The organism is Nostoc sp. MG11 (assembly GCF_014904695.1).
Taxonomy (GTDB): Bacteria; Cyanobacteriota; Cyanobacteriia; order Cyanobacteriales; family Nostocaceae; genus Komarekiella.
In genome coordinates this window covers 1-57,671 of sequence record NZ_JACXXN010000026.1, presented here as the reverse complement: position 1 = coordinate 57,671, position 57,671 = coordinate 1, and the positions used below count along the sequence as shown (strand labels likewise).

Sequence of the window (57,671 nt, the reverse complement as noted above, 5' to 3'; positions counted from 1 at the left end):
AAATCTGCCTGTGTGATCTGGCTAGGATTTACGTTAAGCACAGTTGCTAGCAGTTCAGTGGTTTCAGTGATTCTGAACTGGGTATTATTGCCGCTGCCGGTGATCGTCAACAGCTCAAAGTCAAACTCGAAGAAGTCTATACCATCCTGGAAGTCAGTGATGATGTCACCTACAGGAGCAGGCACTGGTGGATCACCAGGATCTGGTGCTTCAAATCCGACTTCTTCCAACACAAATATGTCGCTGCCAGCACCACCAGTGAGGGTATCGGCTGCGGTTTGGCCTTCAAGGTCTTCTCCACCGAAGAGGATATCATTGCCAGCCCCGCCTAAGACCCGATCAACGCCTGCTCCACCATTGAGGGAGTCATCGCCAGCTTGGCCATTGAGAGTGTCATTACCAGAGAGAGTGTCAACTCCTTCGCCGTCACCCAAGATAGTATCGTTGCCACCTCCACCTAAGAGGTTGTCAGCGCCCTCTCCACCATCAATGAAATCAGCTTCAATTCCGCCAGTGATGTTCTCTGTACCAGCGCCGCCCAAGAGGGTGCTAGAACCTGCTCCACCATTGAGGACGTCGTTGCCGTCTCCGCCATTGAGGGTGTCCAGACCGTCTCCGCCATTGAGGATGTCGTCACCAGCAAGGCCATCGAGGTAGTCATCGCCAGCTCCACCATCGAGGACGTCGTTGCCACCACCACTCAAGCTGTCAGCGTCGCCTTGAAGGGTGTCATTGCCATCTCCGCCGAAGAGGGTATCGGCACCAGGCGCACCCAAGGTGTCATCGCCGGAAAGGAAGTCATCACCAGCTAAACCATTCAGGAAGTCATTGCCAGCTCCACCCTCAAGGGTGTCGCCCTCAATAACGCTGTCGCTACCAACCAGCGAGTCAGCCCCCGCCTCGCCGTAAAGGACGCTCTTACCATTGGTGTCATTAGCAAATGTCAGAGTGTCATTGCCATTTCCACCATACAGAGAATCCTCGAAGCCACCAAAGAGCAAGTCATTGCCAGCACCACCTTCGAGTAAGTCTTTGCCATCAAGGACATCTCCGGCGTTCTGGCCGCCATAGAGGGTGTCATTGCCGCCATCACCATACAGTGAGTCCTCACCTGCATCCCCAAATAGTCTGTCAGCCCCCGCTCCACCAAACAGGGTGTCTTTATCTTCCCCACCTCGGAGGATGTCATTACCGCCTAAACCCGATAAGATATCTTCTTTGGCAAAGCCGCGAATCGTGTCGGCACTATTAGTACCTAGAAGAGTATCTGACTCTGGTGTTCCATTTATGACTGCCATAACCTAATCCTTATTTTCAAAACAGTATTTTGCTAGCTAACTCGAACGTACTTGATGTACAACGCTACAAAGTCCTGCTGATTCGTTGTTACAACTCTCACCATTCCCCCTCTCCCAAATTTGGAAGAGGGGTAACAAAGGCATGGTGAGAAGATATGGTACAAAGTCATCAAACGTAGATCGCATAACAACAAGATTCAACATATATGCAAATCAAATCCTTGAAATTGCTTGAACAATCACAATGTTAATTTTTAAATCGAAATAGGAATGGTTGCGTACTTTAGCTAATACCAAGTTGCAAGAATATTATTATTGTGTAAAATAATAATATTCTTGGATTACTTAATGTCTATGACAAAATTCATTGAATCAAGTCAATAATTCAATGTTGTCAATAAAGGGAACAATTGACTTAATTTTCGTCAAGGAAAGCAACAAGAGTTTCTTTGGCAACTTGGTATAATCCAGCAGCGCAAAGATGAATAATTGTAGCCTCTCAAAACAATTAAGAGCAACAATGCAGACACTAATACTTCTCAGTTAAAGGGGAAAAGCTTGAATTGCATCCTTACTCTTTGCCCCAATAACATGCCCCCCACATCATAATAGAGGTGAAGAGTGCTTATCCGATAAGTAATGATGAAGACACACCAAAATAAGACGCAATCACACATCACTTACCATACTATTAATATTAACTTTTATTAGTTAAGAGCTTGCATTCTGGATGAAGCAAAAGTGAAAATTCTGACTTAAGCTAAACAAGTCTTTCAACTTTTGATTCCTGCTGATAACAAAAGATGCTTCAACCTTATTTGGTGATGCATATTCGCTATATGGCATGTAGTAGTTCAGAATTTAGCCCCAATGGCAAACTATGATGGCATAGTTACCTTACCTGCCTGATTTCTGTAACACTCAGAACTCACATAATTATGTTTTTGCAGTTAGGTTAAATCGATATACTACTGAAAACTAGCCGATATAAACTTATGGGATGCTCTAAGCTTTTAATTAGATCGTAGGCAGGCAAAACACCAGCTATCAAAGCAATGATTTTTTGTACTGGATTTTAGAAGTACTTCGCTTTGTATGCATCAGATTACAGCATATCAACACCATAGCAAACAGTGTAAACGCATCTAATTTTGTGCTTAATAGTACAGACTATGTTACTAAAGTAAGAGCCTTTATATCGAATTTGAGGCTAGCTACTCAGAAGCGGACAAAATTTAGCATAAATTTTGCCTACAGCAGTCTTCTCTAGTTTTTTTAGTACTTTAGGTTCGAGCAAGAAGCTATTCTTTTATGTATCAACTATGATGTTTATCATTTGTTTTTTAAAATATATAGATAAGTTTGGTTCATTTCTATGGTCTCACCATTAAAACTAATACACAAGGACAGATAAGACAGTTAAGTAAATAACTTTTTGAGACAGTTAAGACAGTTAAGACAGTTAACGAAATAATAGGCGTTAAACATTCCTGAACTAATAAATAAGTAAGTATGATTAAACATAAATAAAATTATTAGTTCGTAGTGAGCGATTCATCGCTCAAAACAAGGATTGTCAGGACTAAAGTCCTGACCCTTCGGGTTCGTTAGTCGCTCATGGGGGAAACCCCCAAGACCGCGCTAACTCACTACAAACTTTAATTTATTTACGCCTAGCTACTTAAAAGTATTTACCGCACTTCGAGCAAGGCAGCTATGCTGAGGGCAGAAGAGAAGAGTTAAGTTTCAGTATTGACTTTGTGCCCTGTTGTTAACGTCCTAATCTATACTTCGATTGCTATACTTGACTCAGCATTGAGTAGGTCAATCTAAAATCCAAAATTAGATGACTCCTGTTATTTTTTTTGTGTAGCAATGCTATTCAATTTAGCTTTGAGGTCTGTCCATTTAACGCCTGCTAGGTTGGGTAGGACAACATGAGCGGCGCCAACTCGTTCAGCTGGGCCGAGTCCTACTGTCCACATACCAGCGGCTAGTGCCGCCTCAACGCCTGCTGTTGCATCTTCTACGACTACACATTGCGCTGGTTCGAGTCCGAGTTGCTTGGCTGCATATATAAAGAGGTCGGGCGCTGGTTTGGGTTTCTGCACGCTGTAACCGTCGGCGATCGCATCTATTTTGTCGGCAATACCTAATCGCTCTACTACTGTGCGGGCATTTTTGCTAGCTGAGCCAATAGCTATCTTAATACCAGCTTGCCGCAGTTCATTCAAAAGTTCAATCGCTCCTAGTGACAAATCTCTCGGCGTCATATTTTGGATTAAGTCCACATAGTAGCGATTCTTACGCTCCATCATCTCTTCAAGTTGTGTTTCCAAATATGGTCTATCTCCAACTATCAGTATCAAAGAAGTACGACGGGATATACCTCGCAGTGCTTCATTAGCTTGTCGATTAAAAGGTATACCTTCTTGATCTGCTAGTCTCTGCCAAGCTAGGTAGTGGAATTCTGCCGTATCTGTAAGTACACCATCCAGATCGAAGATAAATCCCTGGATATCGGGGCTATGGGGGGAAGTTTCCATTTGGTGTTTTGGGGAATTAGGGTAACTCACTGAGGAGTCAGTGTCGTGGAGAGTCAGCACTGCGGGAGATCCTGACTCAGGTGACTGGTATTGGGAATTAGGGGAGAAGGAAAGTTGGAGAAATTCTAATTCGTGAGCTATTTCCTGGGCAACTTGTTCTTGACGCAGGTCGAACTCGTGCCATTTACCACGCCATTGCAGTTTAAACTTGAGGCGCGTCCAGCCAGAGGGTAGGTGGGGATTGGCTACAGGGCCATCTTCTGTCAGTTGTATGCCACCGAACCCTAAAATTACAGCCTGCCAAATGCCACCAGCGCTAGCCCCGTGAATTCCATCAGCGGTGTTACCTCTGGTATCTTCAAGATCCACCATGGCCGCTTGCATAAACCGTTCGTAAGCTTCTGCTGATTGGCTCAAATCTGAGGCTAAGATGGCGTGAATTGCTGGACCAAGGGAGGAACCATAAGTAATATCAGTGCGGGGTGCATAGTAGTCCCAGTTTGTCTGCAATGCTTTTTGGTTGTAGGGAAAATCCTGTGATTGCCGCATTAAATAGAGCAGCATCAACACATCTGGTTGTTTGAGCACCTGTCGCTTGTTAGCTCCTTCAATGCCTAGGATAGCTTGCATGGAGCGATCGCGTGGTTCATAGTCTGCTAAGTTGATATCTTCCAGTTGGAAAAATCCCTCGAACTGCTCGATTAATCCTGTTGATGAGTCGTAGAAAATCAATAGTTTAGCAGCGATTTCTTGCCAGTGCCATCGCTGTTCTGGGCTAAGTTGCAGTTTTTGCTCTAGTTCGGTAGCGCGGTCAGGAAATTTTTTGTCAAGCCAATTGTAGACTGCGATCGCTTTTTCCAGATGCCACTGTACCATCCGGTTAGTGAAGATGTTGTTGTGAACGAACTCGTGGTATTCATCTGCGCCAATTACTCCACGAATTTCATAGCGATCGCATTCTCGATTGAACTCGACCCGGCTTTCCCAGAAAACAGCAGTATCTAAGATCATCTCTGCGCCACGGTCGTGCATCCATTCATCATCGCCAGTAGCTTGCCAGTAGTACCAGACAGCATAGGCGATATCTGCACTGATGTGAATTTCGCGATCGCGACACCAAATCCTCACATCATCGGCGTAAAAATCACTAGGTAGTGACCAACGAGGCGTTACCTCATCCCCAGTCACAGCACTCTCCCAAGCAAACATTGCTCCTTTATACCCATTATGGAATGCTTTGCGTCGCGCTCCATTCAATGTGTGGTAGCGATAACTGAGCAAGTTACGGGCTATAGCTGGTTGAACATAAGTAAAAAAGGGCAGAATAAAAATTTCTGTATCCCAAAAGACATGACCACGATAGCCAAACCCAGAAAGGGTTTTCGCGGGAATGCTAACTTTTTCATCATGCCGTGACGCCGCGATTAGCAGCTGAAACAGATTATAACGGACGGCAAAAGCAGCTGTACTATCTCCTTCAATGAGAATGTCACTTTGTTGCCAAACCTCATCCCATGCATTTCTATGGGCATTAAGTAGCGTTGTATAATCTGGCAAGTGCGCGAGTTTTTCTTGAGCTGCTGCGACTGGTGTCTCAATCTCCCGCGAGGTAAAAACTGTGACAATTTTTTCTATCGTTACTGTCTGTTGTGATGTAGCGAAGAAAGTCGTACTCGTTGTTGGATAGCCAGGTGCGCTGTTAAATTGCAACGCCGCCTCAGTTCCCGATATTGTTGTCCTAGCCGCCATGCCGATTTCAATCCGGGAGTTGCGGGTGCGACGATATAACCAAAAACCTTGATCTGTCTTACCTTGGTCTAGTCCTTCCCAGTGATTGAAACCCTGATTTTCGGGATAGCCATTGATGCTAGCCTGAACTTCAATCAACCCATCGAAATCTACTGGTGTTAATTGGCAGCGTTGCCCTAACACATGCTGATCAGCCAGACTAGTAAAGCGTTCAAAGTGGATGTCTATAGTTTTACCACTGGGAGAGCGCCAACGCAGAGAACGGCTGAGAATACCTTGACGCACGTCAAGCTGGCGATCATATCTTAATATCTCACCTTGATCGAGGCGGAAGCGATCGCCATTGACAATTACTACTAATGGTAGCCAGTCAGGACAATTGGCGAGCTCGGTGTACACCACAGGAACGTCATCATAAACACCGTGGATAAAAGTAGCTGGCAATGCATTAGTATACGCTTCCTCAAAGCTGCCCCTAGTTCCCAAGTATCCATTACCGATTGTAAAGACGGTTTCTTTAGAGTGCAACTGGTTAGGGTCAAACTGGGTTTCGATTAATATCCAATCTGTGTAGATAAAATGGCGAGAACGACCTTTGGTATCCATATAAATGGGGAATAAGGAATGGGGAATGAGAAATGGGGAATGGGGAATGGGAAATAGAGAATGGTAACTAATAAAAAGTTTTTTAATAGCCTGTTCCCTATTCTCTGTTCTCTGTTCCCTTCATATTCATGTGTTGTTCCAAAATCTTTTCTACTCTGGGTTTATAAATAAGATGAAATAAGGTTTCCATGTAGCGATCTCTAGCTTCGTTATTTTCCGGCATAACAAAGTTCCAAAAGCTGAAAATTTTAGCTAGCAATAATAACTGACTAGTATGTAGCTGCCAATTGTATCTATTACGAATTCGCTGACTCATCCACTCAGAAGTTTCTTCCCAGTGTTCGGGATGGGTGTCACATTGGTCAAGAAAGTCCACAATTTTCTTTGCTGTTCCTTCTAAATCTGTGGGGTTGAGATTAAATCCATCTTCTCGATTTTCAATAATTTCTAAAGCGCCGCCAAATTGAGTTGCGAAAGTTGGCAAGCCAGAAATCATCGCTTCTAAAATGCTGCGTCCAAAAGCTTCAAATAGGGCAAAGTGAACATAAATTCCTTTGCGATCGCCAATTACTCTGTAGGCTTCGCCGATGTCACGAATAGGTAAGCGCATTCCTAGCCAGCGAATATTTCCGTGGAGACGATATTGATCAATAATGTCGTAAAGTTTTTGAATTTCTCCTGCTTCTTCTGGGTTTGTAGCTTCACTTAGATGCAGTTTACTAGTCAATAAAATTAGGTTACAACGCTTTTGGAAAGCCTGACTTTTGCCAAAGCATTCAGCCAAACCAGTGAGATTTTTGATTGAGGTGATGGGAGCGACGGCGAAGATTGGTCGCTTGTTGGGGTTATCCAAATAACCAAAAATTTGGGGGTCTTCGCGGTTAAAGAGTAGGTCGTGGACGCCTTGGCAGAGGCTCGGATCTCGGTCTTCTTTTTGGCTGTAGGGAAAGAAGATGTTTTCATTGACTCCCGGCGGCACCATATTGAATTTAGGACTGAATAAATCTATCCCATCAACTACATGATACAACTGGGGCATAGTAAACAACTTATACGACTCGTACTGACCGATGGTGTCTGGTGTACCGACAATTTCCTGGTAAGACGAGGTGATGATGAAGTCGGCTGCATTCATGCTGATCAGATCAGCGGTAAATTGTGCCGAAAAGTGGTATTGGTCTTCTAAATCTTGCCAATATAAATTGCTAAATAAATATTTTGGCTTTTCCAACGAGTGGGCAATATTGCACTGGGTAACTTTCATCCGCCGGGAGAGGAGAAAGGCTACTAAATTGCCGTCGCTGTAGTTACCAATAATCAGATTAGGACGACCTTTGAATTGAGTTAACAAATCTCTTTCTGCATCAAGAGCAAATTGTTCTAAATAGGGCCAAATTTCAAATTTAGAAATCCAATTGTTGGTGACTTCTGGGTTGAATTCAGAAAAAGGAACTCGCAAGATCCAGGCATTTTCGGTATCATGAACTTTTTCAAGGCGCAGGTTGCAGAATGTACCTTCGCAGTTAGGAATGAGTCGGGTGAGAATAATTACATGAGGTTTAATACCCAGCAGATCTAGTCCAGCAAGTTTGATTTCTTGACGCAGTTTGTTTTCTAAGCTGCGAGCTTGTTCAAGAACGTAGATGACTTGACCAAGTGTTTCATCTCGTCCTAAGACATCCTCTTGAGCAACCCAGCCATGTATGGAAATGAGGACGACGCGAAAAACAGCAGGGACACGGGCCACAAATGCCTCAAGAATAGCAGGCTGTGCAGTGTCGATAAGTCGCTCAAGAAGTTCTAGGGTTTCGCGGACTCGCGCAGCTGTATTACCCCAACCTGGTTCAAAACCGAGTGCTTGGAGGTCAAGGCGAAATTTCTCGTAGGTTTCGTTCGGGTGTCGCTCACTAAGGAACTTAATGGCTTGCTTAACTTGTTTAGCTAGCTGGATACCAGAGGGAATGCGATCATTGAGCAAAAGACGAATTCCATCGTGCTGAAGTCTGTGTATAGATAGATATAAAAGCTCTAGCCAATACTGGGGGTCAGTTAGTAATTGACTACACAGGTAACGGTTGAGAAAAGCAAAACCTTGACCGATATTTCTGGGGTCATCGATATTGGGGGAACTCTTGTAAAAGGGATGCAGATCTATTTCAAGGATGTGGGGTTGATAACGGTTAACTAAGCGATCGCTCACATCTAGCAGCGCTTGAGGCTTCATCGACTCGAACCTCGTGAAATCGCCTGTCAGTCGCCAAACTTCTGGGCTACCAATCCTGGGTCGAATCACAAACCAGGTACTTTCCTCTTCCAGAATTATCTCATGAGTGTAGTTTATTAGTTTGCCAACCGAGGAAGAGTGATAAAAGTAAGCTGGTTTTTCGGATTGGTGACAGTAGTCGGCAAAAGTTTGCAAAATCTCATTTCTCAGGAAGTATCGCTTACCTGAGATACTTAACGCATAGATCAACTGACGCAGAGCAGTTTTTTCATCACTATCAAAGACAGATTGAACCAGTTCATGCATGACGAACTCCAGAAGTCTAACTGGGTTAAAACCTCATTTTTCTCTCCTCAAAAACTTTGCTTTTATATGACACGTTCTATGAGGCACAATTCCCTCTTAAGCGTAGTTAAACTTGTAAATCTTCGCTTCTAACTATGGGATGAAACACTGAATGAATTTTAGGTTTGCTCGATCAAGGGCGATCGCTACCTGCTCAAACATCCCACAAGAAGAGAAGTTGCTCTTGTGGGTTTCCCTTCAAGCAAACTTCTCCCAAGGGAAGACGCTGCGCGTTAGCGATACGGGGGCGGGGCTTGAACCGAAAAATCATCCAAAATTCTCAAAAGTCAAGTCAATTGCTTGTTCTTAGATGATTGTTACAACAGAACACTCCCACTCCCCCCTGACTTACCTGAGAAAAATTTGGTATTTTAAGGATTAGCTATGCTTGTATTTATATTTACCTTTTTTTTAATTAAGTGAAGTTGGTTATTGTGTGGCAACTCGCATCAACTCGCGCCAAATGCATCTGAGATTTTCTCAAGACATTAAGTCCCTGCTGCAACGCTTATCTGAAAAGTCGTTGACTCTAGGCGATATTCTGGCAGAAACTTCTGAACGGGGATTTAGCCTGGTAATTGCATTACTGGTTTTGCCTTTTTTGTTTCCTATGCCACCGGGATTAGCCGGGCCGTTTGGTGCTGCTTGCTTGCTGTTATCAGTGCAGATGGTTTTAGGGAGGCGATCGCCTTGGCTACCTAGAAGAATCGCTAACTACAAATTTCCTCGCTCTTTTGCCCAGTTACTTTTGCAAAACCTGGGACGTCTTACCAAGGTATTACAAAAAATTGCCCGTCCTCGGTTAGCGAAAATAGCCCATCATCCTTTAACTTGGCGAATTAATGGGCTTTGTATCTCTTGGTTAACACTATTGCTAATCTCACCAATTCCCTTTACAAATCCCATCCCCACTGTCGGTATTTTACTTTTAGCAGTTGCCACTATTGAATCTGACGGTTTATTAATTTGCATCAGTTACGTAATCACTGCCTTGATTACCTTACTATTTGCATTTATTGGTTATGCACTTTGGTTAGCTCCCAGTTGGCTACCATCTATATTTAAATAATAAAAGCCCCCAGCCAAAGGCTGAGAGCAGTAATTTTTAAGGGTGCATCTACTATTTATTTATCCATCTAAATTATTGCTGTATCCGGGAAAATCTCGCTGATTACAAAAAGATTTTTTAGGGACAAAATTATCAATTATTAGTTATTAAAATTGGATAGAATAAAAGCCCCCAGCCAAAGGCTGAGAGCAATAATTTTTAAGGGTGCATCTACTATTTATCTATCCATCTAAGTTATTGCTGCATCAGGATAAACTGGACTTTTTAATTTTTTTGTATAATTACTACATTGTTAACACTCAGTCATAAAAAATTGGCAAAAAAAAGCCTTCAACTAAAAGCTGAGGGCTTTGATTTAATTAAGGTGCATCTACTATTGATATATCCGCTTTGGTTATGGCTGCATCAGGAAGAATTGAAAAAAAACGAGCGATTTTGTAGATGGAAAAACGAGGTTATTTGTTGCTGTAAGAGTAGCGATCGCTCTTATTTTAGTGTTATTCGGATATGGAAAAACACTCAGTAAACTCTCTGTCAGGTAAATTGATGGATTATCAACGCATTAAACATGAGTTAGAAAACTCTCCCAGTCTCAAGCTGCTGCGGAGTCGAAATGCTCATTTGATTTTGAGTTTTCTCCACAGACAGTTTAAAACAACTCAACGTGTTTCAATTACACAGTCGGAAATTGAATCAAAGTTGGGGGATTATCTGGAGTTTATTCAGGAAATTGACACAGACACTTACCCGCGATCGCCTAGTGAGTATCTCAACGAGTGGTGTGAAGGACAACTTCTCCGCAAAACCTTTGAAAATGGCAGTGATGATCCTGTCTTTACACTAACTCCTGCAACAGAGAAAGTGATTGGATGGCTAGAGGATTTAGAAAGACGTGAATTTGTGGGGACAGAATCTCGATTTTTGCAAATCTTCTCTTTACTAAAGGATATTCGAGATAACAGCACAACGGATGTAGAAACGCGGATTGCTCAATTGGAACGGGATCGCGATCGCATCCAGCAAGAAATTGACAATATTCGGCAGACAGGTACGGTTGATTGCTACAACCAAACTCAATTTCAGGAGTGGTTTCTTTTAGCAAATGAAGTTGCTCGTCAGTTAATGGCAGATTTTTCAGAAGTAGAACAAAACTTCCGAACGTTAACTCGTGCAGTGCAAGAAGCTCAACTGCAATTGCATACTCGTAAAGGCTCTGTCATTGGTCGTGTCTTAGATGTCGATCAAGAGTTGAAAGAATCCGATCAAGGACGCAGCTTCTATGCTTTTTGGAACTTCTTAATGTCAGAGACTATGCGACAAGAGCTAAAATCCTTAATTCAAACGGTCTACAACTTAGAAGAGTTGCGTCCGTTAAGCCAGGAGTATACCTTGTTGCGTCGAATTGAACGCAGCTTGATTGATTCAGGGGAACACATTGTACAGTCAAACCACCGTCTGGCGGAAAAACTGCGTCAGATGTTAGATGAACGCAACCTTATAGAAAATCGACGAGTCGCGGAATTAATTACGGAGGTTCAACGCATAGCTCTACAAGTTACAAATCAACCGCCACTTGATGAAGATTTTTTAGTGCTGGAGGGAGAACCGAACGTGAACCTAGTCATGGCACGTCCTCTACATCCTTTAGAAACATCGGAAACCCCCATCTCGACAATCGATTTTAATAATTTGCCAGAGGTAAGTCTAGATGAGGAAATGGCAGATCTTTATCATCAGTTTTATGTAGATGAGGCAGCACTTGCTCAACGCATCGCGCAAGTACTAGAGCGCCGTGTAGAAGTGACTTTAGCAGAGTTGGTACAGATGTATCCTGTCGAGCAAGGATTGTCAGAAATTGTTGCGTATGTGGCGATCGCCACGAAATCTGAGCGTCATCGAATTGACCATAGTATAATTGAGTACATTCTAATTACAGGTCTGGAACCTGACAAACGGTTTCATCTCACCTTGCCGCAAGTCGTTTTTCGACGCTGATAACCTCAATCATGCCACCCCAACCACCCGTAACCTACGCACCCGTCATTCTCAAACTCCTGCAAGGCGTAATTTATAGTGACGATCCTTATTGGGATCGACTGCAAAGTTACCTGACACCGATTAAGGAATACTTTGGCAAGGTTGGCTTGGAAGTCCGAAATTATGAGGTAGAAGGATTTGCCTACCTGGAACAACCCGCCCCCGATTCTGAAGATAAGTCTGAGCCACTTCCCCGCCTAACTGCGCGTCGTCAGTTGAGCTTCAAAGTAACAGTTTTGTGTGTATTGCTGCGGGAAGCATTGCAGCAGTTTGATGCAAGTGATGCGACAGGGCGTTTGGTGTTAAACATCGAAAAAATTCGGAATTTGTTACAACCTTACCTGCCGGAGGGGAATAATGAAGAAAACTTCCGCCGCGAAGTAGATGAGTTAGTTAACAAAGTAGGAGATTTAGGATTTTTGAGACAACTCTCTGGACAGGACAAAAACTATGAAGTCCGCCCTATCCTAAAAGCCAAGATTGATGCTGATACCCTTACCCACTTAAAGCAAAAGTTAGAGGCTTATGCAAATCCTCCTGCCAATTGAACAGAATGGTGATTCGGATAGCCATACTCTCGCAGGCTTTCGTCTCCAGCGGTTTGAAGTGCTTAACTGGGGAACTTTCGATCAACGTCCTTGGGTGCTGAATTTGGTAGGAGAGATGGCATTGCTAACGGGAGCAAATGGATCAGGGAAGTCTACCTTGGTCGATGGGCTGCTGACGCTACTAGTGTCAAACAAACGACGCAACTATAATCAAGCCTCCAGTGCAACGGGAAAGAAAGAGCGGGATGAAAAAAGCTATGTGCAAGGGGCTTACGGTCGGACTCGTGCAGAAGATTCTTATGGTTCCAAATCGAAATTACTTCGAGAAAAGGGAAAACTTTCCGTTCTGCTTGCTTATTTTCACGATGTGGTAAGTAAACAAAAAGTCAGCCTTGTCCAAGTGCTATGGATGCACGAGGGAGCAGTAAAGAAGTTTTTTGTAATTGCTAATGATGAGTTGGCGATCGCCTCTCATTTCGCCCAAGTTAATCATATTTCAGACTTAAAAAAACGCCTGAAAGCAATGGGAGCCGAAACTTTTGAAGAATTTAGCAAATACAGTGAACAGTTTCGCAAACGATTGGGTTTGCAGTCAGAAAAAGCCCTGGATTTGTTTAGTCAAACAGTCAGTATTAAAGAGATTGGAGGTTTGAATGACTTTGTTCGTAATCATATGCTAGAGAAGACAGATGTTAAAACTAAAATTCAAGAATTGCAAGAAAGTTACGAGAATTTAACAGTTTCCCATGATGCCATCCAAAAAGCTCGAAAACAATTGGAAGCTCTTATCCCATTGACAGAAGAGGCAGAAAAATTCACGCAACTGAAACAAAGTATTGCTAATCTACAACAACTGCAAGATGTTGCTCCTGCCTATTTTGCTCAACGGAAATTTGAGTTATTAGAGTCAGAACTTCGGACAATTGAGCAGAAACTTACTCAAGCACAACATTTTCTAGCAGAAAGTGATCGCTTGCTAGAAGATCTGCGTCAACAAGAGCAACAGTTGATTGTTGCGATTAATCAAGATAGCATTGGACAGCGTTTGCGAGAACTGAAGCGAGAAATAGAGCAACGACACAAACAAGTGTCTAGTAAGCAGCTCAAAGCAGAAGAGTATGATCGCCTAGCGCAATCACTGAACTTGCCAAAGTATAACGACAACACTACGTTTTATGCTAATCAAGCTAGAGCACAAGAAGAAATTAAGTGCGAAATTGAAGCAGCGTTGCAAAACCTAGAAGCCCAACGAGATGAGCAGATTACTCAACGTAATGATTTACGAAAGCAACAAGTAGAACTAAATAGCGAATTAAAGTCCCTTCGCCAACGAAAAAGTCAGATTCCTCAAAACAACCTAGAAATTCGCGATCGTCTTATCCACGATTTGAACTTAGATGAGGCTGATTTACCTTTTGTGGGAGAACTCTTGCAAGTGCGTGCAGAAGAACGCGAGTGGGAAGGAGCAATCGAGCGGCTATTGAAAGGCTTTGGCTTGTGTGTTCTTGTGCTAGAGCAGCATTACCTTAGCGTTAATGCCTATGTGCATAAAACTCACTTGCAGGGACGCTTGGTTTACTATCGAGTTACGCCCTCAGCCCCGAATCCAACCCAACGTGCTCTTAATTCGCAACAGGTTCCCTACAAGCTAGAGATTAAACGCGATAATGAAACTTTTTATCACTGGCTACATGATCAGTTGGTGCGCCAGTTTAGCTATGGTTGCTGCAATACAGTGGAGCAGTTCCAGCATGAAACACGTGCCATTACTTCCACTGGGCTAATTAAGCATGGAGGAGAACGACACGAAAAAGACGATCGCTACCAAATCGGCGATCGCCGCCATTACATTTTAGGTTGGAATAATGCCAACAAAATCAAAGCTATTGAAACAGAATTGCATCAGGTCAACCAGCAATTAACCCGTGTCGAGAAGCAAGTTGAAGCTTTAAAGCAGCAGCGTAGCCAACGTGAGAAACAAAAATCTTGGCTACAAGATTTCATGAACTTTCAAGACTTTGCAGAAATTGACTGGCGTTCTACAGAACTTGAGCGACTCAAACTTTTAGAACAGAAACAGCAGTTAGAAGCAAGTTCTGACCGTCTCAAACAACTCGAAGCCCAAATTCAAGAAACTCAGCAAGAAATTCAAAGAGTTAGTAGCGAGCAGAAGAGCTTGAGTGAAGAAATCGGAACTCTAAAAGGCAAACAACAAAGTGCAGAAAAAGATAAGTCCCGCTGTGTAGAAAAATTTAGCCAAGTTTCTCCACAATTGCTTGAAACCTTTACCACTCAAATGGCTAGTAAGCTGAAACGACACTCATTGACTTTAGACACAATTCACGAAAGTGAGGAGAAAATTCGAGATTCACTCTCAGAAAAAATTAAACAAGAAAATACCAAGCAATCTTCTTGTCAAAATGCAATTATTACACGAATGTCCAATTTCCGAAATTCTTTTCCAGAAGTAACTGCCGATATAGGCACTACTCTGGAGTCGTTAGAAGAATACCTTAAATTAAAAGAAAAAATTGAGCATGATGATTTACCTCGGCATGAACGGCGTTTCAGAGAAATGATGACGGAAAAAATTATCATTGCTGTTTCTATGTTTAAGAGTTCTTTGGAAAAACAAGAAGAAGAAATTCGTCAGAGTATTGATAATTTAAATGAATCATTACGACAAATTAACTATACAGAATCAACTTATATTGAATTACATTGTGAAGCCAGCCGTAATCAAGAAATCCGAGACTTTAAGAATGACCTGAAAGTTTGTCTTGGTGATGTTACTAGACAAAGTACTGAAGATAATGAAGAGCGATTTAAAAATATCCAAGCTCGTCTAATTAAGCGATTTAAAGAAGAAGAACGATGGACAAGTTTAGTTACAGATGTACGCAACTGGCTAGATTTTTCAGTCAGTGAGCGGTATAGCTCAGATGATACCGAGAAAGAGCATCATACCGACTCTTCTGGGAAATCAGGAGGACAAAAAGTCAAGCTAGCTTATACAATCCTGGCATCTGCGATCGCTTACCAGTTTGGTCTTAATCAAGATGACATCAAAAGTAAGTCATTTCGATTTGTCGTGATTGACGAAGCATTTAGCAAATCAGATGATAATAATGCCCGTTATGCAATGGAATTGTTCAAAAATCTCAATCTGCAATTACTAGTCGTGACTCCAAAGGATAAAATCAATGTAATTGAATCCTACATTTCTAATCTACATTTCGTATCAAATACTTCAGAGGGTAATTACTCTAGTATTACCCCAATTTCTATTGAAGGATACCAGCAAAAACGTCAGCTTGTTTTAAGTAAAAGTCGTGATCAATCCCTCTCAAATCAAGCAGAAGGCTGAACGCCTTTATCCTATTTTTCTCCGTGCAATAATTAGGGATGAGCCTTTTCGCCCTTTAGAATTCCCTGTAGGAAAGCCTCCTGATGATTATCTCGCTTTGCGAGAGGCAGTTACTCAACTCATCAATGAGTCAAAACAAAAACTAGGTTATGGATATACAATTGAGCTAGAAACGCGCAAAACGCGCAAATTTGGCGATCAGTCAATACCTCAACGAATTAGAATAGATACTGAAGTAGATTACTTAAAGCTTATCAAGAAGCAAAAAGAATTTCTTAAATTTAGAGCAGATGTAGAATTAATTCGGGTAGAAGTTGCTGCTTTAGAAAATTGGCTCTTTCAAAACCCTTTGAAAGTTATTGAATATGCAGGTTACTGGATTGATTTAATAAAAGTTTGTCACTACTTTCAAGCTAATCCTAGACCTAATGTATACATCCGCGAATTGCCAATCAAGATTCATACTAAGTTTATTGAGGAAAATCAAGGTATTATTCGCAATCTTTTGGAAGCTATTTTACCCGCTGAAGCTATTCAGCCAGTAGAGCGTGAAAAAGAGTATATATTTGAAAAGCGATTTTCTCTACGATATAAAGAACCTTTAGTCAGATTGAGAGTTTTAGATAAAGCCTTACAAGCTAAATATTGTTTTCCGGCTGCTGACTTCAGTACTCCTATTTATGAATTTATGCAACTAAATTTGAAAGAACATAGCTTTATTATTACTGAAAATCTTATAAATTTCCTTACGCTTCCTGCTCTAGAAAATAGCTTTGGTCTATTTGTCGGTGGATACGCTATACAAGTTGTAAAATATGTAAACTGGCTTCTCCACTGCCCCATTTTCTACTGGGGAGATTTAGATGCTGATGGTTTTAAGATTCTCTCTCAGTTCAGATATTATTTTCCTCATACAATTTCAGTAATGATGGATGAAGAAACCTTCAGAACCTTTGAAGAATTTTCAGTAACTATTGCTGCATCAAACGCTGAAAGTTTACTCTATTTAACTAAAGAAGAGCATTTTTTGTTTTCGTATTTATCTGAGTATAAAAAACGCTTAGAGCAAGAACACATTAGCCAGTATTTCGCTAATCGATATTTGCAAAATGCGTTACAGCAGAATGATCAATAAGATTCAAAAACACCATGCTTTAGTCGGCAGTCTACTGCTACTTTAGAGTATAGCCTTGGGTGCAATAATTTCAGATATAAGGATCAGCCAGATTTGAAATCATGTCTTGTATGGTAGTTCTGCACACACTTTCAGATTTTGTTGAGCGTGATTTTGTTGACAGCAACTTATCTCCTAACTATTACTATCAAGGGTGTAGTCCTGAAAGTGGTGAACTGCTGAAACTGCCCCGCACCTCAATGGCTGAAGCGATCGCCTATGGTTTAATGCAATACCTCGCCAAAAATGACCTTTATAATCGCGAGGGCAAGATGTATGGCATATTACTAGTTGAACTACCTACTGGCGAACAACGTGTACTAAAAGCTTTCTCTGGTCTTCTAAATGGTTATGGTATTTTTGATGGCTGGGTTCCACCAATTCCCGGACGCAGCCAAGTTGCTTTAGAGGAAGCCCGCACATTAGCCCAATTGGATGCTATTAAACAAGAACTCATTACCCTAAAGCAGTTGACCGAACGCCAGCAGTACGAAATGCTCTTGCGCGAGTTTGAGCAACAGTTACAACAAATGAGCGATCGCCATCGATATTGCAAACATCAACGACAGGAAAAACGTCAGCTACTATCCGAGAAGTTGCAAGGAGGAGCCACTGCGTTGGACGGGTTCCCCGGCTTGAAGCAAGTGGCGTGGTTTCCCTCCGGGCAAACTTCGGAGGAAACTCTCACTGGGGAAGCACTGACTATTGCTTTAGAACAACTCGACGCAGAAAGTCGTTTGCATGGAATTGAGCGACGGCAACTCAAACGCCAGCAAAATGAAGTTTTAGAGCCGCTCAAGCAGCTGATTACAACGACCGATGAACGGATGCGTGAACTCAAACAACAGCGTAAAGTACTATCTCAGCAATTGCAGGCTCAGATGCACGCAGCCTACAGCCTGACTAATTTTTCCGGGCAATCTCTATCATTGCAGCAATTGACGCCATTCGGTATGCCTACTGGAACAGGAGATTGTTGCGCTCCAAAACTACTGCACTATGCAGCAACACACGGTCTAAAACCATTAGCAATGGCAGAGTTTTGGTGGGGAGCGTCCTCAATGAATCAAAACAAAGTCCCAGGAGAATTCTATCGGGCTTGTGTAGAGCGCTGTCAGCCATTGATGGGGTTTTTGCTCTCAGGATTAAAATCTAACTTACCTCATCGGAAAGGGGAAATTTTAAGCCCCTCCCATGCTAGGGGAGTCATACCCATTTATGAAGACGAATGGCTGATTGCTGTAAACAAACCCCCAGGACTACTTTCAGTACCCGGTCGTTATAGCGATCGCCAAGATAGTGTCGTGAGTCGCTTACGTCATCTTTTGCCTAATGGCATAGCGGCTGTGCATCGCCTAGATCAGGAAACTTCGGGGATTTTGCTGCTAGCTCGCGATCGCCAAACCCATCGCCAACTTAGTCGGCAATTTCAACAACGACAAATTTACAAGGTTTATGAAGCTGTAGTTTCCGGCTCCGTAACAAATGCTCAAGGTGTGATTGAATTACCCTTGTGGGGAGACCCTCAAAATCGCCCTTATCAGCAAGTTGATTGGCAGCGCGGTAAACCTAGCTTGACTCACTTTCGGGTAATAGGGAAGGAAGGAAACTACACTCGTGTAGAGTTTATGCCATTTACAGGACGCACCCATCAGTTGAGGGTTCACGCTGCCAATTCGCAAGGACTTGGGGTAACAATTTTAGGCGATCGCCTCTATGGATGTGATGCCGTTGCTAATCGGTTACATCTTCATGCAAGGGAACTTAGCTTTGAGCATCCCCAGTCGGGACAAACACTACATCTCAGAACAGAAACGCCATTTTAACCTGAAGTTCCCCTTTTCCCTTTAACCCTTTCCCACAAGATTGAAGGTTCTATTGCAACAATCATCTAAGAACAAGCAATTGACTTGACAAGTTTTCAAGGCAGGTCTATTGCTTCTCTGGGTGCAAATTGTACCAGCCATACCAATGGCGAACTGCTAGCCAGACCGCTGAAAGTAGACCCGCTAGGCTGAGGGTGAGTCCGCTGAACGGTACTAGTAAACCAAAGACAGGTAGTATTGCACCAGCAATAGTACAGATAATGGCAGCAAGGGAAGCACTGCGATTTGATCCCAACCCCCATGTTAAAAAGAGTAAGACCAGAGAAATCAAAGTCCAAGCTAACTGAGCATTCATCAAGCGACCCAGATAGGTTAAAGCCAGCAGACAAGCAAAGAAAATACCACCAGCGATCGCAACATTTTTGAGGCTCATGGGTAGCGACCAATATAGCAACAATATCCACCACAAAAATAATGCTGGTGCTAGTAATAAAATTCGGGGAATGATGCCAGTGTGTCGAATGGGGTCGGTATTGGTAAATACTCCTAAAGGGTTTTTTACCGAAACATTATCATCAAATATCCAAGTAAATTGGGTGCTGCGTCCGTCGCCTTTAATCTCATTTGGTACAACACCACTAGCAAAATCAGCAGGGGCAAAGTTAGCGATCGCACTCAGGCGGAAATTAGAAAGTAACTGACTCGCTGCGCTATAAACCCAACGGGGCCCACCTTGAGCCTGATAGGTGACGCGAAAGCTAGTTTCTTCCCCTGGTTGCAGGCGGAAGGGAAAGCTATATTCCCCCGGATTAGTTTGTTGTAGCCGAGTCCGGTCACGCTCTACTTTATAGCTGGCGAGCAGCGTGTAGCCATTAGGCGGCGGTGCTTCAAAAAAGAAACTACTAATATTTTTGAGTTGGTTGACAACTTTATAATCAGCAGTGTAATCTGCGCGATAAATTGAGCTGCGACCTCGAACATCTGTGCTTTGGTCAAGCTTGACCTGAATTTGCGAGCCAGCCAGCGTTAGGTAGCGGTTGACTTCTCGCGTCTCATTTACCTGAACTATCTTGCCATTAACTTGGGTGGTATAGGTGTATGGCTCTTGCGTAACGTAGCGCACTTGGGGCGCAAATTGTTCGAGCTTTTCGCCTGCAACACTTTGGGTTACTTGAGCTACCTTTGCTTGTTCCCAGTGGTGGTAGCGATTGCTCAAAGTTGAACAAAAGAAAAATCCAGTCACTAACAGAATTAATACTAGAGCTAAATGCTGCAATCCCCGTAAAAGTTGGGAATAACGAACAGCCCATTCGCCAAGAAATATCAATTGTTCTGAGTGATTTCGACGTAGAGAAAAACTTATCAGAGCGATCGCAACTCCCAAAGCTACGACCAAAAATACTAATAATAGTGAACCTTTGAGCACCTGGGTTCCAAATTGGACTAGCTCAGTTGGATGTGTCAGATCGGGCAATCCGGGGATACCTTGAGCAAAAGATGACATTATCGGGTGTTTGCAGAATTTGGACTACCAGACTGATAAAATCTCTCAAAGGTTTCTAGAAAAATGTCTTATATGATACGCGGCAGTATACGCAAATGCTGCTCCCACTCCCAAATTGAATCACTTTCCCGCAAGGGAAATGTATAAAAAATCAAAAGCCCAGTCGTGAAGACCGAGCTTTTGAGAAAAATGGGGCAATATTCCCCGGAGGTTAGTTATAGATGGTAAACATAAAATCGATAGTCTGATTAGGGATACCACTCCAGCCTGATCAATTCCAGAAAATTAGCTAGGAAATTTGGAGTAACTTTTACCCTAGTGATCTTTCAACTTTGTGAGCGCTTCAGCGCTCAAGCCAAAGACTAAAGTCCTGACCCTTCTCCTAACGGAGACGCTGCGCGTAGCTTGCTTCCCCGTAGGGGTACGGGTGACGCTCGATGACTCGCTAACGCTGCGCTATCGTTAGTCGCTCATGGGGAGCCACTGCGTTGGGCGGGTTCCCCGACTTGTTCGCTCTTAGCGTTCCCGTAGGGTAGCAAGTGGCGTGGAAACCCCCAGACGCTCCATGACTCGCTACCGCTTCGCTATCGCCCTACAGCCCTTTGGGCATCCTACAGCGGGCGTCTCCCCTTCTCTACGAGACGCTACGCGAAGGGAGAAGACCGCGCTAACTCACTACGAACTTATTCACCCATCAAAGTTGGTGTGGTGAACTACTAATGTGATCAGCAAAATACAGCCCCAAGCTGACTCATACCGCAAGGGAGATGTATCAAAAATCAAAAGCCCAGTCGTGAAGACCGAGCTTTTTAAAACAGATGGGGCAATATTCCCCGGAGGTTAGTTATAGATGGTAAACATAAAATCGATAGTCTGATTAGGGATACTACCCCAGCCTGATCAATTCCGGAAAATTAGCTAAAAGATTTTGAATAGCCCTTATCATCAACGTTATGAGCAATCCAGTAACGAACTGATAGCGTGAGCGTGTAGGATTTAAGGGTGAAAATTACCTTTATTTATTTTTTGGCTTTTGCTAATGAATGATACATTTAGTAGCTGGCAAGAGTGGCTAACGGTATTAGCCTATCTAAGTTTCATGGTTTTCATCATCTGGCGCGTATTTACCGCACAGAAGAATTAAAAAAACTGCATATTAGCTTACCAGGGTCTTTTTGCTCAAATGGCAAAACAGTCCCGTCTTGTTGCACCTTGACTTGCTCACGACAGTTGTAGACCTCGATGGGCCTTTTTACTCCATTCACACTTACAGTTGCTCTGTATTCCCAATAATTTTTGGCACTTCGATTGATACTGAGAATGCAAATCTGCTGACCATCATAATTACGGCACACAGACGCATCAGATGGCAGCGCTACTGAGAACGATAGTATCAATATCAGCACAAAAATAACGTGTTTTATCATGCTCATATTTGAAAGATTAACGCTATTTTCCGGTAGAGTTTACTAAGCTGAGTTGATCCATGCTGAAATATTAATCCTCAAAATTTGAGGGCAAGCAGCGTCTATTCATGAACCACGCCTTAACATAGGTGCAAAAAAAGTCAGTCTTAATGGCGATCAAATTGCAACCCCAAAAAAAAATCGAGCAATCCTGCATTGTACGCTGTTTTGCTGCAATACTCCTTTGTGGTCAAGTCTGGCTGCATTTACTCCAAGGAAAAACTTACTACCGCAAGATTCTGCAACACATGGTGACTGCTGGGCCAACTTCTATCTCTCCAGTTCTCCTTGTAAGTGGTTTTGCAGGTATGATTTTTACGATTCAGACTGCAAGAGAATTAGTGCGATTTGGTGCTGTCAATGCAGTGGGAGGTGCTTTTGCATTAGCTTTTTGCAGAGAACTGGCTCCAATTTTGACTGCTAGTATTCTTGCGGGACAAGTAGGCTCTGCTTATGCAGCAGAAATAGGAGCAATGCGGGTGACAGAGCAAATTGATGCACTGTATATGCTCAAAACTGATCCAATTGATTATTTAGTACTTCCAAGAGTAATTGCTTGCTGTTTGATGATGCCTTTTATGACAGTTTTTGCTTTATTTATGGGTATCATTGGTGGAGTTTTTGCCGGTTCACAGTTTTACCAAATTCTTCCAGAAACTTTTTTAGAGTCAGTCAGAAACTTTTTAGAACCATCAGATTTGTTTATTGTTTTGCTTAAAGGGTTTATTTTTGGAGCTTTAGTTGCTATCAACGGTTGTAGTTGGGGTTTAACAACGAAAGGAGGAGCTAAAGAAGTAGGAGAATCAGCAACAAAAGCAGTTGTCACTACTTGGGTATCGATTTTTATCATAGATTTTTTTCTCTCTTTGTTACTGTTTGAACATCCTACATTTTGATAATCTAGTTTCGCCCATAGCTGGAGAAAAGAAGTTAAAACTCATGTTTCTTGATACTTCAGAGATTCCTTCTATAATTGTGGGTGATATTACTAGAGTGCGCCAAATCCTAGTTAATTTACTCAGTAATGCTATTAAATTTACTGAAACTGGGAGCATTGAAGTTTTGGCGATCGCTCGTGAAATAACTAGTAGCCGCGAGCAAAAAAGTAGCTATGAAATTCAGTTTACAGTCAAAGATACAGGTATTGGAATTCCAAGCGATCGCCTTGAGCGTTTATTTAAAGCCTTCAGTCAAGTCAACTCTTTTATCACTCGTCAATATGGCGGTACAGGGTTAGGTCTTGCCATTTGCAAGAAACTAACTGAGTTTATGGGTGGCAAAATTTGGGTTGAAAGTCAGCCTAGTGTAGGTAGTGCATTCCACTTCACAATTGTTACTCCTGTCATTCAAAAACAAGTGAGTAATAGAGAAAACAATGTAGTTTCGGACACCAAAATTGATCCTCGAATGGCTGAACAACATCCTTTGAAAATACTGTTAGTGGAAGACTATGTAATTAATCAAAGAATGATTCAGCTGATGTTACAGCAAATGGGCTACAAACCAGATGTTGCTAACAATGGCTTAGAAGCACTCTTTGTGTTGCGTCGTCAATCTTATGATGTGGTGTTGATGGATTTACAAATGCCAGAAATGGATGGTTTAACAACGACCCAGTATATATGCCAAGAGTGGACACCAGATGTCCGTCCTAGGATTATTGCATTAACAGCAAATGCCATGTCAGGCGATCGCGATCGTTGTTTAGCATCTGGTATGGACGACTACCTCATTAAACCAATCCGCATTGCAGAACTGATGCGAGTGCTTAAAAGTTGTCAGCCTCTCTATAAACAAGAAAAACACTCTTACACGGGGATACAGAAGTGCAAACAAGAAAAATTGCCTATTCAAAATTCTTCCCCCATTGATCCTGCTGCTTTGCAAGAAATCCTGCGAATGGCTGATTTTAATTCATCAGCTAATGCTGTGGAATTTCTGCTAGAAATTATTGATGATTACCTTGAAGAAGTTCCTAGACTCTTGCAAGATATTCAACTTTATCTAAGTCAAGACAATTTCAAGTCACTTCGGCGAGTAGCTCATACATTGTCCTCCACTAGTACGACGCTAGGCGCAATTACTTTCGGAAAACTCTGTGCAGAATTAGAGACAATGGTAGTAACAGAAGCACTCTTTGGAGCAAAAGCGCAAATTGCCAAGATCGAAGCCGAATATCAACAAGTTCAAACTGCTTTAGGGCAAGAACGCCGAAAATATCAAAATTTATAGTAAATTTCCGAAATTTACTTGATTCAAGTCAAATTAACTTGTAAACTAGCGCACCCAAAGCTAAACCTACCAATGAAAAGATAGATGTAATCATAAAGGCTAGCCCTTCTGTAAAACCAGCTGTTTGAAAGTCTATCTTGACTAATATAGTTGCAGAAAGGATAAGTAAGGTATCAAGAAATACCCGAAACCAGGCAAGCATGACGAAGAACAAGAAAGCCGCCAAAACGGCAACACCAAAAGACCTAGTATTTGATTTAAACAAAATAGTATAATAGCGTGCCATCTTCGACCAAGGAGTGGTCAACGTTATCAGTAAAAGTAAGATCACAACTACAACTACCAGCCAGACAAACAAAGGGGGACGTGTTTCAGATATTACCCAGCCTAAGGTACTGTAGCTAAGCAATACTAGTGCCAAGGAAACCCAGGGAACTCTTCTCAAAATTGACATGGGTTTATATTTCCTGTACTGGGTCAAGCTATTATTCCACAACTTTGTGGAGTAATTAAAGGCTCTATTTTACTTGAGGATTTGATGAGTTGGTGACATTTGTCTCTCCTCAAAGATATTTAGGTATAAAACGCCTCTAAGTATCAGTAAGACAAGAAACTCAAAGCAAACCAAACGAAGTTATGTATATCTTGACTATCTTGGCTTAGACTGGTAAGTCTATCATCATATTTTTTATTGCTTCAATCAATAGGCTGTTATGCTCTGCCCAACAAAGCCAAACAAGTTTGCTCCAGAATTGCGACATAAAGTGTTTAAATATGTTCTTAAACATTTGTAAACTATTAGCAGCCGAGTAGCCGCGTATCACATCTTGTTAAGGAATAATCATGAGACAACTTGTTATTGCTGAGCGCGTATGCCTCATTGGTCATATCGTGTCAAAGGCATTTGGACTGGTAGGGATGCTACTTGTAGTACCTCATGCCGAAATAATTTTAAACTTATCGCAGGTTGGAGAAACTGCCATACAGTTAAGTATGGCTGGCGGCGGTGTAGTTGATATCATTTTGGGGACGATCGCTGTCTCTATTTATGCCTACCGATCGCTGGGATTGGGAGCTTGGCTGGCTTTTATGCTGCCGGCTGTGTTTATATCTTTGGGCAGTGAACTACTAGGAACCAGCACGGGTTTTCCATTTGGTGATTACAGCTACTTGAGTGGCTTGGGTTATAAAATTGCGGGGCTAGTTCCTTTCACAATTCCTTTATCTTGGTTTTATGTTGGGCTGTCGTCTTACCTAATTGCTAGATCTGGTTTGAAAGTGGCACAAAAACCCAGTTGGGGACGCCATATTGGTGCTATAGCCGTTGGGGCTTTGCTCTTTACTTGCTGGGACTTTGCCCTTGAGCCAGCTATGAGCCAATCGGCTTTGCCTTTCTGGTACTGGGAAAAACCAGGAGCTTTCTTTGGCACACCTTATCAAAATTATGCAGGTTGGTTTGGCACTAGCGCCCTGTTTATGAGTGTGGCAGGATTATTGTGGAGAAATACCTCAATTAAATTAGAGCGATCGCAGCTTAATCTGCCCCTAGTTGTTTATTTAACTAACTTTGCCTTCGCCGCCGGACTAAGCTTGGCAGCTGGGTTCTCCATCCCTGTGTTACTGGGCTTATTTCTAGGTGTAGCTCCAGCTGTGGCGCTGTGGTTAAGAAGCTCAATCACACCCGCTCAAGTTGCTGTTGAACCAGCAAACAATGAAGTCTCAGTAGCGAGCATCAAAGTTGCTTTGAAATAAGTCGATAAGTTAGGGATTGGGGACTGGGGAGCCAGTCGCGTGCGGAGGCGTCCTCTGTTGAGCGAACTGGCGTGACTGGGGAGCAAAAGAATAATTATCTTTCCCAATGCCCAATGCCCAATTGACATTTGTATAGTCGGGATTTTAATTATTAAGTATTTTGATAGTGGACAACGCCTTGACAGTAGAAAGCGCCATATCGCTTTTCTTGCTACTTATTCAAGTACCAGCAACGGCGATTCTGCTTTCGCGCTTGCTGAAGGGGCCAAGACGCCATCCTCCGATAGAACCTCAACAGCCAACACCGGAGCTTGTGGGTAGTGTTAGTGTTGTCGTTCCTACACTGAATGAGGTTCTTCGTATTAGCCCTCTGTTAGCTGGCTTAAGTCGGCAAAGCTACGAAGTCCGGGAAATCATCGTTGTAGACAGCAAGTCTCAGGATGGCACTCCCGATTTAGTTAAAGCAGCACAGCAGCAAGATCCCCGCTTTCGCTTAATCACAGATGACCCCTTACCATCAGGTTGGGTGGGGCGTCCTTGGGCGTTGCATAACGGCTTTTTGCATAGTTCGGAAGACAGTCAGTGGTTTATGGGACTGGACGCTGATATCCAACCCGATCCTGGTTTGATTGCTGGTTTAGTGAAAATAGCCGAAGCACAAGGCTATGATCTGGTTTCTCTTTCGCCCCAGTTTATCCTCAAGTATCCAGGGGAGTGCTGGTTACAACCGGCTTTGTTGATGACTCTGCTTTATCGGTTTGACCCAGCTGGGATCAATACGGAGCAGCCAGAAAGGGTGATGGCAAATGGGCAGTGCTTTTTGTGCCGTCGTTCTGTTTTAGCTGCTGTGGGTGGTTATACCAGTGCGCGTGGTTCTTTTTGCGATGATGTCACCTTGGCACGGAATATTGCTGCTCAAGGGTTTAAGGTGGGCTTTTTAGATGGTGCGAAAGTACTGAAAGTGCGGATGTATGAGGGAGCGATGGAGACATGGAAAGAATGGGGGCGGAGTCTCGACCTCAAAGATGCATCTTCTTCTGCTCAGTTGTGGGGAGATTTATGGCTACTCTCCGCAGTCCAGGGTCTACCTCTTTTAGTCGTCCTTGCTTACCTCTTCGTTTCTCTCCCTCTTCCTTTCCCCCCCTATCCCACTCCCCCACTCCTCCTACTAGGACTAAATTTATTTCTACTGGTGATTCGCTTTGCAATGCTATTAGCGATCGCACCTTCTTATGATCGTAAAAGCGTCAAAGGTGGCTGGTTATTCTGGCTTTCCCCCTTAGCTGACCCCATAGCAGTGCTACGAATCTTCTTGTCTGCGTTCCGCACTCCACGCGAATGGCGGGGAAGAAAGTATATATAGTACCGAGTCAAAAGTCAGTATTTCTTCCCCGCTGTTTCCTTCACTCCTCACTCCTCACTTTCACCTCCCACTTGATCACCGCGTTCCAGTTCCCAAAGAATTTGATTGCCTTCACGACGTACCCGTGATACTATCCAGTTTCGCCAGCGCCACTGATCTCCTCGACTAGTGACGGCGCTGGCGTGGACATCCATCAAGTCTGCTAGTTCAGAACTGGTGATTAAATAACCTTTTTCGGCGATTTCATCAGCAATACGCAGAGTTTCGATTAAGTTGCGGAGTTGCGAAACCCTCATCTCAGGCAGTTTTTCGTCATTTGTGGCTGCGGCTGTCCCAGTTGATGGTTCCATAATGGTTATTTCTGATGTAGAAATACTGATTTCCTGTGTTCTTTTGTCAATTATTGTAGAGTTTGCTTTAAAGTCAGATACTTTTGCTACATTTAGTTCACTTTGGGAATATAAAGATTTATTAAAATTTTTAGGGAATAATTGTTGTAGAGATGGGGTTTTGCCACTAGCATAGGTGCGAGCAATCACATCACAACGTTCGTTACCTATGTTACCAGAATGTCCTCGGACGTGTTGCCACTTTACTAATCGGCTATTGAGTTCGTCAAGGGTTTCCAAAAGGTCTTGGTTTTGGACGGGTTTCCCATCTGACTTTTTCCAACCTTTCTTTTTCCAGCCTGTAATCCACTTATTAAGGCAGTTAATCAGGTATTCGCTATCGGTATAAAGGGTTACGGGTTCAGTTTGTCCAGACGTTTCCAAGAACTTGAGAGCAGCGATCGCAGCTTGCATTTCCATCTTATTGTTTGTGGTATGGGGGGATGCATCGCCCATTTCGTGAATTGAGCCATCGCTAAAGTAAACAACGACACCCCAACCGCCAGGCCCAGGATTACCAGTGCAAGCGCCATCAGTATATATGCTTTGGATTATATGTTGGGTGGACATAGTGAGAATATGGAACTGCAAAGGACATACACAGAAGTTTGATTAGCAGATTTTGGTAAACAATATTCAGGCTATTATAATGGTAAGCACTCAACTGAGTTAATAATTCGTATTTTGAACTTTTTGTAAAAGTTGTGTAACTGCTTGCAAAATTATTTCTCGCTGATCTATCCAAACAAAATGACCGCTCTTTTGTGCCAATAATTGTTGACAGTCAGTTGAAAGCAATAGCAAATTAGAGTGCATTTGGTTGCGAAGTTTATCGGCTGATTGAATAGAAAAATAAAGCTTTCCCAAAGAAGGCTTGAGAAAAGTATTTGCTTTGATATTAATAATTGGAATCATGCCAAAATCGTTAGCTTTTTGGACTTGGTAACTACTAGTATTCAAACTCCACATTTCTCGAAACATAGTTAGCCAATGTTTTGCAGAGTAAAAAGATGTTTTAACGATTTTTAATGATTTAGGTGAAAACTGGCGAAGTTCTTTTTTAATAACTTCAAATGCACCCAGTATACCTAAAAAGCGAACAATTCCTAATGTAGCCCCAAAGGATGCGATCGCAAAGGAAATTGAGAAAAATAATTTCAAAAGCTGGAGACTGATTGGCATCGCCAACATTAATTTTTCATGTAAACCATCTGTTAAAACCATTCCTACCACTTCTTCCGGGAACTGATGAGCATATAAACGCATATTATAAGTACCGAATGAGTTACCTACTAAGATGTAAGGCGGCTCAATTTCTGCTTTGATTAAAAGACTATGTAATTCTTTGACAATCTGTTCACTAGTACGCGGTTTCCAATTTGATTGACTCCAACCATATCCGGCTCTGTCATATATACAAACTCGTGTAAGTTTAGCTAATTCCTCTACCAGGAAATATCCCTCTATTCCTCCAAGACTATGATCCAAAACTATTGTTGTATTTCCTTCACCAGCGCAATAGATATGTAATTTGTGACCATCTACGTCAATCAAATTACCTATTTGCTTCGTATGCAGTTTTTCGTATTTACTAATAATTGTATGATATACAGTTATTCCTAGTAAAAAGCATAGCTCCCAGTTTAATGATGTAAATAAGGTTGATATCAAAAATTTAATTTCTCCAGATGAATATCAATTTTTTTAGTTTCTATCAAGAATAATTATCAATCACTTCTTGCATAAACTTACTCCAGATATCATTAGGAACCCAAATCTGATTTAAATCCTGCTTGGCCTCTTCATCATTCATGCCTTTATGAAGGCGGCGATAAAGATACATAAAAGCTGAAACTCTTTTATTAGCAGCACAATGGACTAATATTTTTTTACTGGTATTCGCTTCCAAGGTGCTAAAAAACTCTGTTACATCCTTAATAGTAGGATTTTCCCAAAGCACAGGAATGTGTACATACTCCATGCATTGAGATTCCACGATTTGTTGTTCATTAGGTAACGCATTACTCGATGTTGGCAGTGCTAAATTTACAATTAATTGGTATCCTGATTGTTTAATTGCTGCAAACTGTTCTGCGGTTGGTTGTCCGCAAGTAGCAATTGTATCTGATAACTGAAGAAAGTTGTCTATATCTTCAAGACGCTTGGTAGACATATTTACAATTTCTCTGATTTCTGTTTTAGCTCAACTTTCGTACAAAGTACCATCTTTGTGTGTGAAAATTCGACTGCCATCAGCAGCAGATTTAGCAATCAAATCATCATCTGGATAGTAAACTTCATCATCGGGGCTTCTATCGCCAATTTCTAAATACACTACTACTGCATTGGAGTGATTCACTAGTTGGTGTCCATCCGCTCCCCCTGCTGGGAAAGCTGCCATCATTCCCGGTTTAAGGATTTGCTTTCCTGCATTCTTAACTAGCGTCACTTCACCTTCCATAACATAAATAAACTCATCTTGGTGGGTATGCCAATGTCTAAGAGCAGAACGGCTTCCTGGCGCAAGAGTGACTAAGTTGACACCAAAATTTTTCAATCCCGCCGCATTTCCTAATGCTTGTTTTGCTCGTCCTACCAACAGAGGCTTAAATTCATTTGGGTAAATCGAAGTTGTCCGACTTGTTACATTTTCTGGTTTAATAATCATTTACAACTTCTTTAGATAATTGGTTTTCCTCTATACATTAACTGAATTTCCCCCACATTAGTTGTGAAACCCCAACGTTCATAAAATTGAATCATTTCTGGTAAACAGTAAAGAGCAACATTTTCAACTGCGCTTAACTGAGAATGATTAATCACTGCATCTAGTAATTTAGTACCAAGTCCCATATTTCTATAGTTCGCCTTGATAATGACATCATAAATAGTTGCTCTATATACAAAGTCAGTGAGAACGCGAGTAAACCCAATCAATTGTTCGCTGTCATCTACTAAACCAATAATAATGTCTGATGCGTGCAACATCTTAACAACTTGTTGATACGTACGGTTTTTACTCCAAAATTCATTTTTGTATAATTCTACTAGTTCTAAAATCTGATTTTCATTCAACTTGGCAATAATTTTGTAAGTCATGAGCAATTTAAAAGTAAAAAGAAGATGTTCGTGAAAGCGCACTTTATTTGTTTAACCTTACAAAATAAAAGTTTGTAGTAAGCGGCTCTAGGTCTTTAAAACTCTACAAAGAGCGATAAATCGCTCACTATGAACAAAGTAGACGATACAATTGAACATCGTAAAGGAAAGAAAATTAAGGCAAAAGGAATATATCGAGACCCAGTACGTTCAAGTAAATGGTAAAAGTCCCTCGTCTTTTATTTGAGCGTTTGAGAGATATTGCTGTTTACACTGCTTGATTCTATCAAAAAGGGATAAAGTCGAGATCAGGGTGTTGTCGAAAAGCCTTTATGATCGACCGCTTGAGGCATAGGTTATCTGCGTTTTTTCACCATATCCAAAACATACATTAATATTTCAAGTCTACTTTTGTCGAGTTTACCGAATCAGAAGTACTTGAGATTACCGTACCTTGTTGAATGTTCGGAAATCATCATCAACGAAGTGCTAAAAACCGAATTTACACCACTATTATTTATTAATACTATGAGAACAAAGCAAGGAATTAAATCCTGAATTGGTTGGTCACAAAAATACTCATCAAATTATACGAGGTAAAAATATGACACTAGTACGTTGGAACCCTTGGCAAGAATTTAACGCAATGCAACGTCAAATTAATCGCTTATTTGATGAAGACACGTTATCATCAGCATTTGTTGAAAGAAGCTTCTCTAGAGTTCCCGCTGCTGAGTTAAAAGAGACTGAAGATGCAATTCATCTGAAACTAGAACTTCCAGGAATTGAAGCTAAAGACCTGGATTTACAAGTTACACAAAATGCCGTATACCTGAGTGGTGAGAGAAAGTCTGAAGCTAAAACTGAAGATAAAGGTGTGATCAAGAGCGAATTTCACTATGGTAAATTCCAACGCGTAATTCCTTTATCGGCTCGAATTCAAAATACTAACGTTACGGCAGAATACAAAGATGGCATATTGAATTTAACGCTACCCAAAGCTGAAGAAGAAAAGAACAAAGTTGTCAAAGTTAATTTGGCATCAGCTGGCTAGTTTTCGCTTTGATATGTAATCAATGCCGTTGAACTAAATTAACAGCGCTCTCCAAAAGGAGAGCGCTGTTTAGTGAGAATTATTGTGCTTGTACAGACTTGTTAGTTTAGCGCATCCTCTCGATGGGTTTCGATGGTGCAATCTGAAGTGGGATAAGCATAGCAGGTTAGGACATTTCCAGCAGCAATTTGATCGTCATCTAAGAAGTTTTGGTCTGACTGATCAACTGAACCTGAAATCAGCTTACCGTTGCAGCTAGAACAAGAACCAGAGCGACACGAGTAGGGTAAGTCTAAACCTTGTTCTTCGGCAGCGTCTAGGATGTACTCATCATCAGCAACTTCAATTGTTTCATCTATCCCTTCAGCTTTGTTAAATAATCTGACCTTATAAGTTGCCATGCAACAATCCCGATCTTACATAAACTCCATTTTCGATACTACGGGTTTACGTGCTACTAGTCTAGACTTTAGTGTTCTATATCCAGAAGCAGTTAGTAGAGATAGTTACCTGTACTTGATCTTCAGCACTAAAATCACGGAAGCTAGAAGTAAAGTGACGATGTTAGCTGCAATGATGGGTACATCGTGCACAGAAGTACCATAAACTAACCATAAAATAATACCTGTACACAGAATAATTAACATACTCCAAGAAAGGTCGTGGGCTGATTTTGACTGCCAAGTTTTAATGAGTTGAGGCACATAGGCGATAGTTGTCAGTACTCCTGCTACTAGCCCAAGAGTGGTTGTAAAATCAAATTCCATTTTTGTTCGTTACCTCAGGTTTTTCAGATAAGTCAGATTATACGGGCAGAGAGATATCTGATTGAAAGCTACCATAATCTGGCTTTTTTATCTGGAAGCCAAAGTGAAAAATTCTGCGATCGCTTCAGCAAATCCCTCAAATGAACTATAATCTTTTGACACGATAGAGACATTTACACCTAACTTTTGAGCATTGGCAGCTGTGTAAGGCCCAAAACAAGCAACAACACAATGTTCATAATCATTTTGTGAGTTGACCATTGTCAAAAAACTTTCTACTTCCGCCGTGCTACTAAAAGCAATTACATCTATAATTCCTTGACGAATTAGGTTTAATTCAATACTATATATATTTTTGTCTACACCCTGCGTAATATATGTGGGTATGCGAGTTGCTTGTATACCCAATTTCTGCAATTCTGAGATCAAGTTTGGTATGACATCAGGCTCAGGCAAACCAACAACTTCAGGAGCAGGTATCAGCACTTTTTGCTGATTAATTTGGGGAATTTTTGCTAATTCTGCCACAATTCCGGCTGGGCTAGATTCTGTCGGGATCAAATCCACCTGGCCACAAAAAGATAATAAGCTTTCTGAGTCTTTTCCCAAAGCACACAATTGACAATTTTGCAGCACAGATGTGGAAATCTGTAAATCATTCATCCGGTCAAAAAATGCAGTGATGCCGTTTCTACTAGTAAAGAGAATCCAGTCGAATGTATCTATTTTTCTGAGAGCAGTATCTAACTCAGTGTAGTTTAATAGATGGCAGGTTTCGATAGTTGACATGATAACCGGAAGTCCACCTTTTTTAATGATTTGTTCAGAGAATCTAGAAGCATAGTTTATTGGTGCTGTGACTAAAATTCTCTTGCCGTATAAAGGCAATTTCCTAGATGGAGTTAGCAGATTGATTGCTTCCGATTTGAAGTTAAGGGCAGATTGATTGAGATTTACCATATTTTTGCTTAGCTTGTTTTTATTTTAAAAGCGATGCTCTATTTTTCTCATCTCAGTTAGAGGAAGTTTGAGGATTTATGCCACTAGGTACGCAAATTAAAGACGTTACATGTAGAGACCGTAGATGTAACGTCTCTACAGGGTTTCGGGTTTTATTTATGTGGTTCATTTACCTGAAATCTGCTGTATGTAGGTAGGTTGAGGAACGTAGACACCAAAGGTGGCTTCCTGGAGTGCAACTTAACGTTTTCAAACCTTTGTTGGGTTTCACTGACAATTATTAAGCTAATTAAGTTTCAGACTACCAAGAAGGGCATAATTACATAGTTCGATATTGTCAAGCTGTAATCAAAGGACTTAATGTGTCACCAAATTTCCGAGCCGTAATTTTTGACATGGATGGTCTGCTTTTTGATACGGAAAGTATTGCTCGATGGGCTTGGAAGCAGGCCCTAGAAAATCATGGCTATGTCATGAGTGACAATTTTTATAATGAGTTTGTCGGTCGAGATTTGTCATGGCGGGAAAAAATACTAAAAAAAAGATATGGAGAAAGCTTTCCTTTTGCGTCAGTGACAGCACAACGGATTAAAATTGGCGATGAGCGAGAAATGCGAGAAGGTCTGCCAGTAAAAGCCGGTGTATTAGATATACTCAACAAACTAAATAACCTAGGAGTAATTATTGCATTGGCAACTGGGACATCTCGAATCAGAACAATCCGACGTTTAACCAACGCAGGTATTCAGCAATATTTCCCGACTATTGTAACGAGCGAAGATGTTGCTGAGGGCAAGCCCGCTCCAGATATTTTTCTAGAAGTTAGTCGCGCAATTAATGTTGTTCCTTTGCAGTGTATGGTTTTTGAAGATTCATCTGTAGGCGTGGAAGCAGCTTTTAAGGCTGGAATGTGTGTAATTATGGTTCCTGATATAGAATTTCCATCTCCTGAAACAGCACGTTTAGCTTACCGAGTGTTGAGTTCATTAGAACAAGCAGGCGAATTATTGGACGAGCTATTTGAGGAAATAATCGAAGAAAAGCTGATATAAAAAACTCCATCTACAAGAGGCGTGGGGTATGGGGAATGGGTGGTTTATTTATACCGTAGTGTACTAGCTATTTTCTGCTTCCAGTGAATTTTTACTCCTTGGAACGCAGTGTAAGGGAATCAAAAGTCTTACTATGGGCTGGGATTGAAGCCTCAACGCAGGCTATAAAATTCAGTAGTTGACTTTGTTCTTAATCCTTAATAGCGATCGCCTAATCCCTTTTAACCCCAGACCGTCAAAGCATGTCAAAACAACAATTGCAGACCTCTAAATTACTACGGGACTTCTTAGAACGCCATTCAGGAGAGCGTTTATACTTCAGAGATTTGCTAGATGATATGGCCGATCGCGCTTTTGCTCCTGTCTTACTTCTTTGTGCATTACCAGAAGCTTTACCACTACCTATCGCTGGAGTTTCTGCAATTATCGGTCTACCTTTAATGATAGTTTCAGTGCAGTTGCTCTTAGGTTTTACTAAACCTCGGCTACCAAATTGGATAGCTAATCGCTCGTTGAAACGCCAAGATTTTGAGAAACTGATCAATAAAATTCTTTCAATCCTAGAAAAATTCGAGAGTGTAGTTCGTCCCCGCTGGAAATTTGTCGCTTCACCTCTGGGACAACGCCTTCTAGGACTATTATTTCTCATCCTTGCCATTGTCATTGCACTACCGATACCTTTTGGTAATCTACCACCCGCTATCGCCATAGTTGTAATTAGTCTAGGCATGATTGAGCAAGATGGGGTAGTAATAGTTTTGGGAGCTTTAGGCGCTTGTGTGGTTCTGGCAATTATGGCAAGTGTAATTGCAGCGTTATTCTCCGCAGGATTTACAGCTATTCAACGGCAATTCAATTAGGCTGGGGAATGAGAAGAAATTTTTCTATTTTCCCCTTCTGCTCCCCTGCTCGTCTGCTTTCTTATACCAATTAAAAAAAGAATGTGACAGATAGACCATGTAGAGACGTTGCAATGCAAGGTCTCTACCAATTGAATCGGTATTACCTAGCTATTTTTCTAGGGTGAATTCTGCCCATTTTTCTAATGTGATTTGTAAGGAGAAAACGGCAAGATATGAGCATCTAGGAACGTTTGCAAAGAAATCTTATGTCTTCATTACTGGCTTTGTCTAACAGTTTAGCTGACACCGTAGAGCAAGCTGGGACTGCTGTGGTTGCTGTGAATGCGGGTAAACGTGTTTCTCCAAGCGGTATTCACTGGCGTAATGGGATCATTGTTACCTCTGATGAGTCGCTCCAGCGCTATGACGAAATCACCATCACCCTATCAGATGGTCGTACTATACCCGTTACACCCATTGGTCATGACTCTAGCACCGATGTAGCTGTCTTTAAACTCCAAGATGCAGAAATTCCCGTGGCCAAAATTGGCGATACTAAAACGCTCAAAGTTGGTCATCTGGTACTAGGACTAGCAAGAAGTAGCGAAGGTGACTTAAGAGCGGCGATGGGTGCGGTGAGTGTAGTTAGTGGTGCTTGGCGAAGCATGAGCGGTGGTAATATTGACCAATTCATTCGTCCAGACATTACCCTTTACTCCGGCTTTGCAGGCGGGCCCCTTGTAGATGCTGCTGGTTATGTAGTAGGCATGAATACATCAGGGCGGCGTGGTACTGCTTTGACTATTCCCGTTGCTACAGTCGATCGCATCGTTGACCAATTGGTAGCAAAAGGACGTATTTCTAAAGGCTACTTGGGTGTAGGTATGCAACCTGTACGCCTACCAAAAAATCTCAAAACTGCCCTCAATTTAACTTCTGCTAGCGGAGTAATTGTCGTCAACGTCGAACCCTCCGGCCCTGCTGATAATGCAGGCGTCTTGCTTGGCGATGTATTAGTAACATTTGATGGTATTACATTAAGTGATACTGGTGATGTCCTGGCGCTTCTCAATAGTGGCGATCGCATTGGTCAAACCGTCAAAGTCCAACTTGTACGCGGTGGGGTGTTAGTTGAGTTAGCGATCGCAATTGGTGAACGACCATTGTAATTCGTAATTTAGAACGTAATTTAGAACTTCGACCTTTTTACTCGAACGTTGAGCTTCTGAACACGAAACTCCAAGATCAGAACACGGAACTCCGAGATCAGAACACGGAACTCCGAGATCAGAACACGGAACTTCGAGATCAGAACACGGAACTTCAAGATCAAAACACGAAACTTCGAGATCAGAACACGAAACTTCAAGCTCAGAACACGGAACTTCGAGATCAGAACACGGAACTTCGAGATCAGAACACGAAACTTCGAGTTCAGAACACGAAACAACGCCAAAAATTGTACAACATGGCAAACACAACATTTACCAACATCGCCGCCGAATTAACAGCACTAGCCACTAAGCTACGTCATAGCACCGTCAAAATAAACAGCGGTTCTCTAGGAATCGGTTCTGGTGTAATCTGGCAACCTAACGGACTAATTATCACTAATGCCCACGTAGCAACTAGCAACAACGCCACTGTGGAATTGTCAGATGGACGAAAATTTGATGCAGTGCGTACACACTTTGATCCACAACAAGATTTAGCAGCCCTGAGAATTGCTACCACTAACTTAACTGCTGCAACAATTAGTAATTCTGAAGCGCTGCGAGTCGGTGAATTAGTCTTAGCAGTAGGAAATCCCTTTGCAGACAGTGGTGCTGTAACTACCGGGATTATCTCCGCCAATAATTCGCGGGCAGTTATGGCAGATCTGCGGCTGTATCCTGGTAATTCTGGGGGGCCGCTTGCTGACTGTCTCGGTCGAGTCGTAGGCATTAACACTATGATTGCCAATGGTTTAGCTATAGCAGTCCCTAGCAACACTGTAGACCGTTTTTTGAGCGGTGATAATCGTCCACAACTGGGAGTAACACTGCAACCTGTGCTTTTAGACAGACGTACCTTGGGCTTATTAGTGTTGTCAATTTTACCTGATGGTGCAGCAGAAACCGCTGGAGTACAAATCGGTGATGTGTTAATTGGAGTTGCAGGGCGTTTGTTTACTAACCCTAACGATTTAGCTAAATATCTCCATCAAAGCAACAATAACCAATCAATTCCCCTACAAATACTGCGCGGTGGACAGCAATTTGTTGTGTATATTGCGATGCAGAGTGGGAATGCTGTGGAGGCGACATGATCCGAGTCATGGTAGTTGCTACTTCCCCTGTGGTGCGGGCAGGGTTATCAGCTGTGGTGACTAGTAATTCTACTACGCTGACGGTTGTGGGAAGTGCATCCGACTTGGATGTCCTCGCAAGGGAAGTTGGGCAATTACAACCCGATGTGGTGCTACTAGATTTGAGCGGAAATCCTCAACAATCGGTGTGGGAAAAATTGCTGCTGATTCAAGAGGAGCAATACCCATTGAGAATTATGGTAATTGTTGAGGAACTTGACAGCATCGACTTGGAGATGGCTTTACGTTCTGGTGTCCGGGGTATTTTACCCAGTACTAGTACAGAGTCGGAAATTGTGGCTGCTGTTGAGGCGATCGCTTTTGGTTTAGTAGTGCTACACCCAGATTTTTTAGAGTTGCTTTCTGTGCGAGAAAAAGTAGTGGTAAATCCTGTACAAACCTTGACACCACGAGAAATAGAGGTTTTAGGTATGCTCGGTTCTGGGTTGGGTAACAAGGCGATCGCTAAAGGTTTACACATCTCCGAGCATACAGTTAAATTTCATCTTTCATCCATTTTTCAAAAGCTCGGTGTCTCCACCCGTACTGAGGCTGTTGCTGTGGGTGTGCGACTAGGTTTAATTATGCTGTGATTCTCCTGACCAAATAATTGGCGTTGCTGAATCCAGGTATGAATTTATCTCACGCAGAGACGCAGCGAAAAGTTCTGTAGGCGGAGAGAAGTCTGAGCGCCGGCGTCCGGCGATCAGAACTTCGGAGTTTCCCGCCGTAGGAAACTTTTCAAGACAGAGGCGCAGAGAGTAAGAGTTTAAGATGTTAAGTTTTGAAATTTCATACTTCAATTCAGCAATGCCAAATAATTAATTATGAATTATGAATTATCAATTATGAATTATTTTGACTACCCTCTTTTCCTCAACATCTCGCAGAACGCGGTAGCATAAATTTTTCCCTCTCCGCTGCAAATTTACCGCGAACCATCAGCACAGTTTCATCAAATTCATGAGGAAATGGTTGCACATCTTTGACATCGAGACGTTCAGGACTAAAGTAGATTACTACCTCTGCAATGGGTTGAGGTATCCTAGCCAGAATCTCGTTTAAAGAGTATGTCTGCGTTGCCACCAGATCAAAAAGATGAAGTCTGCTATCTTCAATCTCCATGCAAGCGATTAAATCCAAATCTTCCGCATAGTATAAGGGACGGCTTCCTTCATTAACGCAAAACAAGGGTTTTTCCTTGACTACCCCAACTATATTAGATACAGGCGTGCGCGTTTCTAAAAGCCTGTGCAGCAATGTGAAATCTTTGATATCTGCAAAATTCAGAGTTCTCAAGCCATCAGCGCTACCTGTGGAGTCACACTTGACTTTGAAAATGTGTTCTTCGACAATGCGAAAGCCAAAAGGTAAGTAAAACTCTGGTTGTAGTGTCGTCAGTACAAGTGTTTCATAATGTTGGTTACAGTATTCCAGAACTTCCTCCATCACTTGACGGTAATAGCCTCTCCTACGAAACTCCGCACGGGTAGCTACCGCATGGACTCCTCCCACAGTTAGCCTTTGTCCCATGATTTGCATGGGAATTTCTAATACTCCCACATGAGTAATGGCTATATCATCATGAAAGCGAATAAACGGTGTCGAAGCTGTTTCCCAAGATGCACCTAGTTTTCTCCCACATTCTGCCAAACTACTGAGTCCGGGAAATGTGTTTTCCAACAAGTCAAAAAGCTTATTGCTTAAGGCAGGGTCAGCAGAGAATGATTGTTTAAAGTGATACTGGTTCATGTATTACTATCAACTCACTATCTCATGCTACAGATACTACAATATAAATTCCAGTAAATCTAATACCAACTAAAAAAAATAATGCGATAGGTAGAGACGTTGCATTGCAACGTCTCTACACCCTGCCCCCTGCACCTCTACTACTTTTCTCGCCGCACTTCTTCCACTTCACCAACTTGGAAAATTAAAGTGAAAGGTTGTCCCATTTCTCGCTCAATAAACTCTTCCAATAACTGCACTTGTCGAGGGGTTACAGGTTCCTTTGCTCGCACATTTAGACGGATTTGTGGTTGATTAGTTAGCCAATTTGTTTGATTTGTCAGTAACTCTAGTCTTTGAAAAGTAACAGTTCTGTTTAATAATGCTCGTCTAACGCTGATTTTTTGTTTGATTTGTCAGTAACTCTAGTCTTTGAAAAGTAACAGTTCTGTTTAATAATGCTCGTCTAACGCTGATTTCTAGCTGGGATTGCCGTACAAGTCGGAAGAAGCTGACACCCAAAGGAATTAGAAGAATTGCGGTTAAAGCCAAAGTCCAAGTCAGGGGTTTTCGTGCTCGACGTACAGATGTGTAACCTGCTATCAGAAATGTGAGCATACAGGAAAGAGTGATACCTAATAGGTTAGTTAGGTAAAGTAAGGTTGCTCCGAAACTGAGTGAGAAATTTGCCTGTGATAACCCTAAACCAATCACACAAACAGGAGGCATGAGCGCAACCGCAATTGCAGTTCCCGCCAAACTTCCAGAAATTTTTGGCTCAACTTTAGCATAGCCGCTGATACTTCCAGCTGCGATCGCTATCCCTAAATCTAATAGTGTTGGTTCGGAACGTGCTAGGATTTTACTACCAAAGGTAGGAAGACGCGTAAATAATCCTAAACTGGTAAGCGATCGCAATTGCAGCAATTATCCCTAACTATTACAGCAAATACTCCTTGGCGAAATAAAACCACATTCGCTTGCAACGCACCAAAAGCTAAAGCTCGAATTGGCAACATCAAAGGTGCAATGATCATAGCTCCGATGATGACTGCACTACTGTTGGACAATAAACCAAAAGTAGCTATGGCACAGGAGCCAAAAATTAAAACTAGGTAGGATGAGTCTAATGTTGATTCAGCTAGCAACTCTGTTTCTAGCTGTTGGATTTTGACAGGCTCAGCTACTTTCCTTCTAAAATTCCGAAAGCGGTTTTGCAATTTTTCTATCACAACGCCTTCTTACCCCATTATTCGCTAATTTGTCTAGACATTTTGGTTAGTAAGAACCTGATGAAGGAACTTGCCGCCACTTATCTAAAATATCTTTAAATAACACTTCTTGTGTCCAAATCTTGGCAATTACCGCCAGCGGTATCGCCATCAGTAATCCTAAAGCGCCAAAAAGGGTAACGAAGACAATTTGTGCCGTCAGTGTCATAGCAGGTAATAGCGCTACCTGTTTTGCCATCACAGTTGGAGTAAGCCAATAGCTTTCAATGTTTTGAATTATGATATATAAAATTATTACGGCCCCGGCTTTCCAAGGTGCATCAAGAAAAGCTATTGCCATTGGTAGCACTACACTCAAAGTTGGGCCAATATTGGGAATAAAGTTGAGTAATCCTGCTAAGACTGCATGAGCTAGTACAAGTGGTACTTGTAAAATCCATAAGCCAAGTCCGCAAAGAACACCAATAAATACCATTTCAATCAAAGCACCGATTGTCCAAGCGCCCAAACCTTCCGCACAACGAGAGAGAATTTCCTCAACTCTCGAACGGTAAAAGGCAGGGAAGACGCATACAAAAGCTCTGCGGTAGGGCTGCGGATTAACAAGTAGCATTAAAGTTAGAACTATAACTAAGAGAAATTCTAATATTGCAGTTATAGAGGTAGAGAATAGAGCGATCGCCTGTTGTAATAAATTTGTAATCCAAGGTTGTAGTTGTTCAATTAGACCATTGATGTCGGGAATTTCCGGTAAATAGATTTGGGGAATGCGTTCCTCTAACCAGTTGATACCCCGTTGAATTTGATCTACTCCAGTTGGTAAAAGCACTACCAATTCCTGAAACTGCTCGATAAATGGCGGCACAATCAACAAGAAAACACCAACTAACAGTGTCACGATAATACCCAAACTCAGCCAAACAGCCCAAATCCGTTTGACCCCAGACTGCTGAAATCGCCAAACTAGCTGATTAATCGCCACCGCCAGCACTACAGCAGTAAATAAAAGTAATACTAACTGCCGAATTTGCCAAAGGATGTAGAGCGAAAAAAATAGTACTAGTAAACCCAAGCATTGCCCTAGTTTCATCTTGTCTTTCTCCTGTGCCGCTTAGGCTTTTTTAGCCAAAGTCCTAGAAAACCAATAGCAGCCGCTATGGTAAGTAAAAACCAAGGATTGAAGGCAATTACATAACTAGCATCTGCTTCATAGCGCCAACGCAATAACCAAAATGTGTCATTACCAATTACGAAGGAAGGTACTTTAAGAATAGTGAATAATATAAGCAGCAAGAAAGCGATCGCACTCAACAATAAAAATGCTGACAAAGTAATTTTTAACCAAGACCAAAAAATCGTATGGGATTTTTGTACTGACATATACAGCAGTTGGCATTTTCATGAATCACATGTAGAGACGTTATATGTAACGTCTCTACTATTTTCAGGCTGCACCTTAAATGTGAGTATAAAGTGACAGCAGGCTAAATGGCGATCGCGTCGCTAACAGTACCTTGCAATTTGTAGAAAATATCACAGCATTCGGTAAGCCACAACGTTAACTATCACGTAGAAGAGTCTGAATATTCAGGCTACAGATAGAGCTTAGCCAATTACGGGTGTTGCTGAGTGAAAATATTAATTTGTCTACCTTTGGGATTTGCAAGCTTAGTTTTAAACATTTGCGATGGGTAAATCATTGGAACTCAACTATTAAGCTGAAAACGATGTGCTACTAATGACGGATGTCAATATTTACCAAATCCCTCATGATCAAGTAAGTGTTTAAATATTGATTGCCTATGTCCAATACTTTTACATAGACTGATATTATAGCTTTTGACTTATTATTCTCAAAGGAGGGTTTATGAACGGAAAATTCTGTTTTCTCGCTTCATCTATTGGACTTAGCCTACTTCTAGGAGCCTGTGAACCTGCTGCACAAACCCCAACAGCACCACCAGCAGCAACACCAACAGGAGCGCCACCAGCAGTACCACCAGCCGCGACTCCAACTGTAACCCCGGCTACGCCCTAACAAAACTTTTTTCTGACTTGAGATTTTTTAGTTAGAGGTTGTGTCACTTATTTGTAAGCTTTAATAGAAGCTTGCATAGTGGCACAAAATTACTATTAGTGATACCAGTAGCTAATAATATTTGCCAATGGAGTTACTCATTACTATTTTGGCGTGGCTCGGTGCGATCGCTTTAATTATTAGACCTCTTGCATAAATGCTTAAATTGTCATGTTGAGCGGAGCGAAACATCTCGGATATTCTTTCCTCCACATATGTTCTGGTCAAAATGACACTAATAATTTTCGGACTTTTGCAAGAGATCTATTGGATTTAGCCTAACTGAGTCGCAAATGGTGCAACATATCGAGCGTAGTTACCTTTGGAAAAAGAATAAAAAATATTTATGGCAAACCCGTAATTTACGTTGAGTTTCGGCAGCGTGATTGCAAGAGTTGTCCAGTTCGGAATCAATGTACTCATGCAAAAACAAACCCCCGTGGGTTAATCATACAAGTGCAATCTGAGTATGAAGCTCTTCAAAAAGCAAGAGTTCGACAAAAAACTGAGGAATTTCAAAAACAGTATGCACTGCGTTCAGGTATTGAAGGAACTATCTCTAAAGGAATTCGAGCGTTTGAAATGCGCGACTGCCGTTATATTGGGCTAGCTAAAACTCATTTACAGCATATCCTGACAGCTGCCGCTATCAATCTAGGTCGAGTTTTCGCTTGGTTGGAGGAGATACCAAGGGCCAAAACTCATTCCTCACACTTTTCAAGACTGGCAGCATCTCATTTGCGCTACCAGGCATGAAGGCAAACTCTACTGGGATACCGCTTTTAGTGGTTAATAACTGCACTCTCACCCCGTAGAAATAGCGTTTTTTTGATGCTATGTAACCTCTATAATCTTCTGATTTGATTAATCCCACGTTAAATATTCGGATGTTATCGCACATTGGTACTGGAAATGAGTCTAAAAGGTATTCCGTACAATCACTAATTTCTTTGACTATCATTCCCACTTGATGAAACACATCGTTGAGCAACATTGATACATTATGTAATCGTCGATTGAAGCGTGATTTTTCTAACATCTTAGGCACTAGCAGATGGTCTTTCATATATTGCAAGCTTTGCTTTGATTGCCATTAAAGAACATCGCTGCTACTAACGCCGTTGTAATAATTTCCGCATTGCCCATCTCTCGACGACTGTCTTCATCAACACATTCTGAACTTGAGAATTATGATAGTGAAACATTCAGCCTTGATTTTGATTTATAACAGTAATATCAAGCCCTTAGCTTTGTTTGGGTTAATGCATAAATGTTCTATCTAGTTGCCGTTTTTAAACATTTATATAGAAAAGTTTCGCAGAAAAAATAGTTAGTCAAAAGCACTCCATGAGCAATATGGTAATCACTTTAATTGAACAATTGGAAGAAAAGCTCCGGCAGGCTATGCTCAAAAATGATGTTTCAGCCTTAGAAGAACTGATTGCTGATGAAGTTGTGTTCACGACGCATACTGGCGAATTAATTGATAAACAGATGGATTTAGAAGCACATCGCTCGGATATTCAAAAACTTGTTTTACTCCAAAGTAAACAACAGCGAGTGCAACTCTACGGTAATACAGCTGTGGTGACTGTAAAAATGGAGGTTGCTGGTACTTATGAAGGCAAAGCTTTCGCCGACATCTACCGATACACAAGAGTTTGGGTACAGTCACAGCCACAAGGTAACTGGCAAGTCGTGGCTGCTCATGTTAGCCAAGTACTAGACTAACAGAGCATCTGATTTACAACCTATCAGTACAATTATCTACTAACTGCAATAAGCAGTTAGTAGATAACTAATAGATTGTCAAACTGCAAAAAGCGTCTAATACTCGCTCATAGCTCCAAAAAATTATTCATCCTACTCATCCTGCTCATCCTGCTCAAAATCTTCATCGTATTTATGATCCTGCTGTCTATGTTCTTCAAGCCACTTTCGTTGTTCTTCTAGTGCCGCCTCTGTCTGTATCCTTTTCCTTTCTGCAATTTCTGCTTCTAGGATTTCTTGCTCTCGCTTCTCCCTCTCTAACCTTTCTTTTTGCGCCCTTTCCTTTTCTCGCGTTTCTTTCTCTACCCTCTGCCTCTCAATAGAGATTAGCCGCTGCTCGACTCGCCCACAGTAGAAATCTAAAGCCTTGCCTGTGGTTGCTCCGGTAAGTGTACCACCAACTAAAAAGATGAGTCCAGTTTTCCAGCCTGCGATGGGGCCACCACTCAACTCCAAACTAGTACTCTGTCACAGCAAGTTTGCTGGGTTATATGGTTGGATACAAACGTTCCATTTTTCTACGTGCATCCGTAGTTTTAAAGCGCCAACAAACACTTGCTTTTTGTTGGTTGCGTTGTTTTTCCCAAGTGGTGATTTCATCAGATAATGTTTGTAAATCGGGAATTCGTCTTGACAAACATTGACGCGATAAAACCGATAGTTCAATCTCAACTTGATTTAACCAGCTTGCGTGTTTTGGTGTGTAGTGGAACTCTAATTTTCGGATAATGCGTCTTTTTTAAAGTTCTACGCACTGTTTCATAACTAATTGAATCTACAATGCCTAAACTCACTATCCGGTCTGCTAACAATCTCAATGTCCAACGTGTATTCCCTGTTGGTGCTTTTGAACACGCTGTTGCAATCAAAAAAGCTTCTTGCTCACCTCACCATTAATTTTGGGTGTCTTCGGTGGGTGTGGACGCTCGTTTAGTACTAAATCTATACCTCCAGTTGCCAATCTCTGCCGAGTGCGTTCTACTGTTGAAACATTCACCCCAAGGTTATGCGCGTTCACGAAGTGTGCCGAAGGTATCGCTTTATCTGTTTTGCCCTCATTGCTCATTAGAATAATGCGGACACGGGTTATAGTTCGCGCCTTAGTCTTTCCTGACCTAATAACTGTTTGCAACTTTTCAACTTCTTCTGGTGTCAAACAGACAGTATATTTTTTTTGCCATGATCCTACCCTTTACTCACCCAAAAGTAGCTTATCAAAACTGGTTAAACTCCGCAAAGTTGCTGTGACAGAGTACTAGTACAGGAGCAGCAAGAAGCCTTAACCACCACTGGTAACGAGACAATGGCACAGATTGCGGCAGAATGCGAGAAGTTTGAATTTGACCTGATGGACGATGGGATCTACCATGACAACATAAAACTAGGCGAAGTCGGTTGTACTGATAATCGGTGGTGGTTTGTACAAGCATCAGAGGAGCATCAGGGAAGAATACCGTGTGATTCAGCGTTAGATGCTGTTTGGTCACTGTCGATGGTTGAAAATGATGTGAAAACTCTGTCTTGCGAGGACTTGTTAGACAAGCCGTTTGAGATGCTAACGGCTGGGAAATGGCGGAGGCTGTTAGAGTATCAGCCAGTATCAGCAGAACGGGAATTAGTACTAATGCTCGCAGCGTAAAATACAGGTGGGAGCTACAAATAAAATAGTAAGCTACCCACCAACTGATTTAAAAAGGGTAAGCAGATGAAGGAAACAATATTATGCTTCAACCTTTAGTTGAGCCAATAACATTTGAAGAATTTCTGGAGTGGAAACCAGAGAACGGGAGATATGAATTACATAAAGGAGTCATAGTAGAAATGCAGCCAACAGGCGACCATGAGTTAGTCAAAGCATTTCTGATTAGAGAACTCAATTTTGAAATTCGTAGATTAAACCTTGCGTATTCCATTCCTAGCCAAGCATTAGTTAAAGCAGTAGACAAAAAATCTGGTTATATTCCAGATGTTTTGATATTGAATCTACCTAACCTAGCTAATGAACCACTTTGGAAAAAATCATCAACAGTTTCTCAAGCAGAATCGATTCCATTAATAATAGAAGTTGTAAGTACAAATTGGCGCGATGACTATTTCCTCAAATTTGGGGAATACGAAGAAATGGGTATTCCCGAATATTGGATTGTTGACTATGCTGCTCTTGGTGGAAAGCGATTTATAGGCAATCCCAAGCAACCAACAATATCAGTTTACGCTTTAGTTGATGGAGAGTATCAAGTTACTCAATTTCGAGGAAAAGACCGCATTCAATCACTAACTTTTCCAGAACTTAATTTGACTGCTGAGCAAGTTTTTCAGGCTGCTTCAGCAGAAACATTTTGATGATATCAACAAAATAATCCTAAAATATAGTTGTTATTTTCGCTAGAAATCATCAATCTTAAAGCGCTTTGTTAACAGCAGAGCGCTTATTTTGTTGCGGCTACCACTGGTACAATTTAACAGCAATTCCCATTTACTGAAACCCCATCCCAGATGGTTAATCGGGTATGTTGAGGGCTGGGGAATAAGAAAAATATCATTGTTATTAATGATGAAGCACACCACTGTTACCGTCGCCGTGTTGGTGGTGATGAAGAAAAATATAAAGGTGATGATTTAAAGGAAGCGAAAAAAAATGAAGAAGAGGCGAGAGTTTGGATTTCTGGGTTAGAAGCTACCCAACAAAAATTAGGGGTAAAGGTAGTTTATGATCTCTCAGCTACCCCGTTTTTCTTAAAAGGTTCAAGCTATAAGGAAGGGACATTATTTCCTTGGGTTGTATCCGATTTCTCTCTAATTGATGCTATTGAATCTGGTATTGTCAAAATCCCTCGTGTGCCTGTATCTGATGACAGCATGAAGGGAGAACTGCCTACTTATCGCAACATTTGGACACTAATTCGTGACCATCTGCCCAAGAAGGGGAGGGGTTCTAAAGAAAATGTTCCCTCAACTCCAGAACCAAAACTACCCAAGGAATTAGAAGGTGCGCTGCGGACGCTGTATAGCAACTACGAGAAGAATTACAAAGCTTGGGAGCAAAATTCTGAGGCACAAGCAAAGGGACTTACACCACCAGTTTTTATCGTAGTCTGCAACAATACCAGCGTCTCGAAGATGGTTTATGACTATATCTGCGGTTGGGATACTGGTAAAACTTACCCCGATGGCCGACCTATTTTAACCCCTGGTCAGTTATCGGTGTTTAACAATGTCAAAGATAATAACTGGGCATTTCGACCCAATACAATTCTGATTGACAGTGAGCAGTTAGAGTCTGGGGAAAGCATGACTGCTGAGTTTAAGCAACTGGCAGCACGGGAGATAGAAGAGTTTAAAACTGAGTACCGAAATAGATATCCAGGTCAAGACCCAGACAAAATCACTAATGAAGACCTGTTGCGTGAGGTACTTAACACAGTAGGTAAAGCTGGCAAGTTGGGTGAACATATCCGTTGTGTTGTCTCAGTGTCCATGCTGACTGAAGGTTGGGATGCCAATACAGTTACCCACATCTTGGGGGTGAGGGCATTTGGTACTCAGCTTTTGTGCGAACAAGTAGTAGGAAGGGGTCTAAGACGCATTAGTTATACCAGCAATGACCAAGGGATGTTTGAGCCGGAATATGCCGAAGTCTATGGTATTCCCTTTGCCTTTATTCCCTGTGCTGGTTCAAACAAAGTCCCGAAACCGGGGTTACCGCCTACTTGTGTACGCTCACTTCCAGAAAGGATTGATTGTGAAATTACTTTCCCCAAGTTGTTAGGCTATCGTTACGAAATCAGCAGCAAAAAACTAACACCAGATTTTAGTAAACCTGGTTGTCACTATTCCCTGTCTACGGCTGACTTACTCCCTACCATTAATACTTTCATTTGTTTGTTGTTTAATTTTTTGCCCAACCGTGATTGCGTAAATAGGATTCAAAGTCGGTTGGTGCAGGAAAATCACGTTTCAACTGGGCTAAATCCGCCGCATAGCCAACATTCTCAAACCAGCGAAACATGATCGTCACTTCTTCTCCAGCTTGCTGCTCAAACGCTTCAAACGGAATCTGTTGGTAGTTAACGGGTTTGTCCAGGACGCGGCTAAACGCGGTAGCAATTTCTGGCATGGTCATCTCCACGCTGGCAACTTCGATTTCGCGGTGCATGAAGTCTGCGGGACGCTCGAACACCTCGGCAACCATTGCCCCATAGTCCTCTTCAGACAGTTGCTGCAATTTCGTCTCAGGACTGAGCGGCTGGGGAAGCGTTCCCTGTTCAATCATTGGGCGCATCCCGTTGTAATTGTAAAAGAAGAACACCGGACGCAGAATTGTGTAGGGCAACTTGATCGCTCGCACATATTCTTCGACTTGAAACTTGCTGTCGAAATGGGGAATGCTCGTGTTGCGCTCGGCGCTTCCTACCGAACTGTAGACAAAATGCTCAATACCCGCCGATGAAGCCGCGTCTATGATCGCGCTGCCCTGACGGATTTCGGTGTCCACTCCGTCTCTGAAATCCTGGATCGAAAAAACGCCATAAACGCCTTGCAAAGCGCGATCGAGTGAAGCCTGATCGTTGAAATCTCCCTGAATGAGTTCTGCTCCTGCTTGTTGAATCGCCTGGGCAGCAGGCTTATTTTGATCGCGAACCATTGCGCGAACCTTGAACTTGCCGCGTTGGAGCAGGTGACGGGCGATCGCACCGCCCTGATTGCCCGTCGCTCCGGTGACTAAAATGAGTCGCTCTGGGTTTGTTTGCTGTGTCATATCTGGTTGCTCACTATTGGATGTGGGTTTGAAATTTCAACTTGTCTTAACAGTAGCTTGTGCAAAAGCAGAGAAAAAGTAGTTAAACTTCAAAACACTTGTGCAAAAAATTCAAAGATGCGGTGGCAGCAATGGACAAGCTCAAAAGCTTGATGATTTTTGTACGCTCCGCCCAGTGTGGCAGCTTTTCAGAGGCAGCAAGGCAGTTGGGCATGGCTCCGTCAGCCGTGAGTCGAGCCGTATTGCGCTTAGAAGATGACTTGGGGGTGCGCTTGCTTGGGCGAACGACGCGCAGTTTGACGCTGACCGAAGAAGGCGATCGGTTTTATCAACGGGTTCAGCAAATTTTTAACGATTTAGAAGAAGCGGAACTCGAAGTTAAACAATCGCAGTCCCTGCCGATCGGAACGTTGCGGCTTGATCTCAGCTTTACGTTTGGCAAACTGCATATTGCTCCGGCTCTACTACAATTTACCGCGCAATACCCTGACCTTAAGCTGAATGTTTCGTTTAATGATCGCCTGATTGATCTAGTTGAGGAAGGCATTGATGCAACCGTGCGAATTGGACTGAGCAGCGATAGCAGTTTAATCATGCATCACCTGGCAACTGCACGCTATATCACCTGTGCCTCACCGCAGTATCTCGCTCAGAAGGGTGTGCCTACAACGCCCACAGAGCTATCGCAGCATCGCTGTATCAACTTTATCTATCCGCAAAGCCGACAAGAACCGACCTGGAAGTTTGAACAAGATGGCAAAACAATTGACCTGGCTGTGGATAGTTATCTCCGATTTGATAATTCAGAAGTCATTTTAGAGGCAGTGATTCAAGGCGCGGGTGTGGTTCAACTGCCTAAATTTATTGCTGCAACCGCGATCGCACAGGGTGACCTGCAACCGATTCTGCAATCCTACGCGACTCAAGCTGGACTCTCGATCGCCGTGCTGTATCCCCAAAAACGTTATCTTTCGGCTAAAGTGCGTGTCTTTGTTGAATTCATGACAGAGTTGGTGGATGCCCTCAAGCGAACTGATGTGGTCGATTAAAACCTGCTCAATGACCCAAAATCTCATGCCATCGACATAGAAACCTAGACCTAGCCAAACATTGGGGCATAGTCGTGCGCGAATGTCTCAAAACTTCGCGGTGCCTTCCCAGTTGCATCCTGCACACCAGAAGCAACCACTGACGCTTCACCCCGCCGATAGTGAGCATAGTCCTCAAGCAACCCCTCTGCTTGCCAAGTAGGGAAATGAACGCTCAATAACGTCTCTAGCATCGTCTCAGGCGGAATATCGACAAAGGTAATTTTGCGACCGATCGCATCAGAGAGATAGTGTGCCATTTCCGTATGTGTCAGGGCTTGCGAACCTGTGAGGTCGTAGATCTTCCCTTCATGCCCAGTTCCCGTCAGGGCAGCGATCGCAGCGTCGGCAATGTCGCGGACATCAATCATGCTTACCTTGGCATCGCCGATTGCGGCGTAAAAGGCATTTTGGGTGACAATCGTCGATTTGAAATTTAACAAGCCCTGCATAAACAGGTTAGGGCGTAGAAAGGTATACGCCATCCCGGACGCTTGGATAGCTGCTTCGACTGCTGCATGATAACGTAAAAAGCGCACCGGGGAGTCAGCATTGGCGGCAAACTGCGACAGCTTGACGATGTGTGCGACCCCACTTTGCTTGGCAGCGTCCACAAAAGCGAGTTGTTGTGCTTGTGCGTGTTCCGATGAGTTTGTTACCAGGAACGCCCGGTCTACACCGCTCAAGGCACTCAGCAGCGTTTCGGAGCGATCAAAGTCTCCTTCTACCACTTCGACGCTTGGAAGTGCGATCGCTCCGGTACGATTACGATTGCGAACCATTGCTCGGACGGGAATGTTTTGCGCGGCAAGCATTTTGACGATTTCTGAACCATTATTTCCGGTTGCACCAGTGACTAAAATCATGGGTTGGTTCCTCAATGTGAGCTATAACTCAGATAATACGAGTATTAGCTCACATTCACAACTCGCATTTCCAACCGCAATTTTATGACCTCAAAATCCCAGACAAATCCTCGTAAACTGCCGCAGCAAGACCGTTCTAAGTTCACAGTTGATGCAATATTGACGGCAACTGCTCACATTTTGACCGCAGAAGGCTACGACAAGGCGAGTACCAATCGCATTGCCGAACGCGCTGGCATCAGCATTGGTTCGTTGTACCAGTACTTTCCCAACAAAGCATCGCTGATTGCTGCCCTACGCGCTCGCCATGTCAGCAGCATGATGGAAGTGATCGAATCGAAGCTGAGGGATTTATTCGATGCGCCGATCGCAGTTGTCTTGCCTGAAATCGTGAAAGCCAGTATTGCCGCTCATGCGATCGACCCGACGCTGCACAAAGTTCTGCACGAGCAAGTGCCTAGACTGAGTGGAACTGAGATGGAAAATCGCATGACTGATTTACTGCGAAGTTACTTAGCGAAGCAGTGCGATACGGCTGAAGCCGTTAAGCCTCCGGCTTATCGCATCCAGCCGCAAAAGCTTGATTATACTGTGTTTGTCATCGAGCGATCAATTGAAGCGCTGACTCATGCGGCGGTAATCGAATGCTCAGACCTACTTCAAGATGGGCATCTTGAGCAGGAAATTAACGAAATGCTGTTATCTTATCTCACTCAAAAATTAGCTCACCTAGCCTCACCGACACCAGCGTATTAATCCAGGTTTTGTGACTCCGCATCCATTCTTTTGAGGTTGAGGTAGTAGCTAGCATTAGATAGATGAGTATAGATGAGGTTGTGAGCAACTCAGCTCGCCCGCTTCGGCGGCTGTTGGGGACTTCTAATCCGCCGCCGTTCGCTTTGAAAACCAAGCGTGAATGAAAAGGGTTTGGAAGAACAACACCGGAGTATTGAAGCCGCCCGCTGCGATAATTGCTTCGATTTCAGGTGGGGTTAAAGCCGCGATATGAAAACGCCAGGCAGCGCGCACCTTTTCGATGTCTTCTTCACTCCAGCCGGAGCCTCCGAGCATTCGCAGCCAAACTTCAAACAAGCTTTGATGAACCGGAGGCGACATGCCCAGAACCAAATCGGAACTGATCAAAACGCCGCCTGGACGAAGGCGTTGCGCGATTTGACCGAAAAAGTGGCTCCGCTCTTCCGCTTCCTGCAAGAATTGAGAGACCAAAAGGCAAGTCGCCGCATCGAACGGGTCAGAAGCGGGCAGCGAGTCGAGATAGCCTTCGTGGAAGGTGCAACGCGAGGTGATGCCATTTTCTTCGGCTTTTTGACGGCAGATGTCCAGCATCGCAGACGCAGGCTCGATCGCCGTGAATTGACACTGCGGAAAGGCTCGCGCCAGAGCAATCATTTCCGTTCCGGTGCCGACACCAACACACAGAATCCGTGCCTCAGCCGGAAGCTCGGCGAAAATCAGGCGCATTAACGAAAAGAGCGCATCACGCCCTGACGCCCAAAGAGCGGTTTTCTCGTCGTAGGAAGCCGCAGCCTTTTGGTCAAATAGGATGGGTGACTGTTGGTTTTGCATGATGGAAGTGAATGAGGTCGAGATTCATGTTTTACACAGTTGAATGTTGCAATGGAAAGCCGCGCGCAGCTGCCGAACGCCTAAGTTAACGGCGGGCGTAGCTCGTCCGCTTGAACGCATAGTTGGGCAGCATGGCGCTCTAGGGCCGATCCTAGTGAGCTACGAGCACTCGGTCACTTGACGCGATGGATGGCGCAGAGCTTATTTCCGTCGGGATCGCGCACATATGCCAAGTGCACAGCCCCTAAGCTGCTGTTGCGTAGACCCGGCGCGTCTTCGATTGAGGTGCCGCCGTGTGCAACTGCTGTGTCGTGGAATTTATGTACCTGCTCGGACGAGTTGCATTTGAAGGCGATGGTGCCGCCGTTGGCAAAGGTCGCTGGCTCGTCGTTAATTGGCTCACTGACCCAGAAGGTGCCGCCGTCGTGTCGGTAGAACAGCCGAGTGTGGCCAGTGTCCGCCTTGTTGCGTAGCGGCTCGCCCGCCCCCAGCGTTCCGAGCACCGCGTCATAGAAGCGCTTTGATCGCTCGATGTCGTTCGACCCAACCATAATGTGATTGAACATGCTTTCTCTCCTTCACGTCGGTGTCATGCCGGGTTTAACTGTTGGCGATCATTGTTGTCCGCACAACAAGAGATTCATAGCACCATCTAAATCTTAGTAGGCACTATTCTGACTGACATTTCTCACCCGCCAATATTGAGGAATCTCATGTCAATGATCTTATGCTGTTAAAGTGAAATTCAGAAAAACTACAAACTATTCCTTTCTGTTTACACCAGATCGATGACGATTTTGCCGAAGAGGTCTGGCGATGATTGGGCTTGATAGGCAGCCTTCGCCTCCTCAAAGCGGAAGCGGCGATCAATCGGTGGCTTTATCTGGTGCGTGTTGATCGCTTGCACCATCGCGTCATACAGTTCAGCACTGCCTACCGCAACGCCTCGAACAGATGCACTCTTACCCATCAGCGCTATAAAATCAAGTGGACGATCGTCAAAGGACATTAACCCCAGCAGAGCCACTTCACCTCCATATGTAAGTGCCGCTAATGACTGACTCAGCGTACCTGTCCCAACTGTATCGACGACCTTGTTGACACCGCCCGTTCGCTCGAACACCGCTTTGCCCCAGTCCGGGGTGTCCCGGTAGTTGATCCCATCACTGGCACCAACATCCAGCCACCGCTTCAGCTTGGCATCCTGGCTCGATGTCGCAATCACCTGAGCGCCTGCTGCACGGGCAAACAGCATCGCAAACAGCGATACGCCACCGCTTCCCAGCACCAGAACTTTGCTCTGTTTGCCAATCGGATAGCCCCCGTGAATAGCGTTCCAAGCCGTTAATGCAGCGCAAGGAAGCGTTGCGGCTTCGGCATCGTCTAAGCTGGCAGGTGCACGCACAAAGCGATCGCCGGGCAGCACGACATATTCAGCGAGCATTCCATCTTCACTGAGGGAGCCGAGACCAAAGCCAAGCTCTGTTGGTGCGCCTCGCTGCCAGTTCAGCAGTAATCCGGTGACGCGATCGCCGACTGCCCACATAGTTACACCTGCTCCAATCGCGTCAATCTCACCCGTTCCATCTGAGATTGGAATCAGATTTCGTGCAGGTAAATGATTCGCAAATTGCCCCTTGAGTACGAGTTGATCGCGGTAATTTAAGGACACAGCACGAACGCGAATCCGCACTTCGCCTGCTCTGGGTTCCGGCATCGGCGCATTTTCCAGAACCAGTCCATCGAGATCGGTTGCGCCAGCTTTCAAAATCCAACGTCGCATTTAAAGAGTTCTTCTTGTTGTATTGTTTCGTCGCGAATCTAATTGATCCGACTCTAACTGCTGAAATTGCTTCAGACTTCCGAATCAAGCAGGGTTTCTAGCGGGCGCATTCAGCGTAGATATGTCAATGACCAGTCGGTAGCGCACTTCTTTGCGCTCCAGTCGTTCAAACCCATGATTAATATCTGCTGCCGCGATCACTTCGACATCGGCTGCAATCTTGTATTTACTGCAAAAGTCCAGCATCTCTTGTGTTTCCAGTGTTCCGCCTACTCCTGAACTAGCGATTTGTCGTCGTCCCGTCGTGAGTAAATACGGGCTGAAATCTAGTGCCTTGGGAATGTCTAAACAGCAGAGTGTGCCATCGAGTTTGAGCGATCGCAGATAAGGATCAAGCGGATGATGAGCAGAAACAGTATCGAGGATGAAATCGAAGCGAGAGGCTTGAACTGCCATTTGTGCCTCGTCGGTAGACAGAATTGCTGCGTCGGCTCCCAGCGCTTTTGCATCGGCAAGCTTGTCTTCAGATGTACTGAATAGCGTCACCTGAGCACCCAACGCATGAGCAAATTTCACTGCCATGTGTCCGAGTCCCCCCAGTCCGACAATATCAATCGTCTTACCTGTCACATCCCACTGACGTAGTGGCGACCAGGTTGTTACACCTGCACAGAGTAGAGGTACGACACTAGCTGGATCAAGACCTGTGGGTAGGTGATAGGCAAAGTGCGTATCTACAATGTATTGATTCGAGTAACCGCCGCGTGTGATGCTGCCATCCTGTCTGTCAATGCCGTCATAGGTGGTAGTCACGCCTTCGAGACAATATTGCTCTAACTGGCGTTTGCAGACATCAATACGGAACTAGCGGCTCTCAGTGAGTTACGTGACAAACCTGCTGGAACTCTGCGGATTACCATGCCAAGACACGCGGCAACTTCTGTTCTCTGTCCGGTGCTGCCCAGTTTTTTGGCTGCGTATCCAGAGATTCGCGTTGAGGTGATGATCGACGAAGGGCTAACCGATATTGTGGAGAGCCGCTATGATGCGGGCATCCGACTGGGTGAAAAAGTCGCTAAAGACATGATTGCAGTGCGAGTCGGACGGGATCTGCAAACGGCAGTTGTGGGTTCACCTGCCTATTTCGCTGATTACCCTGCACCCAACATTCCCCAAGACTTGGCGAATCATCGCTGCATCAACTACCGATTTATGACTTCTGGGGCGCTCTAACCCTGGGAGTTTAAGCAAGAGGGGCGATCATTTCAAGTTAGAGTCGATGGATCGCTGGTCTTCAATGATGCCGATCTGATTCTGGCGGCGGTCTTGGCGGGACAGGGGATTGCCTATCTCTATGAAGATCAAATCGCTGACGCGGTTGCTGAGGGTTGGCTGATCCGGGTGCTGGAGGCGTGGTGTCCCACTTTTCCCGGCTACTACCTCTATCACCCCAATCACCGCCAGACACTGCCTGCCTTAACGCCGTTGATTCAAGCGCTGCGGGTCAAGCCAGCCCGTAGAAAAACTCAGTAGTCATGGGTCAAGCGATGAGGGACAGAGGCATCCTGGTTAAATTTGCAGTGCGATCGCATCACTGGAGTTGGGCTGAGCAAACAATCTATGTTTGCATCACAAAGATACGATTCAAGGAACTGGAACGGTCAACACGCGCTGATTGGGTAAGGTGAACGAAACGGCAGTATTGCTGTCATTCCAATGAATAAATTGGATGCTGCGATCGCCGTAATCAATCCATTCATCAGTCGTAGCAGGATAATAAGTAGCTTGCCAAATTACAGTTTGATCGGCGGTGGATTCTACCTGAAACTCTAGATAGTGAATCTGCTTACCTGTAAGTGTGCGACGTTGCAGTGCCTTAGCATCAGCGCGATAGCGTTGGTCTGGAGTATGCTGATACTCACCTGTGCCACTAGGCCAGGTGTAGATCATCAATCCAACGACACAGGCGATGCTGATCGCACCCAACCAGAGGATACGGCGAAACCGTGTAGTAGACATGAGCTTTTTGATTCTCTTCAACTCAAGGGGTGTTGGTAATCGACAACTCGCTCAGGTCGCTGTGAATCCCCCATCAACTGCCAAAGGTTGTCCCGTGATGTAGCTGGCAGCATCAGAACACAGGAACACGACCACTGGAGCCATTTCTGCCGCCTGACCCATGCGTCCCATTGGCACCGTAGACGCGAAACCATCCGCCGTATTGCCCGTCCCATCCGCGAGGCGCTCCATCATCTCAGTCGCAATCAAGCCAGGATTAATGGCATTGATCCGAATGCCTTGCTTGGCATAGTCGAGCGCCGCAGAGCGCGTCAGTCCCATAACTGCGTGTTTGCTAGCGATATAGGGAGATACGCCTGGAAACGCAATTAACCCACCCATTGAGGAGTTATTCACAATCACACCTGAGCCTTGCTTCAGCATCTGTTGGATCTCATACTTCATGCACAAGAATAGTCCTCGCACATTGATTGCCATGAGTTTGTCAAACTCCTCGATCGATTGTTCGTGCAGGGGTTTGACAGGAGGATCGATTCAAGCATTGTTAAACGCACAATCGAGTTTGCCGTAGGCTGCGACTGTTTTCTCCACCAGAGCTTGGATATCCGCTTCACTCGACATGTCTGAGCGCACAAACAAGCATTCTGCCCCAGTATCACGAATCAGTGCCGCCGTCTCTTCACCTTCGGCTTCGCGTCTGCCGGAAAACACGACTTTTGCACCCGCCGCACACATGGCGACTGCCGTTGCTCTGCCAATTCCGGATGTGCCTCCCGTGACCAAGGCAACTTTATTCTCAAGCATCATCATGCTTACCTCCTTTTGTGAGTCATAGCTCAACGATAGATCAGATAGAATTTATTGACTAGATAACATAATCAGCATAGAGTTATGAAACATATGCAGCAATGAAGTGTGATGACATTAATGACGGCTACTGCTATCATTCAACCGTCGCCAGCCCCCACCAGCCTTAACTCCGTTGATTCAGGCGCTGCGGGTCAAGCCAGCCCGTGGGAAAATCTAGTAGTCATGGGTCAAGCGATGAATGGCACTAAGAAAAGCGGAAACGCTTACCAATTAAGCAGTTTGCAATTGTTTACGTAATTCATGCCGGGGTTTGGTCATCAAGGGGTAAATTTT

General features: G+C 43.4%; 52 protein-coding genes and 5 pseudogenes (1 of these 57 running past the window's edge). 26 read left to right on the top strand and 31 right to left on the bottom strand.

What is annotated here, in order from left to right; translation table 11 throughout:
* The 3 genes from HCR01_RS26315 to HCR01_RS26305 form a co-directional block, all read right to left on the bottom strand.
* On the bottom strand, positions 1–1,298 hold the 5' portion of the coding sequence (locus tag HCR01_RS26315) for a calcium-binding protein (protein ID WP_193198999.1). Its footprint begins 10 nt before the window's first position; only the first 1,298 of its 1,308 coding nucleotides appear in the window; the start codon lies at positions 1,296–1,298; its stop codon lies off the left edge, out of view.
* Between the two features lie 1,856 nt (positions 1,299–3,154).
* Entirely contained in the window at positions 3,155–6,199 is a 3,045-nt protein-coding gene (pgmB, locus tag HCR01_RS26310; RefSeq protein WP_193198998.1) for a beta-phosphoglucomutase, read from the bottom strand.
* Positions 6,200–6,296: 97 nt separating this feature from the next.
* Positions 6,297–8,729 carry a sucrose synthase gene (locus HCR01_RS26305; protein WP_193198997.1) on the bottom strand — a complete coding sequence of 811 codons (2,433 nt, stop codon included), beginning with the start codon at positions 8,727–8,729 and terminating at the stop codon, positions 6,297–6,299.
* A 502-nt stretch (positions 8,730–9,231) separates the two neighbouring features.
* On the opposite strand from HCR01_RS26305, the gene HCR01_RS26300 reads away from it, so the two are divergent.
* The 6 genes from HCR01_RS26300 (at position 9,232) to HCR01_RS26275 (ending at position 18,789) form a co-directional block, all read left to right on the top strand.
* Positions 9,232–9,837: an exopolysaccharide biosynthesis protein gene (locus tag HCR01_RS26300; RefSeq protein ID WP_193199025.1), complete on the top strand. Its 606-nt coding sequence runs from the start codon at positions 9,232–9,234 to the stop codon at positions 9,835–9,837.
* A 507-nt stretch (positions 9,838–10,344) separates the two neighbouring features.
* Complete coding sequence (locus HCR01_RS26295) at positions 10,345–11,832, top strand: DUF3375 domain-containing protein (protein ID WP_226889633.1); 1,488 nt, start codon at positions 10,345–10,347, stop codon at positions 11,830–11,832.
* A gap of 11 nt (positions 11,833–11,843) precedes the next feature.
* Positions 11,844–12,422 carry a DUF4194 domain-containing protein gene (locus HCR01_RS26290; protein WP_193198996.1) on the top strand — a complete coding sequence of 193 codons (579 nt, stop codon included), beginning with the start codon at positions 11,844–11,846 and terminating at the stop codon, positions 12,420–12,422.
* Positions 12,400–15,789 carry an ATP-binding protein gene (locus HCR01_RS26285; RefSeq protein ID WP_193198995.1) on the top strand — a complete coding sequence of 1,130 codons (3,390 nt, stop codon included), beginning with the start codon at positions 12,400–12,402 and terminating at the stop codon, positions 15,787–15,789. The genes HCR01_RS26290 and HCR01_RS26285 overlap by 23 nt, the downstream gene beginning before the upstream one ends.
* Positions 15,755–16,924, top strand: coding sequence for a DUF3322 domain-containing protein (locus tag HCR01_RS40515; RefSeq protein ID WP_193198994.1), 1,170 nt, complete (start codon positions 15,755–15,757; stop codon positions 16,922–16,924). The genes HCR01_RS26285 and HCR01_RS40515 overlap by 35 nt, the downstream gene beginning before the upstream one ends.
* 110 nt (positions 16,925–17,034) lie before the next feature.
* Positions 17,035–18,789: an RluA family pseudouridine synthase gene (locus tag HCR01_RS26275; RefSeq protein WP_193198993.1), complete on the top strand. Its 1,755-nt coding sequence runs from the start codon at positions 17,035–17,037 to the stop codon at positions 18,787–18,789.
* A 106-nt stretch (positions 18,790–18,895) separates the two neighbouring features.
* Here the strand turns inward: HCR01_RS26275 and HCR01_RS26270 are convergent, their stop codons facing one another.
* Positions 18,896–20,293 carry a hypothetical protein gene (locus HCR01_RS26270; protein ID WP_193198992.1) on the bottom strand — a complete coding sequence of 466 codons (1,398 nt, stop codon included), beginning with the start codon at positions 20,291–20,293 and terminating at the stop codon, positions 18,896–18,898.
* A gap of 1,124 nt (positions 20,294–21,417) precedes the next feature.
* Complete coding sequence (locus HCR01_RS26265; RefSeq protein WP_193198991.1) at positions 21,418–21,720, bottom strand: hypothetical protein; 303 nt, start codon at positions 21,718–21,720, stop codon at positions 21,418–21,420.
* 149 nt (positions 21,721–21,869) lie between these two features.
* Here HCR01_RS26265 and HCR01_RS26260 point away from each other — a divergent pair, with 149 nt between their 5' ends.
* Both HCR01_RS26260 and HCR01_RS26255 read left to right on the top strand, forming a co-directional pair.
* The gene (locus HCR01_RS26260; RefSeq protein ID WP_193199023.1) at positions 21,870–22,655 is read left to right on the top strand and encodes an MlaE family ABC transporter permease; all 786 of its coding nucleotides are present in this window, start codon (positions 21,870–21,872) and stop codon (positions 22,653–22,655) included.
* A gap of 43 nt (positions 22,656–22,698) precedes the next feature.
* Positions 22,699–23,991, top strand: a complete 1,293-nt coding sequence (locus tag HCR01_RS26255; RefSeq protein ID WP_193198990.1) for an ATP-binding protein — start codon at positions 22,699–22,701, stop codon at positions 23,989–23,991.
* A gap of 28 nt (positions 23,992–24,019) precedes the next feature.
* Here HCR01_RS26255 and HCR01_RS26250 read toward each other — a convergent pair whose 3' ends face one another.
* A complete protein-coding gene (locus HCR01_RS26250; protein WP_193198989.1) occupies positions 24,020–24,445 on the bottom strand; it encodes a hypothetical protein in 426 nt (141 codons plus the stop codon).
* Positions 24,446–24,834: 389 nt separating this feature from the next.
* Here HCR01_RS26250 and cruF point away from each other — a divergent pair, with 389 nt between their 5' ends.
* On the top strand, positions 24,835–25,743 hold the full coding sequence (gene cruF / locus HCR01_RS26245) for a gamma-carotene 1'-hydroxylase CruF (RefSeq protein ID WP_193198988.1): 909 nt from the start codon (positions 24,835–24,837) through the stop codon (positions 25,741–25,743).
* A 166-nt stretch (positions 25,744–25,909) separates the two neighbouring features.
* Entirely contained in the window at positions 25,910–27,106 is a 1,197-nt protein-coding gene (cruG, locus tag HCR01_RS26240) for a 2'-O-glycosyltransferase CruG (protein WP_193198987.1), read from the top strand.
* A 47-nt stretch (positions 27,107–27,153) separates the two neighbouring features.
* Here the strand turns inward: cruG and rnhA are convergent, their stop codons facing one another.
* The 5 genes from rnhA to HCR01_RS26215 form a co-directional block, all read right to left on the bottom strand.
* Positions 27,154–28,065, bottom strand: a complete 912-nt coding sequence (gene rnhA, locus HCR01_RS26235; RefSeq protein WP_193198986.1) for a ribonuclease HI — start codon at positions 28,063–28,065, stop codon at positions 27,154–27,156.
* 99 nt (positions 28,066–28,164) lie between these two features.
* On the bottom strand, positions 28,165–29,166 hold the full coding sequence (locus HCR01_RS26230) for an alpha/beta hydrolase (protein WP_193198985.1): 1,002 nt from the start codon (positions 29,164–29,166) through the stop codon (positions 28,165–28,167).
* 43 nt (positions 29,167–29,209) lie between these two features.
* Positions 29,210–29,668: a protein tyrosine phosphatase family protein gene (locus HCR01_RS26225; protein WP_193198984.1), complete on the bottom strand. Its 459-nt coding sequence runs from the start codon at positions 29,666–29,668 to the stop codon at positions 29,210–29,212.
* Positions 29,669–29,698: 30 nt separating this feature from the next.
* Positions 29,699–30,163, bottom strand: coding sequence for a cupin domain-containing protein (locus HCR01_RS26220; protein ID WP_193198983.1), 465 nt, complete (start codon positions 30,161–30,163; stop codon positions 29,699–29,701).
* Between the two features lie 11 nt (positions 30,164–30,174).
* Positions 30,175–30,594, bottom strand: a complete 420-nt coding sequence (locus tag HCR01_RS26215) for a GNAT family N-acetyltransferase (protein WP_193198982.1) — start codon at positions 30,592–30,594, stop codon at positions 30,175–30,177.
* A 604-nt stretch (positions 30,595–31,198) separates the two neighbouring features.
* Here HCR01_RS26215 and HCR01_RS26210 point away from each other — a divergent pair.
* On the top strand, positions 31,199–31,648 hold the full coding sequence (locus tag HCR01_RS26210; RefSeq protein ID WP_193198981.1) for an Hsp20/alpha crystallin family protein: 450 nt from the start codon (positions 31,199–31,201) through the stop codon (positions 31,646–31,648).
* A gap of 101 nt (positions 31,649–31,749) precedes the next feature.
* Here HCR01_RS26210 and HCR01_RS26205 read toward each other — a convergent pair whose 3' ends face one another.
* The 3 genes from HCR01_RS26205 to HCR01_RS26195 all read right to left on the bottom strand — a co-directional run bounded on the left by HCR01_RS26205 (position 31,750) and on the right by HCR01_RS26195 (position 33,375).
* Positions 31,750–32,049 (bottom strand): 2Fe-2S iron-sulfur cluster-binding protein, encoded by a 300-nt coding sequence (locus tag HCR01_RS26205; protein WP_162396147.1) that lies wholly within the window; start codon positions 32,047–32,049, stop codon positions 31,750–31,752.
* A gap of 105 nt (positions 32,050–32,154) precedes the next feature.
* Positions 32,155–32,415 carry a SemiSWEET family sugar transporter gene (locus HCR01_RS26200; protein WP_193198980.1) on the bottom strand — a complete coding sequence of 87 codons (261 nt, stop codon included), beginning with the start codon at positions 32,413–32,415 and terminating at the stop codon, positions 32,155–32,157.
* An 87-nt stretch (positions 32,416–32,502) separates the two neighbouring features.
* Positions 32,503–33,375, bottom strand: a complete 873-nt coding sequence (locus HCR01_RS26195) for a uroporphyrinogen-III synthase (protein ID WP_193198979.1) — start codon at positions 33,373–33,375, stop codon at positions 32,503–32,505.
* 362 nt (positions 33,376–33,737) lie between these two features.
* Here HCR01_RS26195 and HCR01_RS26190 point away from each other — a divergent pair, with 362 nt between their 5' ends.
* From HCR01_RS26190 to HCR01_RS26170, 5 genes are all read left to right on the top strand, one after another.
* Positions 33,738–34,427, top strand: a complete 690-nt coding sequence (locus tag HCR01_RS26190) for an HAD family hydrolase (RefSeq protein WP_193198978.1) — start codon at positions 33,738–33,740, stop codon at positions 34,425–34,427.
* Between the two features lie 242 nt (positions 34,428–34,669).
* Entirely contained in the window at positions 34,670–35,287 is a 618-nt protein-coding gene (locus tag HCR01_RS26185; protein ID WP_193198977.1) for an exopolysaccharide biosynthesis protein, read from the top strand.
* 248 nt (positions 35,288–35,535) lie between these two features.
* On the top strand, positions 35,536–36,438 hold the full coding sequence (locus tag HCR01_RS26180; RefSeq protein WP_193198976.1) for a S1C family serine protease: 903 nt from the start codon (positions 35,536–35,538) through the stop codon (positions 36,436–36,438).
* A gap of 299 nt (positions 36,439–36,737) precedes the next feature.
* Positions 36,738–37,577: a S1C family serine protease gene (locus HCR01_RS26175; RefSeq protein WP_193198975.1), complete on the top strand. Its 840-nt coding sequence runs from the start codon at positions 36,738–36,740 to the stop codon at positions 37,575–37,577.
* Positions 37,574–38,209 (top strand): response regulator transcription factor, encoded by a 636-nt coding sequence (locus HCR01_RS26170; protein WP_193198974.1) that lies wholly within the window; start codon positions 37,574–37,576, stop codon positions 38,207–38,209. The genes HCR01_RS26175 and HCR01_RS26170 overlap by 4 nt, the downstream gene beginning before the upstream one ends.
* Before the next feature lie 283 nt (positions 38,210–38,492).
* On the opposite strand, the gene HCR01_RS26165 is transcribed toward HCR01_RS26170, so the two are convergent.
* The 4 genes and pseudogenes from HCR01_RS26165 to HCR01_RS26150 all read right to left on the bottom strand — a co-directional run bounded on the left by HCR01_RS26165 (position 38,493) and on the right by HCR01_RS26150 (position 41,959).
* Positions 38,493–39,368: a GNAT family N-acetyltransferase gene (locus HCR01_RS26165; protein ID WP_193198973.1), complete on the bottom strand. Its 876-nt coding sequence runs from the start codon at positions 39,366–39,368 to the stop codon at positions 38,493–38,495.
* Between the two features lie 140 nt (positions 39,369–39,508).
* Positions 39,509–40,579 (bottom strand): annotated as a pseudogene (locus tag HCR01_RS26160) (DUF389 domain-containing protein).
* A 46-nt stretch (positions 40,580–40,625) separates the two neighbouring features.
* A complete protein-coding gene (locus HCR01_RS26155) occupies positions 40,626–41,669 on the bottom strand; it encodes an AI-2E family transporter (RefSeq protein WP_193198972.1) in 1,044 nt (347 codons plus the stop codon).
* Positions 41,666–41,959 (bottom strand): hypothetical protein, encoded by a 294-nt coding sequence (locus HCR01_RS26150; protein WP_193198971.1) that lies wholly within the window; start codon positions 41,957–41,959, stop codon positions 41,666–41,668. The genes HCR01_RS26155 and HCR01_RS26150 overlap by 4 nt, the downstream gene beginning before the upstream one ends.
* Positions 41,960–42,446: 487 nt before the next feature.
* Between HCR01_RS26150 and HCR01_RS26145 the strand changes: the two genes are divergently transcribed.
* Together HCR01_RS26145 and HCR01_RS26140 are read left to right on the top strand one after the other, a co-directional pair.
* Positions 42,447–42,617, top strand: a complete 171-nt coding sequence (locus HCR01_RS26145) for a beta-Ig-H3/fasciclin (protein WP_193198970.1) — start codon at positions 42,447–42,449, stop codon at positions 42,615–42,617.
* Between the two features lie 321 nt (positions 42,618–42,938).
* Positions 42,939–43,412, top strand: coding sequence for a transposase (locus HCR01_RS26140; RefSeq protein ID WP_226889635.1), 474 nt, complete (start codon positions 42,939–42,941; stop codon positions 43,410–43,412).
* On the opposite strand, the gene HCR01_RS26135 is transcribed toward HCR01_RS26140, so the two are convergent.
* The gene (locus tag HCR01_RS26135; RefSeq protein WP_226889631.1) at positions 43,306–43,722 is read right to left on the bottom strand and encodes a hypothetical protein; all 417 of its coding nucleotides are present in this window, start codon (positions 43,720–43,722) and stop codon (positions 43,306–43,308) included. The two genes, HCR01_RS26140 and HCR01_RS26135, sit on opposite strands and share 107 nt — an antisense overlap.
* Positions 43,723–44,012: 290 nt before the next feature.
* On the opposite strand from HCR01_RS26135, the gene HCR01_RS26130 reads away from it, so the two are divergent.
* Positions 44,013–44,387, top strand: a complete 375-nt coding sequence (locus HCR01_RS26130; RefSeq protein WP_193198969.1) for a nuclear transport factor 2 family protein — start codon at positions 44,013–44,015, stop codon at positions 44,385–44,387.
* A gap of 132 nt (positions 44,388–44,519) precedes the next feature.
* On the opposite strand, the gene HCR01_RS26125 is transcribed toward HCR01_RS26130, so the two are convergent.
* From HCR01_RS26125 to HCR01_RS40865, 4 genes and pseudogenes are all read right to left on the bottom strand, one after another.
* The gene (locus HCR01_RS26125) at positions 44,520–44,882 is read right to left on the bottom strand and encodes a hypothetical protein (RefSeq protein ID WP_193198968.1); all 363 of its coding nucleotides are present in this window, start codon (positions 44,880–44,882) and stop codon (positions 44,520–44,522) included.
* Positions 44,883–44,913: 31 nt separating this feature from the next.
* Positions 44,914–45,162 (bottom strand): annotated as a pseudogene (locus HCR01_RS40875) (transposase); the annotation flags it as partial.
* The gene (locus HCR01_RS40870) at positions 45,095–45,295 is read right to left on the bottom strand and encodes a hypothetical protein (RefSeq protein WP_413773971.1); all 201 of its coding nucleotides are present in this window, start codon (positions 45,293–45,295) and stop codon (positions 45,095–45,097) included. The gene HCR01_RS40870 and the pseudogene HCR01_RS40875, both read right to left, overlap by 68 nt.
* Positions 45,292–45,582 carry a hypothetical protein gene (locus tag HCR01_RS40865; RefSeq protein WP_413773970.1) on the bottom strand — a complete coding sequence of 97 codons (291 nt, stop codon included), beginning with the start codon at positions 45,580–45,582 and terminating at the stop codon, positions 45,292–45,294. Before HCR01_RS40865 ends, HCR01_RS40870 begins: the two co-directional genes overlap by 4 nt.
* A 147-nt stretch (positions 45,583–45,729) precedes the next feature.
* Between HCR01_RS40865 and HCR01_RS26115 the strand changes: the two genes are divergently transcribed.
* The 3 genes and pseudogenes from HCR01_RS26115 to HCR01_RS40860 all read left to right on the top strand — a co-directional run.
* Positions 45,730–46,065: a hypothetical protein gene (locus HCR01_RS26115; protein WP_193198967.1), complete on the top strand. Its 336-nt coding sequence runs from the start codon at positions 45,730–45,732 to the stop codon at positions 46,063–46,065.
* Positions 46,066–46,148: 83 nt separating this feature from the next.
* Positions 46,149–46,769, top strand: coding sequence for a Uma2 family endonuclease (locus HCR01_RS26110; RefSeq protein ID WP_193198966.1), 621 nt, complete (start codon positions 46,149–46,151; stop codon positions 46,767–46,769).
* A 129-nt stretch (positions 46,770–46,898) separates the two neighbouring features.
* Positions 46,899–48,281: pseudogene (locus tag HCR01_RS40860) on the top strand (restriction endonuclease); the annotation flags it as partial.
* 34 nt (positions 48,282–48,315) lie between these two features.
* On the opposite strand, the gene HCR01_RS26100 reads toward HCR01_RS40860, so the two are convergent.
* Positions 48,316–49,185, bottom strand: coding sequence for an NmrA/HSCARG family protein (locus HCR01_RS26100; RefSeq protein WP_193198965.1), 870 nt, complete (start codon positions 49,183–49,185; stop codon positions 48,316–48,318).
* A gap of 131 nt (positions 49,186–49,316) precedes the next feature.
* On the opposite strand from HCR01_RS26100, the gene HCR01_RS26095 reads away from it, so the two are divergent.
* The gene (locus HCR01_RS26095; RefSeq protein WP_193198964.1) at positions 49,317–50,234 is read left to right on the top strand and encodes a LysR family transcriptional regulator; all 918 of its coding nucleotides are present in this window, start codon (positions 49,317–49,319) and stop codon (positions 50,232–50,234) included.
* A 50-nt stretch (positions 50,235–50,284) separates the two neighbouring features.
* Here HCR01_RS26095 and HCR01_RS26090 read toward each other — a convergent pair whose 3' ends face one another.
* Entirely contained in the window at positions 50,285–51,154 is an 870-nt protein-coding gene (locus HCR01_RS26090; protein ID WP_226889630.1) for an SDR family oxidoreductase, read from the bottom strand.
* A gap of 69 nt (positions 51,155–51,223) precedes the next feature.
* On the opposite strand from HCR01_RS26090, the gene HCR01_RS26085 reads away from it, so the two are divergent.
* The gene (locus HCR01_RS26085; protein ID WP_193198963.1) at positions 51,224–51,895 is read left to right on the top strand and encodes a TetR/AcrR family transcriptional regulator; all 672 of its coding nucleotides are present in this window, start codon (positions 51,224–51,226) and stop codon (positions 51,893–51,895) included.
* A 123-nt stretch (positions 51,896–52,018) separates the two neighbouring features.
* Here the strand turns inward: HCR01_RS26085 and HCR01_RS26080 are convergent, their stop codons facing one another.
* From HCR01_RS26080 to HCR01_RS26065, 4 genes are all read right to left on the bottom strand, one after another.
* Positions 52,019–52,726, bottom strand: a complete 708-nt coding sequence (locus HCR01_RS26080) for a class I SAM-dependent methyltransferase (RefSeq protein WP_193198962.1) — start codon at positions 52,724–52,726, stop codon at positions 52,019–52,021.
* Between the two features lie 173 nt (positions 52,727–52,899).
* On the bottom strand, positions 52,900–53,292 hold the full coding sequence (locus HCR01_RS26075) for a VOC family protein (RefSeq protein WP_193198961.1): 393 nt from the start codon (positions 53,290–53,292) through the stop codon (positions 52,900–52,902).
* Between the two features lie 209 nt (positions 53,293–53,501).
* A complete protein-coding gene (locus tag HCR01_RS26070; protein WP_193198960.1) occupies positions 53,502–54,509 on the bottom strand; it encodes a zinc-dependent alcohol dehydrogenase family protein in 1,008 nt (335 codons plus the stop codon).
* Positions 54,510–54,593: 84 nt separating this feature from the next.
* The gene (locus HCR01_RS26065; RefSeq protein ID WP_320073176.1) at positions 54,594–55,322 is read right to left on the bottom strand and encodes an NAD(P)-dependent alcohol dehydrogenase; all 729 of its coding nucleotides are present in this window, start codon (positions 55,320–55,322) and stop codon (positions 54,594–54,596) included.
* Positions 55,323–55,427: 105 nt separating this feature from the next.
* Here HCR01_RS26065 and HCR01_RS26060 point away from each other — a divergent pair.
* Positions 55,428–56,042: pseudogene (locus tag HCR01_RS26060) on the top strand (LysR substrate-binding domain-containing protein).
* Positions 56,043–56,153: 111 nt separating this feature from the next.
* Here the strand turns inward: HCR01_RS26060 and HCR01_RS26055 are convergent.
* Both HCR01_RS26055 and HCR01_RS26050 read right to left on the bottom strand, forming a co-directional pair.
* Positions 56,154–56,528: a hypothetical protein gene (locus HCR01_RS26055; RefSeq protein ID WP_193198959.1), complete on the bottom strand. Its 375-nt coding sequence runs from the start codon at positions 56,526–56,528 to the stop codon at positions 56,154–56,156.
* A 51-nt stretch (positions 56,529–56,579) separates the two neighbouring features.
* Positions 56,580–57,338, bottom strand: a pseudogene (locus tag HCR01_RS26050) (SDR family oxidoreductase).
* Between the two features lie 105 nt (positions 57,339–57,443).
* Between HCR01_RS26050 and HCR01_RS26045 the strand changes: the two are divergent.
* Positions 57,444–57,635 (top strand): hypothetical protein, encoded by a 192-nt coding sequence (locus HCR01_RS26045; protein ID WP_193198958.1) that lies wholly within the window; start codon positions 57,444–57,446, stop codon positions 57,633–57,635.
* Positions 57,636–57,671: the final 36 nt, after the last annotated feature.

Excerpts from the sequence above, each read along its gene's own strand:
- pgmB (WP_193198998.1), bottom strand. The coding sequence starts at position 6,199 with ATGGATACCAAAGGTCGTTCTCGCCATTTTATCTACACAGATTGGATA.
- HCR01_RS26305 (WP_193198997.1), bottom strand. The coding sequence starts at position 8,729 with ATGCATGAACTGGTTCAATCTGTCTTTGATAGTGATGAAAAAACTGCT.
- HCR01_RS26300 (WP_193199025.1), top strand. The coding sequence starts at position 9,232 with ATGCATCTGAGATTTTCTCAAGACATTAAGTCCCTGCTGCAACGCTTA.
- HCR01_RS26295 (WP_226889633.1), top strand. The coding sequence starts at position 10,345 with ATGGAAAAACACTCAGTAAACTCTCTGTCAGGTAAATTGATGGATTAT.
- HCR01_RS26290 (WP_193198996.1), top strand. The coding sequence starts at position 11,844 with ATGCCACCCCAACCACCCGTAACCTACGCACCCGTCATTCTCAAACTC.
- HCR01_RS26285 (WP_193198995.1), top strand. The coding sequence starts at position 12,400 with ATGCAAATCCTCCTGCCAATTGAACAGAATGGTGATTCGGATAGCCAT.
- HCR01_RS26275 (WP_193198993.1), top strand. The coding sequence starts at position 17,035 with ATGGTAGTTCTGCACACACTTTCAGATTTTGTTGAGCGTGATTTTGTT.
- HCR01_RS26270 (WP_193198992.1), bottom strand. The coding sequence starts at position 20,293 with ATGTCATCTTTTGCTCAAGGTATCCCCGGATTGCCCGATCTGACACAT.
- HCR01_RS26265 (WP_193198991.1), bottom strand. The coding sequence starts at position 21,720 with ATGATAAAACACGTTATTTTTGTGCTGATATTGATACTATCGTTCTCA.
- HCR01_RS26260 (WP_193199023.1), top strand. The coding sequence starts at position 21,870 with ATGGCGATCAAATTGCAACCCCAAAAAAAAATCGAGCAATCCTGCATT.
- HCR01_RS26255 (WP_193198990.1), top strand. The coding sequence starts at position 22,699 with ATGTTTCTTGATACTTCAGAGATTCCTTCTATAATTGTGGGTGATATT.
- HCR01_RS26250 (WP_193198989.1), bottom strand. The coding sequence starts at position 24,445 with ATGTCAATTTTGAGAAGAGTTCCCTGGGTTTCCTTGGCACTAGTATTG.
- cruF (WP_193198988.1), top strand. The coding sequence starts at position 24,835 with ATGAGACAACTTGTTATTGCTGAGCGCGTATGCCTCATTGGTCATATC.
- rnhA (WP_193198986.1), bottom strand. The coding sequence starts at position 28,065 with ATGTCCACCCAACATATAATCCAAAGCATATATACTGATGGCGCTTGC.
- HCR01_RS26225 (WP_193198984.1), bottom strand. The coding sequence starts at position 29,668 with ATGTCTACCAAGCGTCTTGAAGATATAGACAACTTTCTTCAGTTATCA.
- HCR01_RS26220 (WP_193198983.1), bottom strand. The coding sequence starts at position 30,163 with ATGATTATTAAACCAGAAAATGTAACAAGTCGGACAACTTCGATTTAC.
- HCR01_RS26215 (WP_193198982.1), bottom strand. The coding sequence starts at position 30,594 with ATGACTTACAAAATTATTGCCAAGTTGAATGAAAATCAGATTTTAGAA.
- HCR01_RS26210 (WP_193198981.1), top strand. The coding sequence starts at position 31,199 with ATGACACTAGTACGTTGGAACCCTTGGCAAGAATTTAACGCAATGCAA.
- HCR01_RS26205 (WP_162396147.1), bottom strand. The coding sequence starts at position 32,049 with ATGGCAACTTATAAGGTCAGATTATTTAACAAAGCTGAAGGGATAGAT.
- HCR01_RS26200 (WP_193198980.1), bottom strand. The coding sequence starts at position 32,415 with ATGGAATTTGATTTTACAACCACTCTTGGGCTAGTAGCAGGAGTACTG.
- HCR01_RS26195 (WP_193198979.1), bottom strand. The coding sequence starts at position 33,375 with ATGGTAAATCTCAATCAATCTGCCCTTAACTTCAAATCGGAAGCAATC.
- HCR01_RS26185 (WP_193198977.1), top strand. The coding sequence starts at position 34,670 with ATGTCAAAACAACAATTGCAGACCTCTAAATTACTACGGGACTTCTTA.
- HCR01_RS26180 (WP_193198976.1), top strand. The coding sequence starts at position 35,536 with ATGTCTTCATTACTGGCTTTGTCTAACAGTTTAGCTGACACCGTAGAG.
- HCR01_RS26175 (WP_193198975.1), top strand. The coding sequence starts at position 36,738 with ATGGCAAACACAACATTTACCAACATCGCCGCCGAATTAACAGCACTA.
- HCR01_RS26170 (WP_193198974.1), top strand. The coding sequence starts at position 37,574 with ATGATCCGAGTCATGGTAGTTGCTACTTCCCCTGTGGTGCGGGCAGGG.
- HCR01_RS26165 (WP_193198973.1), bottom strand. The coding sequence starts at position 39,368 with ATGAACCAGTATCACTTTAAACAATCATTCTCTGCTGACCCTGCCTTA.
- HCR01_RS26155 (WP_193198972.1), bottom strand. The coding sequence starts at position 41,669 with ATGAAACTAGGGCAATGCTTGGGTTTACTAGTACTATTTTTTTCGCTC.
- HCR01_RS26150 (WP_193198971.1), bottom strand. The coding sequence starts at position 41,959 with ATGTCAGTACAAAAATCCCATACGATTTTTTGGTCTTGGTTAAAAATT.
- HCR01_RS26145 (WP_193198970.1), top strand. The coding sequence starts at position 42,447 with ATGAACGGAAAATTCTGTTTTCTCGCTTCATCTATTGGACTTAGCCTA.
- HCR01_RS26135 (WP_226889631.1), bottom strand. The coding sequence starts at position 43,722 with ATGAAAGACCATCTGCTAGTGCCTAAGATGTTAGAAAAATCACGCTTC.
- HCR01_RS26130 (WP_193198969.1), top strand. The coding sequence starts at position 44,013 with ATGGTAATCACTTTAATTGAACAATTGGAAGAAAAGCTCCGGCAGGCT.
- HCR01_RS26115 (WP_193198967.1), top strand. The coding sequence starts at position 45,730 with ATGGCACAGATTGCGGCAGAATGCGAGAAGTTTGAATTTGACCTGATG.
- HCR01_RS26110 (WP_193198966.1), top strand. The coding sequence starts at position 46,149 with ATGCTTCAACCTTTAGTTGAGCCAATAACATTTGAAGAATTTCTGGAG.
- HCR01_RS26100 (WP_193198965.1), bottom strand. The coding sequence starts at position 49,185 with ATGACACAGCAAACAAACCCAGAGCGACTCATTTTAGTCACCGGAGCG.
- HCR01_RS26095 (WP_193198964.1), top strand. The coding sequence starts at position 49,317 with ATGGACAAGCTCAAAAGCTTGATGATTTTTGTACGCTCCGCCCAGTGT.
- HCR01_RS26085 (WP_193198963.1), top strand. The coding sequence starts at position 51,224 with ATGACCTCAAAATCCCAGACAAATCCTCGTAAACTGCCGCAGCAAGAC.
- HCR01_RS26080 (WP_193198962.1), bottom strand. The coding sequence starts at position 52,726 with ATGCAAAACCAACAGTCACCCATCCTATTTGACCAAAAGGCTGCGGCT.
- HCR01_RS26075 (WP_193198961.1), bottom strand. The coding sequence starts at position 53,292 with ATGTTCAATCACATTATGGTTGGGTCGAACGACATCGAGCGATCAAAG.
- HCR01_RS26070 (WP_193198960.1), bottom strand. The coding sequence starts at position 54,509 with ATGCGACGTTGGATTTTGAAAGCTGGCGCAACCGATCTCGATGGACTG.
- HCR01_RS26055 (WP_193198959.1), bottom strand. The coding sequence starts at position 56,528 with ATGTCTACTACACGGTTTCGCCGTATCCTCTGGTTGGGTGCGATCAGC.